The organism is Anaeromyxobacter sp. SG66 (genome assembly GCF_022690805.1).
In the GTDB taxonomy this organism is placed as follows: Bacteria; Myxococcota; Myxococcia; order Myxococcales; family Anaeromyxobacteraceae; genus Anaeromyxobacter; species Anaeromyxobacter soli.
The window spans coordinates 1-56744 of record NZ_JALCZC010000009.1; the positions used below are offsets into that span (position 1 = coordinate 1).

The following is a 56744-nucleotide window of genomic DNA, read 5'->3' on the forward strand; positions in this document are numbered from 1 at the left end:
CCGCCGGGGGCGGCGCGGGCTGAGGGGCGGGCGCGGGGGCCTCGCCGGGCTGCGCCCCGGCGGCCGGACCGGCCTGGGCGGCGGCCTTGGCGCGGTCGCGCTGGGCCTGGAGCATCCTCGGGTTCGGGGCGAGGATCATGAACATCTGGCGCCCTTCCATGCGGGGCGCCGCCTCGATCACCGCCACCTCGCGCAGGTCCTCGATGATCCGCTGGAGCACCTTCTGCCCGAGCTCGCGGTGCGACATCTCGCGGCCGCGGAAGGTCACCGTGATGCGCGCCTTGTTCGACTCGGCGAGGAACTCGCGGACCTTCTTGATCTTGGTCGCGTAGTCGTGCTCCTCGGTGCGCGGGCGGAGCTTCACTTCCTTGAGCTGGACGACGACCTGCTTCTTCTTGGCCTCGTTCTGCTTCTTCTTCTCGAGGTACTTGAACTTGCCGTAGTCCATGATCTTGCAGACTGGCGGCTTGGCCATGGGGCTGACCTCGACGAGGTCCATCCCCAGCTCCTGCGCCCGCGCCAATGCCTGCTCGATCGGAAGCACACCGAGCTGCTCGCCTTCGGGACCGATCGCACGGACCTCACGCGCCTTGATGCGGCGGTTGGTGCGCGCGTCCCGGTTCCCTCCCCCTCGGCTGTCTCGCTGCTGGATCGCCATGCTCCTCCACTACGGTCGCCGTCGCTCCCCAGGTGGCCTCAAAGGACGAGGCCCCGGGAGCGGGGCCGAAAAGACGCTGTAGGATAAGGATTTCACGAGCGAAGTCAAACGCGGCGGTGCGCCGGGGCCGCGACGGCGAGGGAGGGACCCGCCGCCGCGCCCGGCGCCCACCCTCCCCTACCTCGCGTTGGGGTCCGAGGAGTCCTTCTTGGCCTCGCGGATCCAGCTCATCATGTCGCGCAGGCGCTTGCCCACCTCCTCGATGGGATGCTGGGCCTCGGCCTCGCGCATCTTGTCGAACATGGGCCGCCCGACCTGGTTCTCGATGATGAACTCCTTCGCGAACTGGCCGCTCTGGATCTCGCGCAGGATCTTCCGCATCTCCTCCTTCGTCTGGCTCGTCACCACGCGCGGGCCGCGGGTGTAGTCGCCGTACTCGGCGGTGTCCGAGATGGAGTGACGCATCCAGGCGAGCCCACCCTCGTACATCAGGTCGACGATGAGCTTCAGCTCGTGCAGACACTCGAAGTAGGCGCTCTCCGGCTGGTAGCCCGCCTCGGTGAGCACCTCGAAGCCCGCCTTCACGAGCGCCGAGGCGCCGCCGCAGAGGACCGCCTGCTCGCCGAACAGGTCGGTCTCCGTCTCCTCCTTGAAGGTCGTCTCGAGGACGCCGGCGCGCGTGCAGCCGATCCCCCGCGCGTACGCGAGCCCGACGGCCTTGGCCTGGCCGCTCGCGTCCTGGTGGACGGCGATGAGGCCGGGGATGCCGCGGCCGTCCTGGTACTGCCGGCGCACCATGTGGCCCGGCCCCTTCGGCGCGACGAGGAGCACGTCCACGCCCTCGGCGGCGCGGATCTGGCCGAAGTGCACGTTGAACCCGTGCGCGAAGAGGAGCGCCTTCCCCTTCGTCATGTGCTGCGCGATCTCCTCGTCGTAGACCTTCTTCTGCGTCTGGTCCGGGATGAGGACCATGATGACGTCGGCCTCGCGGGCGGCCTCCGCCACGGAGACGACGCGCAGCCCGGCGCCCTCGGCCTTCGCCTTCGAGCGCGAGCCCGCGCCGAGGCCGACGCGGACGTCGACCCCGGAGTCGCGGAGGTTGAGCGCGTGGGCGTGGCCCTGCGAGCCGTAGCCGATCACGGCGACCTTGCGCTTCTTGAGCAGGTCGAGGTTCGCGTCCTTGTCGTAATAGATGGTGGCAGCCATTCTGGGTTCCTCGCTACTTGAGATTGGGGGGAGCGAGCGTCTTGAAACCGCGCTCGAGGGCGATGCGTCCGGAGCGGCAGATCTCCTGGATTCCGAAGGGGCGCAGCCGGTCCTCGAGCGCGTCGAGCTTCCCGGCGTTGCCGCTCGCCTCGACGACGAGCGCGTCGGGCGAGACGTCCACGATGGTCGCCTCGTAGGTCTCGGCGAGCGCCCGGAGCTCGGCGTGGTTGCGCTCCGGGGTGTGGATCTTCACGAGCATGAGCTCGCGCTCGATGAGGTCCGCCGCCGAGAGCTCGCGGACCTCGACGACGGGGACGAGCTTCTGGACCTGCCGCACCACCTGCTCGACGGTCTTCGAGCCCAGGCGCACGACGATGGTCATGCGCGAGTACTCGGGCCGCTCCGTCGGTCCGACGGTGAGGCTCGCGATGTTGTACCCGCGCCGCGAGAAGAGGCCGGAGATGCGGTGGAGCACGCCCGGCTTGTTCTCGACGAGGAGGCTGATGGTGTGGGTGGACCCGTTGGGCTTCTCTTCGGTGCGTTCCATCCTAGTCACCTCCGCCGTCGATCATGTCGTTCAAGGGGGCGCCGGCCGGCACCATCGGGAACACCTTCTCCTGACGGCGGACCCGGACGTCGACGATGGTCGGGCCCTTCGAGTTCGCGAGCGCCTGATCGATGACCTGGTCCAGCTCCTCGGGCGTGCGCGCGCGGAGCCCGAGGCAGCCGTACGCGTCCGCGAGCTTCACGAGATCGGGGCGATCCGTGAGCGGCGTCTGCGCGAAGCGGCGCTCGTAGAAGAGCTCCTGCCACTGCCGGACCATGCCGAGGAACAGGTTGTTGAGGACGAAGATCTTGATCGGCAGCTCGAGGTCCACCGCGGTCGCGAGGTCCTGCAGCGTCATCTGGAACGAGCCGTCGCCGTCGATGCCGATCACGAGCTCGCCGGGCCGGCCGAGCTGGGCGCCGATCGCCGACGGGAGGCAGAAGCCCATCGTGCCGAGGCCGCCCGAGGTGATGAACTGGCGCGGCTCGGAGGTCCGCCACCACTGCGCCGCGAACATCTGGTGCTCGCCGACGCCGGTCGTGACGATGGCCTTACCGCCCGTCTTCTTCCAGAGCGTGTCGACGACGTACTGCGGGAGCAGGTACTTCTGCCCGTCCTGCTCGTACTTGAGCGGGTACTTCTTCCTCCACTCGTCGATCCGCTTCCACCACGCCGAGAGGTCGGGCTTGCCGTGCGCGGCCTCCGCGCGGCGCACCTCGTCGGTGAGCTGCGGCAGGAGCCGCCTCAGGTCGCCGACGAGCGGGACCGTCGCGGTGACGAGCTTCGAGATCTCGGCGGGGTCGATGTCGAGGTGGACGATCTTCGCCTCGGGCGCGAAGGTCGAGAGCTTGCCCGTGACGCGGTCGTCGAAGCGCGCGCCGAGCGCGATGATGAGGTCCGAGTACTGAACGGCGTAGTTCGCGTACCGCGAGCCGTGCATGCCGAACATGCCGAGGCACTGCGAGCTCGTCTCGGGGAAGGCGCCCTTCCCGTGCACGGTCGTGACGACCGGCGCCCCCACGAGCTCCGCGAAGGCCGAGACCTCCTTGTGCGCGTCCGAGATCCGGACGCCGCCGCCGAGGTAGATGATCGGGCGCGTCGCGCCGCGGATGAGCACCGCGGCGTCCTTGAGCCGCGGCTCCTCGCGCACGGGCGGGTGGTAGCCGGGGATCTCGACGGTCTCCGGGTACTCGAACTCGAACTCGGTGTTCTGGATGTCCTTCGGGATGTCCACGAGCACCGGGCCCGGCCGCCCGGTGCGCGCGACGTAGAACGCCTCCTTGAGGATGCGCGGCAGGTCGTGCACGTCGGTCACGAGCCAGTTGTGCTTCGTGATGGGCATCGTGATGCCCGTGATGTCCGCCTCCTGGAAGGCGTCGGACCCGATGAGCGAGGTCGCGACGTTGCCCGTGATGGCGACGAGCGGGACCGAGTCCATGTACGCGTCGGCGATCGCGGTGACGAGGTTCGTCGCGCCGGGGCCGGACGTCCCGAAGCACACGCCGACCTTCCCGGTCGCGTGCGCGTACCCCTCCGCCGCGTGCCCGCCCACCTGCTCGTGGCGGATGAGCACCTGCTTCGGGCGCTCGCACCCCCACATCGCGTCGTAGATCGGCAGGATCGTCCCGCCGGGCATGCCGAAGACGTAGTCGACGCCCTCGGCCTCGAGCGCGCGGCGAACCGCCATCGCGCCCGTGATCTTCTCCTTGGCCATGTCTTCCTCGTGAAGCGCTTTACGTTCCGTGTGAGACCGCAGCTCGCGAGACGGAGACGGCGGGCCCTCCCCGCCCCGGCGAGCGCCGGGGCGAGGCGCCCGCCGCTATACCTTCGACTCGAACGCCGCGATGGCCTCCTCCTGCGAGAGCAGGAAGCCGAGCTCGTCGACGCCGTTCAGCAGGCAGTACTTCGCGAACCCGTCGAGGGGGAACGAGGCGGTCGTGCCGTCGGGCAGCGCGACCGTCTGCGAGGAGATGTCGATGCGGACCTTCGCGCCCGGCGCCGCGAGCAGCTTCGCGTGGCTCGCGGGATCGAGCACGACCGGGACGAGCCCGTTCTTGAGGGCGTTGTTGCGGAAGATGTCGGCGATGCGCGTCGAGACGACCGCGCGGATGCCGTGGTCGACGAGCGCCCACGGCGCGTGCTCGCGCGACGAGCCGCAGCCGAAGTTGTCGCCCGCGACGAGGACGGTGCAGCCCTGCGCCTCGGGGAGGTTCAGCACGAACTCGGGCCGCGGCTTCCCGCCGGCGTCGTAGCGCCAGTCGGAGAAGAGCGCCTTCCCGAGCCCCTGCTTGTCGGTGACCTTGAGGAAGCGCCCCGGGATGATCTGATCGGTGTCGATGTTCTCGCGCGGGATGACGACCGTGCGGCTCTCGATGGTGCGGATCGGTTCCATGGTCCTAGCCCTCCACCAGCCGCCGCGGATCGGCGACCGCGCCGGACACCGCCGCCGCCGCCGCCGTCGCCGGGCTCGCGAGCAGCGTCCGCCCGCCGGGCCCCTGGCGCCCCTCGAAGTTCCGGTTCGACGTCGAGACGCAGTACTGGCCGGGCTCGAGCATGTCGCCGTTCATGGCGAGGCACATCGAGCAGCCCGGCTCGCGCCACTCGGCGCCCGCGTCGCGGAAGATCCGGTCGAGCCCCTCCGCCTCCGCCGCCTTCTTCACGGCGTGGGAGCCCGCCACGACGAGCGTCCGCGTCCTCACCTTGCGGCCGCGCATCACCCTCGCCGCCTCGCGCAGATCCTCGAGCCGGCCGTTCGTGCAGCTCCCCACGAACACCACGTCGATCTTCTGCCCGAGGATGGGCTTCCCCGGCGTGAGCGCCATGTAGCGGAGCGCGCTCTCGAGCGTCGCGCGCGCGGCGGGATCCTTCTCTGCCCCCGGATCCGGGATGCGCCCGGTGACGGGGATGCCCTGCGCCGGGTTCGTGCCGAAGGTGACCATCGGCTCGAGGCGCGAGACGTCCACCGTCACCTCCCGGTCGTAGACCGCGCCGTCGTCCGTCGGGAGCTGTCGCCAGCGCGCCACCGCCGCCTCGAACGCGGCGCCCTGCGGGACGCGGGGCTTCCCGGCGAGCCACTGGAACGTGACGTCGTCGGGCGCGATCATCCCGGCCCGGGCGCCGCCCTCGATCGCCATGTTGCAGAGGGTCATGCGCCCTTCCATGGTGAGCGCGCGCACCGCCGGGCCCGTGAACTCCATCACGTGCCCCGTGCCGCCGCCCACGCCGATCTGGGCGATGATCGCGAGGACGAGGTCCTTCGCGGTGACGCCCGGCTGCAGGGCCCCCTCCACGCGGATGGCGAGCGAGCGCGGCTTGCGCTGGAGGAGGCACTGCGTCGCGAGGACGTGGCCGACCTCGGACGTCCCGATGCCGAAGGCGAGCGCGCCGAAGGCGCCGTGGGTGGCGGTGTGGCTGTCGCCGCAGACCACCGTCATGCCCGGCTGCGTCGCCCCCATCTCCGGCCCGAAGACGTGCACGACGCCCTGCTGCGGATCGCCGAGGCCGTGGAGCTCCACGCCGAAGTCGCGCGCGTTCCGCTCGATCTGCGCGACCTGGGCCTCGTTCTGCGCGTCGTAGAACGGCCAGCGGCCGTCGGGCAGCCGCGGGAGCGTCGGGGTGGAGTGGTCGGTGGTGGCGAGCGTGCGGTCGGGGCGCCGGACCTTGAGGCTCCGCTCCCGCAGCATGGAGAACGCCTGCGGGCTCGTCACCTCGTGCATGAGGTGGAGGTCGACGTAGAGGACGGCGGGCGTCTCCGGCGTCTCGGCGCGGACGACGTGGGCGTCCCAGACCTTCTCGAACAGCGTGCGCGTGCGGCGCGCGTCGGTGGCGGCGGTCATCAGACGGTACCCATCTCCTCGCGGCGGGCCTCGTCGGTCGCCGGCGTCTTCAGCGCGATGCGGTTCACGACGTCGAGGAACGCGCGCGCCGACCCCTCGACGATGTCGGTCGAGAGCGCCCGGCCGCGGTAGACGCCGGACGCGTGCTCGACCTCGATCGACACCTCGCCCTGCGCGTCCTCGCCCGTCGAGACGCTCACGATCTGGTAGTCGCGCAGCTTCACCGGGATGCCGGTGATCTTCTCGATGGCGCGGTAGACGGCGTCGACCGGCCCGTCGCCGGTGGCCGCCTCGCGGCGCTGCTCGCCGCCGCGGGAGCGGAGCGCGATCGAGGCGACCGGGAGCGTGCCCGTGCCGGAGGTCGTCGACAGCGCCTCGAGCTCCCAGGCGCGGCCGCCCTGGGCGAGCATCTGGCCGTGGACGACGAGCGCCTCGATGTCGGCGTCGTAGATGTCCTTCTTCTTGTCGGCGAGGACCTTGAAGTCCTGGAAGACCTTGTCCACCGCGGCGTCCTCGAGCACGTAGCCGAGCGCCACGAGCCGCTCCTTCAGCGCGTGCCGGCCCGAGTGCTTGCCGAGGACGAGCTGGCTCTTCGTGAAGCCGACCTCCTCGGGGCGCATGATCTCGTAGGTCTCACGGTGGGTGAGCATCCCGTGCTGGTGGATGCCGGCCTCGTGGGCGAACGCGTTCTGGCCGACGATCGCCTTGTTGCGCTGCACGTGGAGGCCGGTCACCTGGGAGACCAGCCTGCTCGTCGGGTAGAGGCGCTCCGTCTTCACGCCCGTGCGCACGCCGAGGACGTCCTGCCGGGTGCGGAACGCCATCACGACCTCCTCGAGGGAGGCGTTCCCGGCGCGCTCGCCGATGCCGTTGATGGTGCACTCGACCTGGCGCGCCCCCGCCATGACGCCCGCGAGGCTGTTGGCCACCGCGAGGCCCAGGTCGTTGTGGCAGTGCACCGACATGATCACGCCGTCGATGCCGCGCACGTGCTGCTTCAGGTAACGGAGGGTGTCCGCGTAGGTGGTCGGCAGCGCGTACCCCACCGTGTCCGGGATGTTCACCGTGCCGGCGCCCGCCTCGATCACGCGCTCGACCACCTCGGCGAGGAACTCGAGCTCCGTGCGGGCGGCGTCCTCGGTGGAGAACTCGACGTCGTCGAAGCGCTCGCGCGCGAGCTTCACGCCGTCCACCGCGCGGCGGATGATCTCGTCCTTCGCGAGCTTCAGCTTGAAGTCACGGTGGATGGGCGAGGTGGCCAGGAACACGTGGCAGCGGCGGCGCGGGGCGTCCTGCAGGCCCTTCCACGCGGCGTCGATGTCGCCCCGCGTGCAGCGGGCGAGGCTCGCGATGCTGGGGCCCTCGACCTCGCGCGATACGGCCTGGATGGCCTCGAGATCCCCCGGCGAGGCGGCCGCGAACCCGGCCTCGATGACGTCGACGCCCAGATCCCGCAGGGCCCGCGCGACCTGGAGCTTCTGCCCCAGGTTCATCGACGCCCCGGGCGACTGCTCGCCGTCGCGCAGCGTGGTGTCGAAGATGATGACCCTGTCGGCGTCTCTCACGGCAACGCTTTCTCCGCCGCCCTCGCGACGGGAACCCTGGGGTTTGCTCGCTTCTGAGCTGCGGTGGGAACGATCGGCGGCTGAGCTCGTGCTGGCTTGGGAAGAAACGGTCCGTTGTTCGGGGGAATCTGTCGACATGCGGTCTCCTGGCTCCTGTTTCGTTGGGGCCGGAGAACGTCGCCTGTCGGGGGCAACCTCTCCGGCCGGTTCGGCGGAAGAGGTCGCGGCGCGGCGTTAGCCTGACCGGGATACCTCTCCCGCCAGGCTAAGAAGTCGGTGCGCGCGTACGAGGAACATCAGAAAAACGAGCCTATCGATCCGCGAGCGGACCTGTCAAGCGGGGCGCGACGCGCACGGCGGGCCGCCGCGCTCCCTGCGAAGGAGCGGGCGCACGATCGCTGATCGAAGGGCGAGCACGACGCGATGGGCCTCGAGCCCGTCACTCCGCGTGGACGCTCGGATGATCGCCAAACGACGGCGTGATTCGCGAATCACCCGAAGTGATTCTCGAATCGCCGGCCGTCGCCTAGTACGGCGGCGTCGCCTCGCGGCGCAGCAGCGCCTCGAACGCGTCGAGCGACATGGTCTTGAGATCCTCGCCGCCGTGGCGGCGGGGCGCGACGCCCTTCGCCTCGACCTCCTTCTCGCCGATGACGAGCGAGAAGGGGATCTTCGCGAGCTGCGCGTTGCGGATCTTGGCGCCGAGCTTGTCGGAGGACTCGTCGAGCTCGACGCGCCAGCCCTGGGCCGCGAGCTTCGCCTGGACCTCGCGCGCCCAGGCGTCGAACCGGTCCGAGACCGTCACGACGCGCGCCTGCACCGGCGCGAGCCAGGCCGGGAAGACGCCGGCGTAGTGCTCGGTGAGGATGGCGATGAAGCGCTCGAAGGAGCCGTACACCGCGCGGTGGATGACGACCGGCCGGTGCTCGTGGTTGTCGTCGCCGACGTAGGTGAGGTCGAACCGCTCCGGCGCCGCGTAGTCGAGCTGGATCGTGCAGGTCTGCCACTTGCGGCCGAGCGAGTCGGTCACGACGAAGTCGATCTTCGGGCCGTAGAACGCGCCGTCGCCCGGGTTCAGCTCCCAGGGCAGGCCCATCTTGTCGAGCGCGGCGCGGAGCGCGCCCTCCGCCTTGTCCCAGAGCGCGTCGTCGCCGATCCGGTCCTCGGGCTTCAGCGGGCGGGTCGAGAAGAGCAGCGAGAACTCGAGCCCGAACGCGCCGTACACCGTCTTCATGAGCTCGACGATCCGGCTGACCTCCTCCGGGATCTGCGACTCCATGAGGTAGAGGTGCGCGTCGTCCTGCGCGAACTGCCGGACGCGGGTGAGCCCGCCGAGCGAGCCGGAGAGCTCGTTCCGGTGCAGCGTGTCCACCGTGAAGTAGCGGATGGGGAGCTCGCGGTACGAGCGCTTCCCCATCTTGTAGAGCAGGTGGTGCGAGGGGCAGTTCATCGGCTTGAGGCTCATCGAGAGCCGCTCGTCGACGGGGAGCGCCGGGTCCGACTCCTTGTCGAACACGAGGAACATGTTCTCGCGGTAGACGCCCCAGTGGCCGCTCTGCTCCCACAGCCGCTTGTTGAAGAGGAGCGGCGTCTTCACCTCCTGGTACCCGCCCTTCGTCACGAGGCGCCGCATCGCGTCCTCGAGGACGTTGTAGAGCGTGGTCCCGTTCGGCAGCCAGAACGCCGCGCCGGGCGCGACCTCGTGGAACGCGAACAGGCCGAGCGCGGGCCCGAGCTTGCGGTGGTCGCGCTTCCGCACCTCCTCGAGCTTCGCGAGGTGCGCCTCGAGCTCCTTCTTGTCGAAGAAGGCGGTGCCGTAGATGCGCTGGAGCATCGCGTTCCGCGCGTCGCCGCGCCAGTACGCCCCCGCGACGTTGAGGAGCTTCACGACGCCGATGCGCTTCGTCGACGGACCGTGCGGGCCGAGGCAGAAGTCGACCCAGTCGCCGTGGCGGTAGAGCGTCAGCGTCTTCGCCCCGCGCGCGGCGATGTCCTTCACGATCTCGACCTTGTACTTCTCTCCCAGCCCCTCGAAGAGCCCGAGCGCAGCGTCCATCGAGATCTCCTCGCGGACGAACGGGAGGTCGGCCGCGATGGCCTCGTTGGTCGCCTTCTCGATCTTCTCGAGGTCCTCCGGCGTGAAGGGCGTCTCGCGCGCGAAGTCGTAGTAGAAGCCGTCCTCGATCGCCGGGCCGATGGTGACCTGGGTGCCCGGGTAGAGCTTCTGGACGACCGAGGCCATGACGTGCGCCGCGTCGTGGCGCGCGACCTCGAGCGCCTCGGGGCTCTTCGTGGTGACGATCTCGAGCTTCGCGTCGCGGTCGATCGCGCGCGAGAGGTCCACCGCCTCGCCGTCGAGCCTGGCGAAGTAGGCGGCCTTGGCGAGCCCGGGCCCGATCGACGTCTTCACGAAGTCGAGGACGGTGGTGCCGCGCGGCGCGTCCTTCTGGCTGCCGTCGGGGAGGGTCACCTTCACGAGATCGGACATGGTCGTCTTCCTTAACCGCGCGCGGCGCGAAAGGCCAGCGGCGACGCGCTTGTAGCCCACGGGACGGTCGCCATCAAGCACTCCCCGCGAGCCGATGAGCGAGGGGATGCGGCGTTCTCGACCCGGTCCGATCGCGCTCGATCGAGAGCGCCGCTCCCCTGCCGTGGCCGGAGCGGCGTCGAGCTGGACGGGTTCTATCCGTGGCGCGTCGAGCAGCGCGCGGGTCTGCTATAAGCGGCGGTGTGCAGCGCTCCTCGTGGGAACGCTCGCTGCGGGTAGCGGCCGGCCTGGCCGTGTCCGCCGCGGCGCTCTGGTTGACCCTGCGAAACCGGGACCTCGGCGCGATCTGGCGAGCCGCCCGCGCGGCCGACCCGCGGTATCTCGCGGCGTACCTGGCGATCCTCGTCGCCTCGCACTTCCTGCGCGCCGCTCGCTGGTCCCTGCTGCTCGAGCCGAGCGCGCGCATCCCTTTCGCGCGAGTGAACGCGGTGAGCGCGGTCGGGTTCATGGCGACGCTGATCCTTCCGCTCCGGCTCGGAGAGCTCGTCCGGCCCGCGCTCGTCGCCGATCCGCACGAGGTCCCGCTGCCGGCGGCCCTGTCGACCGTCATCGTGGAGCGCGTGGTCGATGGTTTGTTCTCTGCGCTCGTGCTCGTCGGGACCTTGCCGTTCCTCCCGAGCACCGCCCCCGGCGTCGCCCTGCTGCGCGCCGGCGGCTGGGCCGTCTTCTTCGCGTTCGCCGGCGCCGTCGCCTTCCTCGCGATCGCCGCGGCGAACGGCGCCGCGGCCATCCGGTTCGCGCATCGCGCGCTCGACCCCCTCTCGCCCCGCGTCGCCGCGCGGGTCTCCGCCGTCGCGACGACCTTCGTCGAGGGCCTCCGCCGCTTGCCTCGCCGCCGGGGACTCGCCTGTTTCCTCGCCCTGACCGTCGTGTTCTGGGCGCTCGGCGGATGGAGCATCGCGGTGCTGGCGCAGGGCTTCGGATTCGGCCTCTCGTCGCTCCAGGCGTTCACGGTCCTCGGCGTCCTCTCCGTGGGGATGATGATCCCCGCCGGACCCGCGATGCTCGGGACGTTCCAGGCGTCTGCGGTCCTCGGGCTCTCGCTCGTCGCGCCCGGAGCGCTCGCCGGGGCGCAGGGCCTCGCCTTCGCGAACGTGCTGTGGGGAGCGCAGCTCCTCCAGGTCGTCGCGATGGGCGTACCGTTCCTCTTCTCTCGCCACGTCGACCTGCACCGGATCGGCCGGCAGCTCGGTCCAGTTCGGACGGCGGAGGCGTTGCCACGCGAATGAGCCGCGACTCACGCCCGTGGCTGTCGGTCGTGATGCCGACCTACAACGGCGCCGCTTACGTCGGCGCGGCGCTGGAGAGCGTCTGCCGGGAGGCCGCCGACGACATCGAGGTGGTGGTCGCGGACGACGGTTCCACGGACGCGACGCTCGACGTCGTCCAGAGCTACGGCGCGCGCGTCGCGCTGCGCGTCGTCAGCCGCGAGCGCGTCGGCAACTGGGTCGTGGGAACGAACACGGCGCTGCGGGCCGCGAACGGCCGGTTCGCGTGCTTCCTGCACCAGGACGACGTCTGGCTCCCCAGGCGCGTCGCGGCGCTTCGGCGCGAGCTCGCCACCTTCGAGGGCCCGCTGCTCGTTCACGCGTCCACGTTCCTCGATCCAGGGGGCGCACCGCTGGGCGCCTGGCGGACGCCGTTCCGCGCGGGGGGGACGGTGCCGTCCAGCGCGTTCGTCGAGCGACTGCTCGTCCAGAACTTCCTCGCCATCCCCGCGCCGGTGTTCGACCGCGCGTCCGCCCTGGACCTCGGTGGCCTCGACGAGTCGCTGTGGTACACGGCGGACTGGGACTTCTGGCTGCGCCTCGCGCGGCTCGGCCCCGTGCGCGTCCTCCGCGAACGCCTCACCGGCTTCCGGGTGCACCCCGGCTCGCAGACGATGGCGAGGGACCGCACCCGGCGTGCCTTCGAGGAGCAGCTGTCGGCCGCCCTCGAGCGCCACCTCGAGGCCTGGGCGCGCGACGTTCCTCCACGGCGCGCGAGATCGGTCCGCCGGGCCGCCGAGTTCTCGATCCAGGTGAACAGCGCCCTCGCGGCCGCGTACCGAGGCGAGCGGCTGGACGTCGCCGGGCTGGCGAGATCGTTCGTCGCGCTCGGGCCGGCTGGATGGACCCGGTACCTGCGCGACTCCCGGATCTTCGAGCGGGTAGGCGCCCGGCTGCAGCTCCGAAGGTGATCGCGGTGAATTCCATTGCCGCCGAGGTCCGGTACACTGCGCGAGCCGACTCACCCGCAGCGGGATCTCGATGAGCCCAAGAGAAAGCACGGCGCGCTCCGACATGGCGCCCACGAACGATTTGGACGTCTCCGTCGTCATCCCCTGCCTGAACGAGGTGAAGACGCTCGGCACCGTGATCGAGAAGGCGCAGCGTGCGTTCGCAGCGCTCGGGCTCGAGGGAGAGGTCGTCGTGGCCGACAACGGCTCGACCGATGGCTCCATCGACGTCGCGACCGGCCTCGGGGCGCGCGTCGTGAAGGTTCCCGAGCGCGGCTACGGGAACGCGCTCCGCCATGGCATGGCGGCTGCCCGGGGACGGCTCCTCGTCATGGGGGACGCGGACGACACGTACGACTTCGGCGAGCTCGGCCGATTCGTGGAGGCCTTCGACGGGGGCGCCGACTTCGTGATGGGGACGCGGTTGCCTCCGGGGCGCATCCTCCCCGGCGCGAACCCCTGGATGCACCGCCGCGTCGGCACTCCCGTCCTCACGTTCATCCTGAACCGCCTGTTCGGGACCGGCATCCGCGACGTCAACTGTGGGATGCGGGCGATCGCCCGCGACAAGTTCTCGCAGCTCGACCTGCGGAGCGGCGGGATGGAGTTCGCCTCCGAGATGCTGATCAAGGCGGCGGTCGAGAAGCTCCGCATCGCGGAGGTTCCCGTCACGCTGCACCCGGACCGCCGCGGACGTCCGCCTCACCTCCGCAGGTGGAGCGACGGCTGGCGTCACCTCGAGTTCATGCTGCTCCACGCCCCGGATCAGCTGCTGTTCGTGCCCGGCGTCCTGTTGCTGGCGCTCGGGCTGCTGTTCTCCGTCCCGGTGAGCTTCGGACCGGTGCACCTGCTGGGACGCACGTTCGACTTCCACCTCCTCTTCCTCGGCGGCTCGATGGCCCTCATCGGCCTCCAGGGCCTGCTGGGCGCCATCCTGGTGCGGGACGTGGCGCGCGGGCGCGTGCTGCGTCCCAACGCCCTGCTGTCCGGCCTTGCGCGCCACCTCACCATGGGGCGGGGTCTGGCTGCGGGGGCCCTGCTGTTCGCGTGCGGGTTCGCCATCGACGCCGTCGTGCTCTTCTCGTGGATCGCCGAGCACTTCGGGGCCCTCAACGAGCCGCGCAGGAGCATCCTCGGGCTCCTGCTCATGACCATCGGCGCCGAGATCGGGCTCGCCACGTTCCTCCACGCGGCGCTCAGGAAGCACCGGTGAGGTCCGCGGACCCGCGCCTGGAGTCGCCGCGCGATCGGAAGGGCGATTACGCCGACCGGCTCGTGGGGCTCCAGCAGGCCTGGTGGAAGCGGCTGCTCGACGTGCAGCGCCCGTACCGGGAGCACCTTCGTCGGCTGAACCTGGGATTCGTCCTCGAGGTCGGCTGCGGCATCGGGCGGAACCTGGCTCATCTCGGGCCCGGCGCTGCCGTCGGGGTGGACGTCGACGCGAGGGCGGTCGAGATCGCGCGCGCGCGCCGGCTCGTCGCGTTCACCCCGGAGGAGCTCGACGCGTCCGCGTTCGCGGTCGCCGGTCGGTTCGACGCGCTGCTCCTGTCCCACGTCCTCGAGCACCTGCACCTCGGCGACGCGGAGGCCCTCGTCCGCAGGTATCTGCCGCTCTTGCGTGCGGACGCGCGCGTGGTCGCCATCACGCCGCAGGAGGCGGGCTTCCGCTCGGACCCGACCCACGTCGAGTTCATGGACTTCACCCGGGTCGCGACGGTCCTGGAGGGCGCCGGCCTCGAGCTCTCGGAGCGGTACTCGTTCCCCTTCCCGCGCGCGGTCGGGCGGGTGTTCAAGTACAACGAGTTCGTGTGCATCGCGCGGAAGCACCGATGAGCACCGAGCCCCGTCGCGAGCGCCCGCCCGGCACGGATCCGGATGGCCGGGGATCGCGCGGTCCTCGTTCGCCGCGCGGCGGCGGCAGAGCTCACCGCCGGGGCGACGAGCCTCGCGGGGCGCTCCCCGCCTTCAGCCGGCGCTCGGCGCTCTGGACGGCTGCGATCGCCGGCTATCTCGTCTACGCGGCCGCCCTGCTCTCTCCCATCTGGCTGCAGCGGGTCGAGCCGAAGTGGGACGCCGTCAACTACTTCTATCCCGCGTTCGCCTTCACCCGCGACGCGCTCCTCGACGGCCGAGCGCCGCTCTGGGATCCGTTCACGAACTGCGGGCTCCCGTTCCACGCCGATCCGCAGGCGCCGCTCCTCGATCCGCTCGCCCTCCTGCTCGCGCCCGCAGCGCCGTCCGCCTCGCAGGGGTTCGCTCTCTACTGGAGCATTCACTGGGCGTGGGCGGGGCTCGGCGCCCTCCTGCTCGCGTTCGCCCTCGGCGCCGGGCCCGTGGGCGGACTCGTCGCCGCGATCGCCTACGCCTTCTCGGGGTTCTTCGTCGGGAACGCGCAGCACACGACGTGGATCGTGACCGCGAGCTGGCTGCCCTGGACGTTCGGCCTCGCGCACCTCGCCTTGTTCCGGCGATCCTGGGGGCTCGCGTTGCTCGCCGGTGCCGCCGCGGGGCTCTCGGCGCTCGGAGGGTATCCGGGGCTCGTCAGCTTCCAGGTGTTCGCGCTCGCCCTCTGGCTGTTCGCCGCCGCCGCCGCCTCGGACGCGCGCGGCGCGGACCTCTGGCGTTCGCTCGCGCGCGCCGCCGCGATCGTCGCCGTGGTGACGGTCGTGCTCGTCGCGATCTGGGCGCCCGTGCTGCACGCGTTCCTCACCCACGCGGCCCAGTACACGGACCGCGCCGGGCCGCTCCCCCGCGAGGTCGCGAACTATCAGAACCCATTCACCCTCCGCGCCGCGGTGTCTCTGCTCTTTCCGCGCGCGGTGCTCGAGCTGCGGGACACCTTCGACTCCGACGTCTCGATGCTCGACGGGTACGCCGGCGCCCTCGCGCTCCTGCTCGCCGCCGCGTGGGTCCGCGCGCGCGGCCTGAGACGGGCGTGGTGGATCGTGGCGTTCGCGGCGCTGATGTTCGCCGTCTCGCTGGGAGGCGCCGCGGGAGTACGGACCCTGCTGTACGATCTCGTGCCTCCGACGCGCTACATGCGTCACAACGCCGGGTTCCGGATCTTCTGGATCCTGCCGCTCGCCGCGGCGGCAGGGGCCGGCCTCACCGCGATCTTCCGGCGCGCCGAGCTCCGACGCTGGACCACGCGTGCGGCGGTCGCGTGGCTCGCCGGCGCGATCGCGCTCGCCGTCTGGGTCGCGAGCGCGCTCTCACGCCACGACGTGACCCAGGAGGTCGTGGCGCTCGCCCTCGTCCCGGGGCTCGCAGTGGTCGCGCTCGGCTGCGCGGCGATCGCGTGGGCGGCAGGCGCACCGTCCGCGACGCGGGCGCGGGCCGGCCTGACGATCGTGGCGCTGCTGTTCGCTGGGGATCTCGCGATCCACGTCCACTCCCAGGCGAAGACGGTGTGGACGGTCCCGGGTGCGATCGCGGAGCTCGAGCGCACGTCGATCGCGATCCCGGCGACCGCGCGGCGGCTGCTCCCGGCGGAGCAGGAAGCGCTCGGCATCCAGCTCGGGTGCCTGAACTACCAGCAGGTGCTCCGCCTGCCCGTCGTCGAGGGATACGTCACGATGACGGCACAGGGCTTCAACGACGGGCTCGTGCAGAGCCGGGGGGGGGCGGGGGGGGCCGCGCCCCCGGGCGGGGGGGGGCCGCCCCCCCCCCCCGCGCCCCCCCCCGGATGGGAGGCGGCGATACTCTCGAACGTCGACGCGGACTCCCCGGTGCCGATGCTGGTCGACGGGCGGGGGCCCGTGCTCCCCGGCGATCCGGTCCGCCCCGGGACCTACGGCGGCGTGAGGATCACGTCCTTCGCTCCCGAGCGCGTCGTGCTCGACCTGGACGTGCCAGCGGGACGCGGAGCGGTCCTCGCGAGCACCGAGCGCTACGCGCCGGGCTGGAGCGCCGAGATCGATGGCGCCCCCGCGGAGGTGTTGCGCGTGAACCGTTGGTTCCGCGGCGCCGCGGTCTCGGCCGGGCGGCACCGGGTGGTGTTCCAGTACCAGCCGCGGGGCTGGTGGCCGCTCGTGGCGCTCTCGGCGATCGCTCTGGTGCTCAGCGTCGTGGGCGGAGGCGCCCTCATGGTGCGTAACGCCCGGAGACAGCCGCCTTCATCCGTCGCGTGACGAGGTTCACGCCGCCATCCGGTGGACCGCTGGGTGAATCGAGAGGGCCGCTTCGCTCAAGGCCCAGGCGACCGCGAGCCCGGAACGCGAGAGCACGAACTCGTCGCCCCGCTCGAGCACGTGGTCGTCGAGGTCGCCCTCCTGCGTGACGAGCACGGTGCCGCGCTCGACCCGCACGGCGATCCCGATCCCCGCGGGCAGCCGCTGCGCCGCGTTCTCCGGGAGTTCCCACATCTCGCTGGTCGTCGTCCTGCTCGTCGTCATGGCTCGCCCTTTCGACGCCGCTCTCCCGCGTACGCCCGTCGGCACTACGTGGAGCGGGCTCACTGGTTACAGTGGCGGCGAGAAGGGTGCGCCGGCACCGCTCGGTGCTGCGCACGGGGTGCGCGCCGTTGCCCGGCCCTTTCGCGGCTACGCACCGGCATCGCCGCTGCGAAGCGGGAGCGGCGCGCCGCCGGTTCCGAGCCGCGGCTTTCCGAAGGTGTTCGACGTGAACCGAGAGAGCCGGGCAACTCGCGACGAACGGGCGATCACACCGCAGCGGCGCGCTCTCTGCCGCCACACGTGACCAACCGCCGGGCGAGCGGTAACCGCGATCGGAAGACGCCGTTAACCGGTTCGTCACCCAGCCGCGGCCGGAAACAAAAACGGGGACCCAGCGCGAGCCAGGTCCCCGTCATTGTTGTAGGCCCGGTCAGGATTGAACTGACGACCCCTACCGTGTCAAAAAAGGTTCCTGGAATCTGCGGGCGTCCGTGCTAGTTTGGCGGAGTCTACTAGAACGCCTGCCCGCCAAGCAGTTCCGAACGCCAGGAGTCCGCCGATGTCCAACGTCGTCCACCTCCGCCCGGCTGCGTTTTCATCCACCGATTCATCCACGGCGACCCCTACCGCGGAGGAAAATTCATCCCCGGCCACCGCGGTGGCGGCCCCTTCCGCTCCGACGCGGCGTTCATCCACACCACCGAAGCGCGGGCTGACCGAAGCGTTCGTCGCGGACCTCGCGCACGGGCCGGCGCGCTATGAGGTCCGCGATCCGAAGGCGTCGGGCCTGCGCCTCCGGGTGGCGGCCGCGCCTGGAAACACGAAGGCGTGGGTCTGGTACGCGGTGGATGGCGGCAAGCGCCTCTGCATCACGCTCGGTCGCTGGCCCGCCGTGACGGTGGACGCCGCGCGCCTCGAGCTCGAGAAGATGAAGGCGCGGAAGGCGAGCGGTGCGCTCGCGCAGCACCTCGAGCAGAAGGACGCCCCACCGCCGGTGGCGCCGGGCGCCCTGCTCCTCCGCGAGGTGGCGGAGGACTACTACCGCACGCAGATCAAGGGGAAGGTCCGCTATCCCGAGGCGGTGCGCGCGGTCATCGACAACCACGTGATCCCGCGCCTCGGCCCTCTGGAGGTGGCGAAGCTCACCACGCGCGTACTGCGTGAGCCGGCCGAACTCGCCGTGAACGGCGGGGCGGAGGTGTACGCCGCGAAGGTGTTGCAGGTGACGAAGGCGATCGTGCGGTTCGCGGTCGAGCGCGGCGACCTCGAGATCGACGTGGGCGCGCCGCTGCGCCCGAAGTCGCTGGGCATCGTGACGAGCCGCCGGCGCACGCGGTCCCTCGATGACGCGGAGCTCGGCCCGGTCCTCGCCGCGGTGGACACGCTCGGGGAGCCGACCCGGACGCTCATGCAGCTACTCCTGCTCACGGGTGTGCGCACCGGCGAGCTCCTCCGCGCCCGGTGGTCTGAGATCGACCTCGACGCGGCGGTGTGGACCATCCCACCGGAGCGGCAGAAGCTCCGCAAAGAGCGCGAGCAGGACGCGAAGCCCTGGCGCGTGCCGCTCTCCGCACCGGCGGTGACGCTCTTGAAGCACCTGCGCACGTTCGACCGCAAGTCGCCGTGGGTGGCCGCGTCGAGCGAGTCGGCGGAGGGACACGTAACGGACAAGGTGCTCGGCCGCGCGCTGCGCCGCCTCCAGGGAAGCGAGCCGCAGCGCGACGGCAAGAGCCCGCGGCCCGCGGCGCTGAAGCTCGAAGGCCAGCGGGTGAGCCCGCACGACTTTCGGCGTGCGCTCCGCGGCTGGCTCGCGCGGAATGCCTGCCCGCTCGAGGTCGCGGAGAGGTGCCTCGGGCACTCGCTGCGCGCGCTCGGTGGCGTCGTCGCCACCTACGCGGCGGACGACCTGTTTGACGCGCGGCGCGAGTGGATGGAGCGGTGGGCCGCGCACCTCGACGCGCACCGGACTGGCGCTGAGTCGGTAATGAGCTAACGTGTTCGCCTCTTCTCTCCCGAGAAAGGCGCGAGATGCTCGGTCTAGCGATAGCTTGGCGACTCCGGTGGAAGTTCTACCTGATGTTCCTGTGCGTCCCCGTCGCATTCTCGCACCGCATCGCAGAGATCCAGCATCCCGGGGACAGCATCAAGGCTGGGATTCAAGCAGCTGGCGGGTTCGCGATGGTAGGCGGGCTGCTTGCACTTGTCCTGAAGGCCTTCGGGCTCCTCGCGCGCCTATTCAGGAAGCCGACGCCGCAACCCAAGCGACTGTCCTGGTACAACACAAAGTCGGGTCTCGCTGGTGCGACTGCACTGATCGTCGCCATGTTCGGCGGTGCATTTGCTCCCCCGTTGCTGGTAGTGGTTGCGGAATCCGTATGCACGATGGCGATGCTCGGGTTCGCTGTTCGCGAAGCTCACGCGGAACTTTCCACGTCACCAGATCAGGCGCCCGCAGCACCGCGGCCGCACTGGTGAACTGGCCCAACCTGTTTTGCGCTGCCGCGAGCGGCCACTGCCCCGCACATCAATCCGCACCGCTCCTCCGGCGTGATCGGATAAGACAGGGGTCATGGCGAGAAAGACCTGCACCTTCATTCGCAAGAACGGGAAGCGCTGCAAGAACGAGCCGAGCCGCGTCGGCTTGGGCCGCTACTGTCGGCTGCACGCCTCCGCACTCGCGCGTGACGCGGCGTTCGGCGCCGTGAAATTCGGCGCGACAACGGTGGCCGGGGGTCTGCTTTGGGAGGTCGCCAAGAAGGGCATCGAGGCGACCACCGGGGTCAAGATGAGGAAGGCCTGTGGCGCCGCCGGTGGACGGAAGCCGCCTCCGCCTCAGAAGCTGCGCAGAACTGCCGGCGTTCGGAACGCGCCGCCCGCGACGATGAAGAAGCGCGGCGGGCGCTAGCGGCGGGGCCTACGCCGCGTCGCGCTCCAGGAACACGATGATCTCCTGACGGGCACCGCGGCCGGACCAGAACGAGCCGAAGAACGTGGACACATCGGCGGTAGCGATCGAGACAACGCGCCACCCCTCGACCGCGTGCATGTTGATTAGCTCCTCGAGCCTATTCGGATCGAACTTGCCCCCGAAGAACTCGTCGCGCTGAGTGATGACCTTGTACATCTTCGTGCCCGGAGGCAGGACCACGGGCTCGGGCTGCCCAGCGGGCGGCGGCGGCTCGGTGAACTCGGCCCTGCATTTCGCGCAGCGTTTGTTCGTTTCGTACTCCTGCGTCGCCCCGCAGAACGGGCATTTGTCCCCGTACTTCAGGATCCCGGGCAGCGGGCACGGGACGAACTTCTCGCCTCGCCACCAGACCTCCTTGCGCGTCTGATCAGCCTGCTGCTGGTACTTCTTCCGCTGCTCCGCAGTCTCGGCGTCTGTCATAGCCACCTCAGTTGGCACGAATGGCTCAGGCGCGTAAGTCTACCTGCTGAGCGTTGCCGCCTGTCAGTTTGTAAGTCAGGGAATCACAGGACTTGCGCAGACGTCCGCGGCGCCTCGATGGTAGCACTATAAGTGAATATGTTGGGGAGTGTAGAAAATTTTGGGACAGGTGCTGGGCGCGCTTATAGGATATACACCTATAGTGAATGAGCATCGGGAACGAAGGATTTTTGTGCGCGCCACGCCCCTGCCCCGACGCGCGACCCCGTAAAAGGAGGCCAGGCGTGGTGGGGCCCCGCGGGGGTCCCTGGCGAGATTCTGAGATTCACAGCTCGCAAGGACGAGCAGCAGCGCGGCCGCCGCGGCTAGCCGCTAGCCTAGCGCCGCTCTAGCTGACCTGGGAGATCAGCGGTTCAGCGATGCGAGGAACGCGGCGGCCGCTTCCGGCCCGCCCCGCTCTAGCTGTTGCAGCCGGGAGACGAGCGCGCCCTCGCGACCATCGACGTACTCGACCGGAACGCTCACGGCGAGCTCGAGCACGGCGACGAGCGCCTCACCTGCCGGCGCGCGGTAGCGCTCCGCCTCCGCCCCCGTGAGGCGCCGGACGCGAAGCGGCATGCCGGCGTCTACCAGCGCGCGTGAGGCGCCGTCAGCGCGCCAGGGCTGCCGGCGCTCTCCGCTCACGCTGCACCGCCGAGCAGCCGCGCCAGGACAGCCCCGGCGCGTAGCGCGGCTCGTTCCTGCTCCTCTGCGGCGCGGCGCTCCGCGGCGTGACGGTGGACGACCGGAGGGCGAGGAGGCGCGGCGGGGCGCGCGCGAGCCGACCGTCTAGAGGTGGCCTGCGACGAGCTCACGTCAGCGGGTCCACCGCGGTGGGGATGGGGGTGACGTCGATGGTCGGCGGCTCGACGTCGACCGCGGGCGGCATCGGGCGGGCGAAGGCGATCGAGAAGAAGAAGTTGCCGCTCTCCGGCGCGGTGGGCTTCTTCTTCTCGAGGTGCTGGTCGAGCTCGGCGAGGAGCCGCACCACGTTCGTCACGCCGCGGTGGTCCTGGTCGCGGAAGGCGAAGTGCGCGGCACCATGCAGCAGCCGGCGCAGGTAGACGACGTCCGTCGCCCGCTCGCCGAGGTTGCGCTCGCGCAGGGCGCTGATCGCGGCCAGCACGTCGTGGCGGGTCGCCAGGGCGTGCGCCGATCCATCCGTGAACCCGGCGCGAGCGTACGCCTCCTCCACCGGTGTGCCCGCAGCGGTGAGCTCTGCGAACCGCGCCGCTTGGTCGCTGAGCGCGGCGAGCCGCTCCTCGGCTTCCAGCGCGACCAGGGATTCGGGCTTCACGATTGCGTCATCGGACATTGCCTTTTCCTCCACGGATTCATCCAGCGACCGTCAGTGTATCACAACCCTGCGTAATCGTTGGGCGGACCTCCACCTAACAGAGGTAGGTTCACCTCTGCGGACGCGCAGGGACGCCCGCGGACGTGCTCGGAGGTTGAGCGGAGCTCGAGCCGCTCCACGACCAGGGCCACGACGACGACTACGAGCCAACCACGACCAGGCATGCTCGCCGTGCTCGAGCGCACCACCGTGCCGGGCGTGCTGGCCGCTGGGCGTGCTGCGCGGACGAGGGCGGGCTCGAGCGACAGGGCTCGAGCGGCGGCGTCCACCGTGCTCGGGCGCGGCGGCGAGGATCGTGCTCGCTCGCGCAGTCCTGGGGCTCGCTGAGCCACACGGCAAGTTCCCGCGCACCCCACCGTGCGGCTGGGGACGAAAGCGGCGAGCGCGACGGGTCCAGCTGCGCAGGTGAGGCGCCGGACCGACGCGCACCGCGCTCGGCAAGAGCGGCGAGGCTGCCCGGCTCCACCGCTGGCTGTTTCGTGCACGGCGAATTTCCGTTTTCCGAATATCCGAATTTCCAGGTGTCACCCCCGGAAACAGGGGGTGACATAGGGGGTGACGCCTATTCGTCAATGTTTCCAGCCCTTGCAACCCCGTCACCCCCGTCACCCCCTGATCTCTAAAGAGTAATGGAGCAGTAGGGTGGCGGGGGCACACGCTGCTGGGGAGAAGTTAGAGAACAGGGGGTGACAGGGGGTGACGGGGTGACACCATATTCTATAAAACCGGATTCATTGAGCAATTCGGTGTCACCCCATGTCACCCCCACCGTCACCCCCGGCGAGAGGGGGTGACACCCCCGAAAATCGGCAAATACCGAAATTGATTTTCGGGATTATTCGCCCTCCCCTTCACGCCCACTGAAAAGCTCCGCTTGACAAGCCGTACCCAATCCCTTTGCACGCCTGCCGGAGAAGACAGATTGCCGACCATAGATGTTTGGCAGATGAGCCCTTGCAATCGCTAAAGCGACCGTGCTAGCGTGCCCTTGTCGCTTGGTCAAAGTCCCCGCGGTCCCACCGCGGATGGGTAACACGGGGCTGACGGGCTACGCGGTTCTCTTCCCGCGCGGAGACAAGGCGACGAAAGGCCGTAGGGGCCAACTACCGCACGCCCCGCGCTCATCGCGGTCCATATGCCCTCCCCAGGGGAATTGGTGAGCAACAATAGAAGCAACCGGATAGCGGCGTCCTGACCCGGCATCTCTGGGCGGCCTGACGCGGAGCCCCGGCACCCACACCCCCACCGCCGCGCGCGGTGGACGGAGGTGCCCGATGCCTGCTCCGATCCTAGCCGCTCAGCCGGTTTCCGTTCTTCTCCCCGGTGATCTCCGCACCCGCGCTCGCGCGTACCGCGAGGCGCAGGGCGTGCCGCTCTCCGAGGCGCTCCGCCGCGGGCTGGACGAGTTCCTCGCTAAGCGCGGGTTTCCCGCCGCGCCGAGCTCCGAGTCCCCCGCCGCCCTGGCTTCCACCCGTTGAAACGGCCACCGGCCCGCGGCTCGAGCGCGAACTCGAGCGGGGCCGGCGGGGCACGTCCAGCGGGGATGCAGGGCTAACGGCATTCTACGCACGGACGCGCCCGCACGCCAGCGAGGCACGCCATGAGCACCGATACGAAGTGGATGACGATCCGGGACCTGATGGCCCGGTTCCAGCTGTCCCGGGCCAGCGTCTACGCGCTCATCGCGCGCGGCGCCCTCCCCCGCCCCACGAAAATCCTCGCCGCCGCCCGGTGGCGCGAGGAGGACATCCGCGCCGCTGAGGAGCGGTTCACCACCGCCGACCGCGGAGGTGCTGCATGACCACGCCCGTGACGCAGTACCTCCCGCTGGCCCCGGACATCGCGGAGGTCATCCCCGAGCACCTCCGCACCCTGCGGCGGTGGACCGGCTGGGATCTCATCGCGCCGCGGAAGGCCGGTGCGAAGCCCGGAAAGAAGCCGCTGACGAAGACGAACGACCCCGCCTCGTGGCTCTCGCTAGGTGACGCACTGAAAGCAGCGGCGGAAGGGTCGATCGCCGGTATCGGCTTCCAGATGCTCGGGGTCACGAGCGTCTGCGGCATCGACCTCGACGGATGCCGCAACCCGAGCACCGGCGCGATCACGCCCCTCGCGCAGGCGTTCCTCAACGCGCTGCCCGGGACGTACGCGGAGGTCTCGCCCAGCGGCAAGGGCGTGAGGATCTTCTGTACAGTCCCCGAGGGCTCGGAGATGCCTCCCGAGTTCCTCTCCAGCGAGCACGGCGTCGAGTGCTACGTCGGCAAGGCCGGCAGGTATCTCACGGTGACGGGTCACGTGCTCGAGGGGCGCGCCGGCCTCATCTCCGACATCACGCCCGCCGCGACGCAGCTGCTCGCGAAGTTCGCCACGCGCCTGCCGCCTGCCGAGGCGGAGCCCACCGGAGCGGAGATCATCCCGCTCCCCCGCGCCACCGCCCCCGCGCCGATGGCCGCCGGACGCGCGGCCGACCTGGATGCTCTCGCCGCGAAGGACGACACCGACCTTGAGTTCTTCGCGAAGGGGCTGCCGGTCGGAGACCGCTCCGAGCGGCTGTATCGCGCGCTGCGCCGCCTGCTCGAACGCGGCATCTCCCCGGACGAAATCCTCGCCTGGGCATGGTCGCGCCCCGGTATCCGAAAGTACTCCCTCGCGAAGCGCAACTACAGAGGCGAGCGGGCGGCGCTCGAGCTCCTGCGCGCGGAGGTGGAGCGGGCCGTGCGCAACGAGCCGCCACCGCTCGTGCCGGACCCCGCATCGACGCCCGACACCATCGCCCCCGCGGTGGACGACAGCGGATACGAGTATGGGGTCCGCGGTCGCTCGAGATTCGTGAAGCGGATCGCGTGGAACGTGACGCGCTTCCTCGTCGTCGCGGCCCTCTCGCTTCGCCTCCGCCTCAACGAGCGGTTCGGCCGCATCGAGTGCAACGGGAAGCCGCTGATCACGAGCGGAGCGGCGTTTAACGAGCTCGTCCGCGACATGTGCCGCCTGTTCGATTGGGATACGGCGCCTAGCGTCGAGGCGCTCACCGCGGGGTTCCTGGGCGCGGCCGAGCGCGACGCCTACGACCCCGTCACCGAGTACCTGGATAGCCTCACCCACGACGGGACGGATCGCCTCTCCGCGCTGCTCGATGCGATGGGTGTCGAACGGACGCCACTCAACGTGGCGATGATGACGAAATTCCTGATCGCCGCAGTCGCGCGGGCACGGCGACCGGGATGCAAGGCCGACGACGTGCTTATCCTCGTCGGCGCTCAGGGCGACAAGAAGTCGATGATCGTCCGCGCCCTTGCAAGCGCCCCGGAGCGGAACGCCGATCCCACCGCGCCGAGCGAGCTCTACTCCGACGCGCCCGTCACGGCGAAGGGCAACGACAAAGACTCCGCAATGGTGTCGGAGTCGTCGTGGATTCACGAGCTCGGGGAGCTCACGAGCGTCAGGGCGGCGGATCGCAATGACGTGAAGGCGGCGCTCTCACGGCAGGAGGAACGCTACAGACCTCCGTACGGTCGTGAAGTAGTGACGCGCCCGCGACGCGGGATCCGCGTCGGCACCACGAACGACCCTCAGTTCCTGAACGATCCCACCGGCGCGCGTCGCTTCTGGCCGCTCCACGTCACGCGCGAGATCAACATTTCTTGGGTGATGGAAAATCGCGACCAGTTGTGGGCGCAGGCGGACGCTGCGTTCAAGGCCGACACGCGGTGGTGGTTCGCGAAGAACGAGCACGGCGAGGAGATGCGCGAGCGCCACGAAGCTGCGTACGACGCGGACAACATCGAGATCACGCTTACCGAGCGGCTCACGCGCGATCTCCTCGACGATTGGCAGCGCGAAGGGGCGGTGCTGCTCAGCGATGTCGCGGGGCGGATCGGGATCGACCTCGCGCGCGCGCCCCGAAACTTCCCGAACCGGCTCGGTGATGCGCTCACGCGCCTGGGGTTCGTGCGTACGCAGGTGCGCCGCGACGGACAGCGGGTGCGGGCATGGAAGCACAAGTCGTGGGACACCGTGCCGCTCGCCACCTCGTCCACCCCGACACCGTCAGTCACCACCGCCGTTGCCACCGCGGATCTCGAAGACCTGTTGTCCTGACAGGAGCTTGACCATGAGTGATGCGACCGACGAACACGATCGCCTGATGCGCAAGCTCCTCCGCCGCGCGCGCCGGCGACAGCATGACCACGACTGGATCGTCACGCTCGACGCCGACGTCGTCACGATCCGGCACCGCCGCGCGCCGTTCCGCGCGATCCTCCACGGGCTCGACCTCGCGTCACGGGAGCGCCTCGTTGCTGCCCGGAACGATGACGAGGTAGACGCGGCGCTCCCACCGGGCGGCGACGAGGCATTACTCGTCGGGATGCGGCGATTCCTCGGGATCGACGATGACTGACCCCGGGCTCCTGGCCAACGCCGTCGAGCGGCTCCGTGCCATCCCTGAATTGTGGGCGGCGGAGCTCGTCCGCGACCTCGCGGCGCGCCCGGCGGTGGCGCGTGAGCTCCACCGGCGGCGCGTCTGGACCGAGGCGGCCGAGGTCTTCGATGCCCTGCTCGCTGCCGGAAGCACGACCCGCGCGGCCGCGCAGGCGACTCGGCGCAGGCTCCTCTCGCGTGGGCTCGACGCGCCGCACTGGAACACACTGCGCCAGAGGCTGCTCCGTCAGCGTCTCGAGGCGCGCCCCGGTGGTAATGCACCGCCCTCTGGCGCCCATACCGACGGTCACGCCACCATCCCATCAACCCCGTAGTTCAAGGAGGCATCACAATGCCCGTCCCCAGCAGAATGAAGCAGATCAAGCTCGAGCAGAACATCACGCGCCTCCTCGCGGAGCGCGAGGGTCTCTCCGTCGCGGCCGCCTCACAGCGGATCGCTGCGGCGCAGGCGGCCGCGAAGCAGGCGCAGATCGACGCGGTGATCAGCCCGACACTCGCGGCCAAGACTGCCGCCGAGACGGCCGCTCGTGAGCTTGAGCAGGCCATTGATGCCGAGACCGCGACGATCGAGCGCGACCGCCTGCTGGGCGAGGCACTCGCTTCGCTTGATGCGCAGCTTCCCGCACTCGCGCGCGTGGCCGAGGAGGAGGAGAAGGAGGCCATCAAGAAGGCCCTCTCGGCGAAGGCCGAGGCGGCAATCGCGACCATCCGCGCCCTGCTCCCCACGCTTTGGATGAGCGCTCGGTGTGGCGGCCGCGGCATCATCAGTCTCGCGGATCTGGGGCGCAACCTCGACATTAGCGAGGGCGCGATCGCGAATGAGGCAGCCGCGCTCCACGCCGAGATTGTCAAGGCGCTTTAAGGAGAACGCCATGGCAAAGTCCATCGAAGAGCTCAATGCGGCGCTCGCCCTCGACGACGAGATCGAGCAGACGCGGTCCCGGGTCCTGTCCGGTACGCTTTCGGCGGAGCGCCAGCGGCTCGAGCAGGATCGGTTGGCGTTGCTCACGCTGAAGAAGCTCGAGCGCGCCGCGGCGGAGGCTCCGGCGGATGAGCAGCCCGCGAGCAGCGCCGCGCACTTGCGCTCGCCCACCGCCGCGCGGGCACGTGCCGCCGAGATCCGCGGCAACCCGCTGTACTGGTCTCACCCCACTCCCGAGAATCGGGCCATGGTCGCGAATCTCCGGAGGGAGCTCGTCGAGGTGGACGCGCGAGGGCGCGACCCGGACGACGGCGGTGAGGCATGACGACCGCGGGCGAGGAGGCGTGCGCCGTCTGCCGGGGGATCGAGCGCGCCCGGCTCGAGCCCTCGCAGGCGGCTGCCCTGCCCCGCGTCTTTTGCTCCACCTGCCACGGCCGGATCGATGTGGTGGTCGTCTCCCGCGGTGGGCGTCCGGTCCCGGCCTACAGCGCCACCGAGGAGGCCGCGTGAACGACGAAGACACCGTGACGCTCGGCGATGCCGAGGCGCGCGAGATCCGGCGCGGCATCTTGCAGATCGCCTACCGCGAGATGACGCGGATGCTCGAGTGTGAAGCTCCGCGGCGCGCGTTCGATCATTACTTCGCCGCGGTGAGCGCCGACACGCTCGACGAGATGTTCGCGACCTTCGGCGCGGCCCACCCTCGCGCGCTCGACATCCTCGTCGAGGAAGCCATCGCGGCAGCGGCCGTTCACCGGCGGGCGGCGCGCCCCGGAGGCCCTACGGCATGATCGGGCCGGCGCACCACTTCTTCCGTCGCGGACTCGTCATCCGCGGCGTGCCTCGCAGCCCGGTTCCGACCGGCGCGGGGCAGGGTCGGCAGCGCGGACGCCACGCCGCGCTGCCGGCTCACTCTTCCAACCTCGCCGTGAAAGGAGATTCGCCATGAGTCGCTACCTGAAGTCCATGTGGTCCTTTGAGAAGCTCTTTTGGTCGCTGCTCCTCGCGGCCGCCACGGCGCTCATGTTCACCGCCAGCGCCGCCCTCGCGGTGGTGCCCGCCTCGCCCGTCTCCACCTCGTTCACCGCGAACGGGACGACGAGCACCTTCAACTTTGGCTTCAAGGTGCTCTCCACGCAGCACGTCCACGTGTACCAGGACGGGATCGAGAAGCTCGGCGGCTGGGTTCCCACCGTGAACCTGCAAACTCAGGACTCCAACCCCGGCGGCTCGATCACCTTCAAGCTGGGCGAGTCACTTCAGCCTCCACCGGCCGGTGCGGTGATCCGCATCGAGCGGATCGTGCCGCTCTCGCAGGACTCGCTCTGGACGCCCTACAGCGCCTTCAAGGCGAAGACGCTAGAGGGTGTGCTCGACAAGCTCGTGATGCACGATCAGCAGATCGCCGCGAAGATCGACGATTCCACCGCCGGTGGGATGCTGAAGTCCACGTACGATCCCGACGATAACGGCGCTGTGGAGCACGCCGAGTTTGCCGACGCGGTGAGCGGGATCATCCCCCTCTCGCAGCTGCAAGACGACGACGTGATCGCGGCCGGCGGGAAGGCGCTCGTCAACGGCGGGAGCGGCGGAAACCCCTCGTGGTCGAGCACGGTCGCGGAAGCGACCTACGCGGCGAACGCGGGCGGCGCGGCGTACGCGACGAGCGCCGGCAACGCGACCAACGCGGATACGCTGGACGGCTACCACGCGAGCGCGTTCCTCCCCTACGAGGTCGTCGCCTACGTGCCCGGGAAGCCGGCCGCGAATGCAACGGTCCTGCGGATGACGTTCACGCAGGCGGTATCCTTCCCGACGAACCTGTCGGGCTCGTTCGTGAACGTCGGCGTCGGCTCCACCGCGGCCGCGGCATACTCGCTCACGAAGTGCCCGGGCGGCAGCAGTTGCAGCGGCTTCGGCACCATCTCCATCAGCGGCACCACCCCCACGATCGTCGTTACCGCGACGACCTTCGCGGCAGGCGATTGGCTCTACATCACCGCGCCGGCCGTGCAGGACTCGACGCTTGCCGACGTGGCGTTCACGCTGAAGGGCACGAGGTGATCCCCATGCGCGCGCTCGCTGCCGCCCTTCTCCTGTTCGCCGCCGGGCCCGCCGCTGCGCAGGCTCAGACGCTCTTCGTGCGGAGCGGCACGCCCACCGCCCTCTCCACGTCGGCGGGCACCTCGGCCACCTCCACGAGCGCCCTGCTCAACTTCGGTGAGACGATCGACGCCCAGCTTTTCACGGGCGACACGGGCGCGTGGCAGGCGGGCGTCGTGAACGGCACGATCACCTGTTCGCTGTGGGGCTACGAGTCCAGCACGAACGCGAACGTGGGCCTGCGAGCCGTGATCTCGGACACCTCGGGCTCGGTGATCTGCTCGACGCCCACCTCCGTCGAAGCGGGGACTGCGACCGGAGGAGTCGCGCTCTCCGCCTCCTGCGAGGCGACCAACTTCGCCATGAGCGGCACGACGGGCATCAGGATCGCGGTCTACGTGACATCCAAGTCCACCGCAGGCGGAACGAGCGGGGTCTACACGGTGCGTCACTACTTCAACGGGCCCACGTCCGGCGCGAGCGGCTACTCCTACTGCACGGTCCCCTACACCGTCGCGCCGCCACCGCCGCCCGCGGCGACCGCCGTCGTCTTCACCAACTGAGCAGGCGACGAGCTCTTCAACTACAACAAGACGGACCACATCTCGAGACAGTGACGGCCCCACGAGATCTCTTCTCGCGGGGCCGTAGCATTCCGGGCACCGCGTCGAGGCGGAGTGCGCCCAGCCTGTGGATCCCGTGTGGATCCGGTGCGGATCCTCGTGGGGACGGGGTGTGGGCCGCTGTTGACACCATTTCTCGGCCCGCGATAGGCAGGGATCGCAGAATGAAAAAGGGCCCGCTGCGAACGGGCCCGAGTAGAGGCAGCAAACAGGGAACCCGCTTGCCACGCCTAGCAACCCGGAGGTTCGCTTTCCTCCGGGGCGTATGTCAAGCGGGCTCCCCTCCACATGAAGGGATGCCGACGTGCTCGAGAAATCGACGCGCTTAGGGGAAGTCTACGTCCGCGCGGCGATGTGGCTGCTCGCGCGTACCGAGGGTGTGCCGCTGGACGATCCGCGCATCGCGTGGGCCCGCGAGCAGGCAGAGCAGTGCATCGCGGAGGGGATGGCGCCGCGGGAAGCCGTGCGCCTCGCTGCGGATCTCGCGTTTCGGCGGTACGGACTGCCGCGTCCGGCGCCTAGAGAAGACCCTTGAAGCGCTGGATGTCGATCTCGAGGAACCGGCAGAGCCCGCGGATGTACTCGTCGCCGATCATCGTCTTCCCGCCGTTGTGGGCAGGAATCGTGTACTTCCGTCCATCCGCCCGGATCGCCTTGTAATGCGATCCTTTGTTCGGCTCCTCGACGGCGATGGCGAGCGCAGCGAGTGCCCGCTTGATGTCGTTCAGACGAGCGGGCACCGCGCGGAACTCAGATGCAGGCGGGGGTGGCGGATTCTGCGAACGCGACCGGCGTCTCGCACTTGGACGCCTTCGGCGACTCGCCGGCGCTCTTGCGCACGAACGAGAGCGTCAGCTGCGCGATGACGAACGCGTACCGCTCATTCCGCTCGACCAAGTCGCGGGCCTCGACTCGCTTGGCGCGCGGCATCAGCTTCTTAAACATCTCGTCCCAGCACTCACGCGGAGCGCGGCGATCCATCGGGTCCTGGTTCGAGTTCAGGTCGTCGAGAATCGTGTTGCGCGCGGCCTCGTGCACCATGTCGAGCGCGTGGCGCAGCGAGTTGCCGTAGGTGACGACATCGAGATCGAGGCAGTGCGCCACCCACTGACCAGGAACGTCAGCTGCGGGGCGAACAACGATCCACACGTTGAAGCTCTGCTCGTTTCGGGTCGACATAGGGTTCCAGTGTTCCCTTAACGGCCAGGGGGCGGGCGGTCATCCCGAGCGTTCCACCCCGCTCGTGGGTGCTTGGGTACCACGCAGAGTAGGGCCACCGGAAGTGCACGGCTTAGATCGGCCCCGCCACCGGCGGATGCCCACACCCACATACCTCTGCCGCCATGCACGTCCGTTCGGCGCGGCCGGCCTGGCGGTCACGATCCGCTGCCGGCCGCGTTTTCATCCAGTGGATGAAAAATGGGTACGAAAAAGGCGCCTCAGAGAATTTCCAAGGCGCCTAAAACTTCTGTGATTTCAGGGAGTAGGCCCGGTCAGGATTGAACTGACGACCCCTACCGTGTCAAGGTAGTGCTCTACCACTGAGCTACGGGCCTGTTCCGCAACGGCGAGGCGCGTTTATAGCCCACTTTCCGCCGGAGTCAACGGGGAAGGCGAACGCTCGGAGCGTGCCCCGCGACGGCCGCCGGGGTGGCCGCGGAGTGCTCCCCTCGGCGCGGGAAAAGACCCTTCAGAAGAACACGTCCTCCGCCGGCCGAGCGATCCCCCGCCACTCGCGGAGCCGGGCGCGGGGGCGGCCGTCGACGTACTCTACGTGGGCGTACGTGAGCTGCTCCGTTCGCCCCAGGTTGCCGACGTCGAGCGACGTCATCGCGTTCCAGGTGCCGGTGTTCAGGTAGACCTTGTCGCGGGCGTACTCACGGTAGATCGGCACGTGCGTGTGGCCCATGATCACGGTGTGGTAGCCCTTGCGCGCGAGGAGGTGGCGCGCCTCGTGCTCCAGGGTGGGGAACGCGGTGTAGCGCACGAGCCGCTTCGCGAGGTCGGCGAGCGGCATCGGGTCGAGGTGGGGGATCTTCTTCAGCGCGGCCGCGGCGGCGAAGCGGATCGACCGCAGGGAGATGCGGAAGACCGCCTCGGGGTCGTTGAGGAGCGCCCACCGGTAGTAGCTCGCGAAGGGGGCGACCTTGTCGATGTACGGGCGCTGCGCCTTCTCCTCGTTCAGCACCGAGATGATGTAGCGGGACCCGAGCGGCAGGTTGAGGAACAGCTCGCCCTTGCGCTCGCGGAAGTAGCGGTTCGGGTTGAAGGCGTTCATCGGCTCGCGCTGCATGCCGTGCTCGACGTGCACGCCGTCGAAGTCGTAGCCGTCGAGGAGGAAGCGGTGCGTCCCGCCGATGCGCCGCGCGATGACCTCGCGCACCCCGGCGAAGAGCAGGCCGGGATCGTGGTTGCCCATGAGGAACGTGACGCTCCGCCGGGCGTCGCCCGCGAAGCGCGCCACCGCGTCGAAGACGTGCGGGTGACCGCGCAGGATCGCCTCGGTCTTCTCGACCGCGACGCGCTCGGTGATCGCCTCCTGCAGGCGGCCGTCGAGGTCGACCGAGAGCAGGTTGAAGAAGTCGCCGTTCACGATGAGCTCGGTCTCGGCGCCCGCGAACTCGCCCTCCCGGTGGTAGTCGAGGAACTCGGCGAACTTCCCGTCCTGGCGGAAGTCCTCGAACACGTTGACCGAGCCGTCCTCGCGATAGGGCCCCTTCCCCAGGTGGAAGTCGGAGATGACGAGCTTGAGCTTCCGGGAGGGCATCCGCCGGTAAGTTATTCATGGCCGCTCGTCCGGGAAGCGACCGGCTGTCGTTCCGGGTCACCGTGATGGGGCGCGCAGCGCGCGGACGAAGAGCAGGAAGTACTGGCCGAACGACACCGCCACGCACTGCGCGGTGAGGAGGGCCCAGGCCGCCACGTACGGGCCGGTAACCGCGCGGAGGTAGGCGCCGTAGTCGGCGGCCAGCGCGAACACGACCGTGGCGGCGAGCCCGAACGTGGCGTACTTGCCGATGCGCGTCGGCGCGATGGGGACGGGCCGGTGGGTCGTCCGCAGGAGCACCGCCCCCGCGATCTGCAGCGCGTCGCGGGAGACGACGAGCACCGGGAACCACAGCGGGAGCCTCCCGGTCGCCGCGAGCGCGACGAGGGCGCACGCCGCGAGGACCTTGTCGGCGATGGGATCGAGGGCTGCGCCGAGGCGGGTGTGCTGGCGGAGCGCGCGCGCGACGAGGCCATCGAGGACGTCCGTCGCCGCCGCGGCCGCGAACGCGGCGAGCGCACGGAGCCGATCGCCGCTCACGTAGAGGACGAGGAACACCGGCGCGAGCACGAGCCGGAGCGCGGTGAGCCCGTTCGCGAGCGTGTACGGCCCGGGCTCGCGGGCCTCCCCGTCTCCTCCCCTCTCCTGCCCATCGCGCACGTGCCCTCCCTTCCGCGAAGCGCCCATCACGCCTGGAACCGGTCGCGCAGCGCGCGGAGCGCGACGAACCGCGCCACGTCGTCCACGTAGGTCGCGCCGGACGCGCGCGCGGCGACGGCCTCGCGGATCTCGGGCGCGCCCACGCGCAGGAACGGGTTCACCGCGCGCTCCTCGGCGAGCGTCCACGCGGGCGGCTCCGCGCCGGCCGCGTGCGCCGCCCGGACCTGCGCGAGCCGGGCGCGGGCGGCGGCATTTCCCGGCTCGAGCGCGAGCGCGAACGGCAGGTTCGCCTCCGCGTAGTCGTGGCCGGGGTGGACCTCGAGCGCGCCGTCGAGCGCGGCGAGGGTCCCGAGGAAGCTCTCCGCGAGCCGCGCCGGATCCCCGCCGTGCCGGCAGTTGCCGCAGCCTCCCCAGAACAGCGTGTCGCCGGTGAGGAGCTTGCCGCGCCAGGCGTACAGCACCGACCCCGGCGTGTGCCCCGGCGCCGCATGCACGTCTACCCGCACCGCGCCCAGGGAGAGCGTCCGGCGGCCGGAGACCTCCACGTCCGGCGCGAACCACGCCGCGTCGCCGCCGTGGCCGTAGACCTCGACCGCGGGGGCGCCGAGCGCTGCGCGCACCTCGGCCGAGCCGCCGGTGTGGTCGGCGTGACCGTGCGTGTGGAGGATGAAGCGCGGGCGGACGCCGTGGTCCGCCGCGAGCGCGAGCGCGACCCGCGCGTCGCCCGGATCGACCAGGACCGCGTCGTCCCCCTCGGCGAGCAGGTAGACGTAGTTGTCGCGGTGGTAGCGGCGGCGGTCGAAGAGCACCTCTCTCTCCTACCGCGGAGCCGCCGCGGCCGTCAGACGTCGTGCGGGTAGTGCGTGAGCCCGATCCGGTTCCCCTCCGGATCGTGGAAGTAGATCGTCCAGCGGGTGCGGTGGATCACGCGCACACCCGCCTCGTCGAGCCGGTCCTCCCAGGCGCCCCGCTCGGACGGGGAGATGCGGAGCGCGAGCAGGTGCAGCCCCGCCCGGCCGTCCCGCCACGGGCGCTGCTCGGGCCGCTCCTCCGCCCGCTCGAGCGCGAGGAACGCCCCCTCACCCTCTCCTACCGAGAGCCACACGCTCCGGTCCCCGCCACCCTCCTCGCGCGGCCACCGCTTCAGCACGGGGAGGCCCAGCAGGTCCCGGTAGAACGTCTCGCATCGGTCGAGGTCGGCGCACTGGATCGCGAGGTGGTGGAAGGCGAGCGGCACGGCGCGAGGTTAGCGCCGCCTCGGACGAGGCGCCACGCCCGGTGCGTGATAGATTGCCGCGCAACGTGCGAGGCCCCCTCTCCGGCAAGCGTCTCCTGCTCGTCGCCGAGGATCGCGAGCTCGCCGCGATCGTCGCCGGCGCGGCCGCGCGGCTCGGCGGCGAGGTCGCGGGCGTGAAGTCCGGGCGGGCAGCGCTCGCCGCCGTCGCCGAACGTGCCCCGGACGCCGCCGTCCTGGATCTCCCGCTCCCCGACGTCCGCGGCAACGAGCTCATCGACGCGCTCGCGCGCGCGGGCGTCGCCGCGATCGTGGTCTCGGGCGTGCACCGTGGCACCCGCGCCGCCGAGGAGGTCCGGCGGCTGGGCGCGCGGGACTTCTTCGAGAAGCCCTTCGAGGTGGAGTCGCTCGTCGCCGCGGTCGCGCGGGCGGTGGGCGCCGAGGCGCCGGCGCTCGACGCCCCTGCGCCCGACGAGGTCACCGGGGCGCGCCCGCTCGAGCGCCACGAGGTGCCCGACGCGATCGCCGCCTCCTTCGCCGGCGAGGACGCGGCCGGCGCGACACCGGCTTTGCTCGCGGGGCTCGCGCTGCCCCTCCCCGCCGGCTCCTCCGCGCGCGTCCCGTCGCTCGACGCGCCGCCCCGGCCGAGCGGAGAGCTCTCCGAGGCGAGCGTGCCGCGCCTGTGCGTCGCGCTCCACGTGGGCCAGGCCACCGGCGCGCTCACCCTGGAGCGCGGCCCGGTGCGGAAGCTCCTTCTCGTCGAGCGCGGCGTGCCCGTGTACGCGGCCTCCAACGTGGCGGCGGAGCGCTTCGGCGCGATCTGCGTCCGGCTGGGCGACGCCACGGCCGAGGCGATCGAGACGATGGCGCGCGCCGCGCCGGAGGAGCGGCTCGGCGCGGCGCTCGTCTCGCGCGGCCTCGTCTCCGCCGGGAGGCGCCTGGAGATCGTCCAGGCGCAGGTCCGCGCGATCGTGTGGTCCACGTTCGAGTGGCGCGAGGGACGCTACGCGTTCCAGCCCGGGCGGCCGCCGCCGGACCGGCTCGACCTGCGGCTCCCCATGGCGGACCTGGTCCTCGAGGGCATGCGCCGCGCGGCGACGCTCTCGCGCCTGCGAGAGGAGCTCCCCTCGCACGTCCACCTCGCGCCGTCGCCGGATCCGGCGTTCGAGCTCTACGCCCTGAAGCTCCGGCGCGAGGAGGCGAAGCTCCTCGCCCTCGCGGACGGCACGAAGTCGGTCGCGGACCTCGTCCGCCTCTCGGAGGTGCCGGAGCGCGATGCGCTCGCGTTCCTCCAGGCGTGCCGGGTGATGCGCGTCCTCGAGGAGGTCGCGCGCGTCCTCGCAGGGACCCGCCGCATCGGCTTCATGTGACGCGCCGGCGCGCCCGCCTGTCCCGACCGCCCCGCGCCCGCCCGAGCGCGAGCCCCGCGACGGCGAGCAGCGAGGCGGCGCCGCCGCCACCGCCAGAGGCGCAGCCGCGGCCCGGGAGCCGCGCGCCGCCGTCGCTCGACGCCGCGGCCGGCGCGAGGAGGTGTCCGCCCTCGGAGCGGACCTCCACCGCCGAGCCGCCCGGACCCCCGTCGCCGCTCACGGCCAGCTCGATGGTCACCTCTCCGCCTGCGGGGGGCAGCGCGTCGAGCACGAGCTCGGCGCCCCCGGCGGCCACCTCCGCCGCGTGGGCCCCCTTCACGCGCGGCGCCCCGACCGGCGCGACCCCGCGCAGCACGTCCACGATCCGCACGCGCGGCAACGCCGCGGAGATCCGGCTGCGGAGCCGCGTGCGGAGGATCGCCACCTCTCCCCGGGCGAGCGCCGCCGCGTCCGCGTCGTGGGTGACCTCGACGAGCCCGGTCGCGTCGAGGACGAGCGGGAGCGTCGCCGGCGGGCTCGTGACGCCCGTGTCGTCGGAAGCGACGAGCGTGACGGCAGGCGCGCCCGCGAGGACGGAGGGGTAGCTTGCCTCGGGGAGCTCCAGCGCCCGCCGGGACTCGGTCGGACCGGCGTCGAGCGTTCGCAGGGCGCCCGCCGGCAACCCGCTCGTCGTCCAGGTGAAGCGCACCGGACGCCCGCAGCCGCTCCACGCCTCGCCCTCGAGCACCGCCCCCGCCCCGCCGGGCGCGAGCGCGATCGCCTCGTGCCCCGGCCCGCCCGCCACGGCGAGGCGCGGCGCGGCGAGCCGCACCTTCACCGTCCCCGCCACCTCTCGAAAGACGCCCTCCGCGTCCGTCGCGCGCGCGACCACCGGCACGTCGCCCTCCGGACCGCAGAGGAGCGCGCCCGGGATCGTCACCGCCGGGCCGAGACCGGCGGGGCTCGCGCCCGCGCCGACGAACCACTCGATCGAGACGGGACCCTCCGGATCCTGGGCCTCCACCGCGAGCGCGTGATCAACGCCGCGCTCCGACTCGCCCGGGCTCCCCGCTGCCCAGGCGACGGTGGGCGAGCCGTCGGCGAGGTCGGGGTAGACGAGGAGCGCGCCCGCGCCGGTGCGCGGATCCTCGGCGAGCGCGATGAGGTCGGGCGCGCCCGAGCCGACCACGTCGGCCGCGACGATCTCCCTCACCGCGAGGCCGAGCGCGTCGCCGCGCCAGCTCGCGAGGCGCCCGCCCTCCGGCCAGAACACGACGATCTCGCCGAGGCTGCGGTCCCACGCAGCCGCGCCGCCGACGCCGTCGATCGCCACGGCGCGCAGCGTGACGGGATCGACGAGCGGCTGCAGCTCCGGACGCCGGGTCAGGTTCGTCCAGGGCGCCGTGGCCAGGGCGGCGGGATCGCCGGGGTTCCGGACGGAGACGAGCGCGCCGGTGGCGCCCGGCGCGGTCGCCCAGACGGCGAGCGACATCACCAGCTCCGGCACGCCGTCGAGATCGACGTCGACGGCCGCGACGCCCTGGACGTCCCCCTGCCGCACGCCGGAGGGGAGCCACGTCGCCTGCCACTCGGGGACGTGATCGCCGACCTTCACGGCGGTCAGGTGGACCCCCGCGAGGCCGACGCCCGCGTCGGGCGCCCGCCCGTGCACGAGGAGCTGCACCTCTCCGAGCCCGGGCAGCGCGAGATCGTCGAGCCCGAGCGCCCGGGCCGTGGGCCCGAGCCGCAGCGGGTACACCTGATCCGCGAGCCCGACGCGCGAGAGCACCACCCCGATCGTCCAGGCCGCCGCGTCCGCGCGCCTGCAGCCGCTCACGTCCACCGCCTGGACCACGCCGGGGAGCCAGCCGCCGGTGCCCACGGGCGCCACCGCCACGTCAGCTCCGGCCCGGAGCCGCGCCGCCGTCACGCTGGGCGCGCCCCCGGTGAACAGCCCCGGGACGACGCACAGCGGGCTCGCCGAGGCGCCCCACGACACCGACACCCCGTCGCCGCGCGCGAACACGAGATCCGCGCGCGCGGCGGGGCCGCGGAGGAACGCGGCGGCCACGTCGCGGGCGCTCGCGTCCACGGGGCGACCCGGCGCCGCCGCCACGGCGAGCTGGCGATGAAGCCTCGCCTCCGCCCCGGCGCCGGTGGACGAGAGGAGGAGCACGTCGTTCGCGGGCGCGTCGCTCGCGATGGGGGCGACCGCCAGCTCGGCGCGGCCGTCGGGGACGGCGATCCGCATGGGATCGGCCCGGAGCTGTGCGCGCGCGGGGGGAGCGAGGACGGCGGCGAGGACCGCGGTGCAGAGGAGGCGCGTCATGGGCCGTAGGCGAGCTGGGCGCGCAGGAAGATCCGGCCGTCGTCCCGGGGCGCGATCCCGTCGCCGGAGAAGCCGAGGAACGTGTAGCCGAGCGCGATGCGGCTCTGGCCGGCCCGGACCCCGGCCTCGGCGCGGACCGCGTCGAGATCACCGATCGGCAGGCCCTCGAGCGAGGCGCGGCGCGCGTACTCCGCGCCGACGTCCAAAGGCCCCCCGACGCGCACGACCGCGCGGACGCTCCCCGACGCGCGCTCGTCCCGTACGCCCTCCGCGCGCTGCCACCCGATCGCCGCCCCCGCGCCGAGCGAGAGGCGCTCGGCCACGTCGGCCGTCCCGGCGAGGCGTCCCACGAGCGCGTCGCGCCGGATCGCGCCCGGGCGCTGATCGGCGAGCCGCGCGAGGCTGACGAGGATCCCGGCGCGCTCGAGCCGGAGCGCCGCGCCGGCGGCGGCCTCGAACGCGAGCGCCTCGCGCGCGCCCGCGGCGTGCGCCCAGGCGGCGCGGGTCGAGAGCGTGAGCCGGGAGAGCGCGCGCCACTCCGCGGCCCCACCCGTCGCCACCCGAGCGTCGCCCCCGTCGCGCCGGGCCTCGCCGCGGAGCGCGAGCCGCACCGGCCCGCGGACGAGCGCCGCGGCGCCGCCGGCCCCCGACCGCTCGAGGTCGCTCCCGTCCGGTCGGAGCCGCGCCCCGCGCTCGCCGGTCACCGTGAGCGTGAAACCACGGAGCGGCGAGACGCTCGCGCCCACCACGCGGGCGGCGCGGAGCCCGAGCGCGTCGCGCACGAGCTGCTCCTCCGTGAACACCTCCGTCGCGCCGGCGCGGCGGCGGGCACCGAGGGCGCTCCCCGCCTCGCGAAACGCGGAGGGCGCGTCGGGATCCACGGTGTAGGTGCCGTACACCGCCTCGCCGTCGCGGCCGCGCTCTCCGCCCACGAGCACCCGCGGGCCGAGCTCGGGGCCCCACCCGCCCCGCACCGAGAGCCGCCCGTCGCCCCGGTGCACCGTCGCGCCCGCGGCGGTGAAGGTGGGGTCGCGGCCGGCGCCCGAGACCGCGAGCCCCTGGTGGTGGGAGAGGTCGAGCGAGAGGCCCGGTGCGGCGCGCCAGCTCGCGCGAACGCCCGCGGACGTCTCCTCGCCGGGCTCGGGCGCGACGAGCCGCGCGTGCGCCGCCTCGGCGGTGAGCGCGACGCCGCCCACCCGCGCCGTCCCGCGGCCGACGAGCCGCCGCGCTTCGTTCGGCGTGGCGCCGCCCTCCTCCGCCGGGCCCGCGCCCTCGCGCTCCGCGTAGATGGCGGTGGCGGTGAAGATCCCGGCGTGCCCCCCGGCCTCGACCCCGCGCTCGCGCGCGGCGGCCGGCTCGGCGAACTCGAAGTCGACGTAGCCCGCCTCGCGCTCGCGCCACCACGCCGCGTACCGCCCCGGCCCGATGGCGCCCTGCGCCTCGACGTGCACCGCGCCGGCCTCGCCTTCGCCCGCCGCCACGGGCGCGAAGATGATCCCGCCGTCCGCGCTCCTCCCGAACGCGCTCCCCGCCGCCTCGCCGAAGGGCGTGCCCCGGCTCCGGGCCGCCTCGGCGCGGAGGAGGAGCGGCGCACCGAGGTCGAGCGACGCCGCCCCGGCGGCGAGGCGGTAGCCGCCGGCGCGCTCCTCGTTCGCGCCATGCACGGCCAGCGTGAGCGGTCCGGCCGCCGCGCCGACCCGGCCGCCGGCGAGGTCCTCCCCGCCGGGACCGGTCGCGGCGTGTTGATAGTCGACGACGACGATCGCGCGCTGGGCCGAGAACGGCTCTCCGGTCGCGAGCACGGGCGGCGCCACGGCGGACGAGAGCGGATGCGCGAGCACGATCCTGCCGCTCGCCCAGTCCACCTCGTAGTCCTCGCTGCGGACGAGCACGCGCCCGCCGCTCGCGAGGCCGGTGAGGGGATCGCGCCACTCGACGCGCACGGCCTCGCTCCCCGGGACGATCTCTCCGTGGGAGAGCCAGAAGAACGCACCGCCGGTGGCGGCGAGCACGTCGTGCGCCACCTGCGGCGGCGCGTTCCCGCCGGCGTCGGTCCGCAGGGTCGCGCCGAAGGCGCTCGCCTCGACGCGCACCGGCCCGAGCTCTCGCTCGCCGCGAGCCTTCGCGCCGAAGAGCGCGCGATCGTAACGCCCGAGCTCCGCGCCGGTGAGCCCGGCGCGGCTCTTGCCGAGGTCGAGCCTCGCGCCGGGCGCCTCCACGCGCGCCCAGATGCGGCCGCGGCCGGGGTTCCGGTCGTCGGCGGCGGAGTCGTCGCCCGCCGTGAGGAAGGTCCGCTCCGGATCGAGCGCGTGCTCGGCCGCGAGCGCGTCGCGAGGCCGCGCCAGGTCCGCGAGCGATCCCTCTCGATCGTCCAGGTCGAGACCCGCCGCGTACTCCACCGGGCCGGCCCTGCCCGCCGCCGTCCCGGCCCCCCGCGCCGTGACGAGGAACCCCGCGTCGCCGCCGAGCGACAGCTCCAGCTCCGCGAGCGCCACCCCTGCGCGAAGCCCGCTCGCGCCGGGGAGTGGCAGCGGGACGACGAGCGGCGGCGCATGGCCGGTTCGCAGCTCGAGCGTCGCGTCCGCCGCGCCGGGCGGGGCGAAGGCGGCGAACGCGCCGGAGCGGAGCGGCGCCGGCACGATCCCCGCGACGACCACCCGCGCTCCCCGCGGGACGGACCCGAGCACGAGCACGCCGCCGCCCGCGGCGGCGCCGACCGCCAGCGCCGCCACGCGCACCGGCGCGACGGGCAGGACGAGGTCCCCGCCGCGCGCCCGCGCGACTCGCTGGACGGTCCACGAGTACACCGAGAGCCCGCCGTCGGCCGAGCGCACCACGACGGGGAAGGCGTTGTCGCCGGGAGCGAGCTCGACCTCGGCGTGGAACGTGCCGTCCTCCTGGACCTCGGCGCGCACGCCCGCGACCGTCACCGTCGCGCCGGGCGCGGCGCGGCCATCGAGCGTCCACCCGAGGCGCCCGTCCTGGCGCGGGGGCGGCGCGCGAGACGCGCGCGGGTCGTCCGGCGGCGCGGGCTCGAGCGTCGGCGCGGCGGCCCGAGGAGAGGGCACGGCGAGATCGACCGCGGCGGCGCCCGCGAACCCGAGCTCGAAGGCGCGGCTCGCGCCGAGCCCCTCGGCGGTCACGAGGTGCCCCCCGTACGCGGTCCGGTCGCGGAGCACGATCCGGCCGGGCACCTCCAGCAGGTGATAGCCCCCGCGACCGTCGGCGATCGCGATGGCACCGTCCTCGGAGAGCACGCGCGCGCCCGCCACCCCGGGCTCGTCCGCGCCGCAGCGGCCGTCGCCATCGAGATCCACGCACACGCGCCCGAGCACCGCCCCACCCGGCTCGCGCGCCGCGCCGAAGCTCACCGCCTGGGCGAGGGCAACCGCCGGCACGAGCGCCGCGAGCCAGGGCAGCGCGCGGATCAAGGACCGACCTCCAGCACGGCCGCGACGCCGGTCTCCGTGTCCACGACGGCCACGGTCCCCGCACCCTCGGCGATGGCCGCGCGGCCGCCGTCGCCCGCGGGCTCCGCCGGTCCCACGGTCACCCCGCGCGCGCGAAGCACGACCCGCCGTCCGGGGAGCGGACGACCGTCGGCGTCCTCGATCCGCCAGGCGATGGTACGTCCCTCGAGCTGCGCCACCACGTTCACCGGCGAGGCCGGACGGAGCGCCACCTCGACCTCGCGGGCCACGGCGAAGGTGGGGACCACCGGCACGGCCCCGGCCCAGCCCGCCGCACGCGCCCCACCCGGCGCGGTGACGGTCTCGGTGGGGCCCCGCGCCCGCGCGCTGGCCTCGCCGCGCGCGTCCGTCACGGCGCCCTCGCCGGAGCCGAACCGCAGCGCGACGCCGGCGGCGGGGCGCGCGTCCACTGTCCGGGCGGTGGCGATCCAGCGGCTCCCGTCGCGCCGCAGCGTGAGGGTCGCGGCCTCTCGTCCGGGCGGGAGCTCGAAGCGCAGCGGCGCCCGGAACTTCCAGTCCGCGGACGCGCGCGGCGCGACGAAGCGATCCCACACGAGCAGCCCGGCCTCGGCGCGGGGCGGACCGACGGCGTGGCCCAGCAGATCGCCGCGGGCGTCCCGCACGGTCGCCTGGGCGGGCACGGTGGCGCCGAGTGGCACCGGCTCTCGCGCGAGGGCGAGGTCGATCCGCTCCGGCGCACCCGCGACGAGCGCCACCGGGACCGCGGTCTCCGCCACGCGCGCGAGCCGCACCACCACCGCGTCGTCCTTCCCCGCGCCGCCCGCGGGCGCACGGTAGCGAGCGCGCTGCAGCGCCCCGCGCCATGGCACGACGGCACCCACCGTGCCCGCGCGCGCTGCGGCGGCGAGGGGCGCCTCCGGGTCGAGCTCGGCGCGCGGGTTCGCGGCGAGACAGTGCAGGGAGGCCTCGCTCGCGCCGTCGGCGGGCAGCGCGGGCGGGAACGCGAGGCAGACGAGCCGCGCCTCTCCGCGCAGTCGCAGGTCGAGCTCCGTCCGGCTGCGGTTCCCCGCCGGATCGAGGGTGATCGCGCGCGCCTTCCGCACGCCCGGGGGGACGACGAGTGGGATCCTGAAGCGGCCGCGACGGTCCGCCCGCGCCGGGCCGAACGCCCGGCCGCCGACGACGACCGTGGTCCGGGTGCCGGGCTCGGCCTCCCCGGGGAGCTCCACCGCCGCGGCGATCGGGATGGCGACGCCGCCGATCGCCCGGGGCGTCGGGCAGAGCGGGCAGCGCGGCGCGAGGGCGAGGATCGCCGCGACCTCGGGCACGGCGCCGGCGGTCGGCTCGTAGGTCGCGCGCCAGCGCCCGGGCCCCGCGGGAACCGGCGCGGAGACGTGCCCTGGCGAGGCGACGAGCACGGGCGCGGGCGCCTCGACGTCGGGAGCGCCGTCGGGCCCGCGGACCTCGAGCGCGATCGCGACGGTCGCGTCCCTGCCCTTCACCGGCAGCTCGGGCTCGGCGCTGATGGCGATCTCGCCGGGCGGCGGCCCCACCTCCGCGGAGGCTCGCGCGCCACCCGCCGCGAGCGCGACGCGCCGCGCGTCCGCGGCCGGAGTGACGCGCCAGAGGCCCTCTCCGGCAGGCGCGACGGCGGCGCCTTCCGCGGACAGCTCGCCGCCGCCCTGGACCGCCACGAGCTCTCCGTCCGGCGAGAGCGGCCAGGGCGGGAGGAGGATGCCTCCCGCAGCGAGCGCGAGCGCGAGCAGCGCAGCCACGTCGGCTCCCGTCAGTCTCGCGCCGCGCGGCGCCGCAGCCGCACGAGCGCCAGGGCGCCCGCGAGCGCGAGCCCACCGGTGCCGCCCCCGCTCGCGCAGCCCGAGCCTGGAGGCGGCGCCTTCGGGCCAGCCCCGCCGCCGTCCGTCCCCGGGGTGCCGGTTTCGACCGGGCCGGGGCGGGGGTCGGAGTCGGGCGGAGGCTCACCGGCGACGGGTGGCTCCGCGGGCGCCGGCGGCGGCGGCGGCTCCGGAGGGCCCGCGTCGCCGTCATTCGGATCGCGCGTGCGATCGGCGAGCACCCGCACCCGCAGCGACGCCCCGCGGCTCCCCGAGAGGCCGCCCGAGAGCAGGCCGTCGCCCCCGCGCGCGACGGTCCTGCGCTCGAGGTGCGCCCGGTCGCCGAGGAGGTCCGCCGTCCCGGCGAGGCGCTCGCCGTCCAGCGCGACCCACGCGGCGGTGATGCGCGACGCGTCGATGCAGACGAGGACCGGCAGATCGGCGCCGGCCCGGTCCGAGAAGGCGAGCTCGCCCTCGACGCGCGCGCCGGGGGCGCGTGACAGCGCCAGCTCCGCGAGCACCTCCGCGGCGGGGTCGTCGCAGCGCGCGCCACGCGGGATCGTCGCTCCCCCGCCGCCCGCGAGCGCGAGCGGCAGCGTGTAGAGCCCCACGTCGAGCCCGTCCGCGCTGCGCTCCGCGAAGGTCACCCGGACCGCGTCGGCGTCGCCCGAGACGTCGCCCAGGAGCTGCTCCGCCGTGGATGGACGCGGCACGTCGAGGAACGCCGTGCGAAAGTTCCAGAGCAGCACCCGGGAGCGTCCGGTGGAGAGATCCTCGAGCGCGACCCAGTCGCCCGACAGGCGCGGATGGCGCTGCTCGCCGGGCAGGCGCAGCGCCGCCAGCAGCGCCCCGCCCGCGTCGTAGACCTCGACGTCCGCGTCCACGCCCGTGGTCGCCCGCGCGACGGCGATCCGGAGCGCTCCGGGGCCGCCGTCGATCGCGACGCCCGTCGCTCGCCCCTCGCAGACGACGCTCGACTCGCCCCGCGCGACGTCCTCCAGCCGGACCGCGCCGCCCGAGGCGTCGTCGACGAAGGCGACGGAGGTGCCGCTCACGGCCGGCTGGCGCTGGTCTCCCGCGGCGGCGAGGGTGCCTTCGCGAGCCGTCCCGCCTCCGAAGGCGAAGAAGCCGATGTCCCGCTCGCCCGGCGCGCCCTCCTCCCAGGCCACCACGGAGGTGGACACGGACGGCGCCGCCGCGCCCGGCTCTGACCCGGCGCGGAGGAGGGCGCCGGTGGCGAGGTACGCGACCGCCACGCCGGCGGGCACGCGGTAAGCGACGACGGAGCGGGCGACGTCCGGCGAATCCGCGTCGCCCGGCCCCGCGGCGACGGCGCGCGTCGTGCCGGTGAGGAGGTCGAACGCGAGCACGTCGCGGCTCGTACCGCCGGCGTCGGTGTAGACCACGAACCGACCGTCGATGGCCGGGTCGCGCTGATCGCCAGGGCCCGTCGCGATCCAGGTGAAGGTTCCGCCGGGCGCCGCGACCGCGGCGGACGGCACCGCGAGCGCCAGCGCGAGGCCGGCGATGTGGCTGCGAGTGAGCAAGCTTCCCCCGAGGTGGATATCGGAGGATATCGCGACCCCCTGTCCGCCCCAACCCACCCCAGGTCGCCGACCGGGCGATGGGTTTCGCCGGACTCGTGGGGAAAGGTGAGATACCGCCGAACGGCGGGGGCGAGGCCGGCGCTACGGCTTTTCCCAGAGATCCTGCGTGTCGAAGCGGGCGTCCGGCGCGTGCGTGTCGAGCACCAGCATCGGCCCGTGCGCCGCCGCCTCCAGCCCGCCCACCGCGCGCGCATGCGCGGCGAGGCGCTGCTCACCCTCGTGCAGCACGATCACGTGCGTGAAGCGACCGTCCGGCTCGAGCTTCACGGAGGCGCCGCCGATCACGACGATCGCCCCGGGCGCCGTGCGGCCGGTCACGACCACGCTGCCCCGGTTCGTCCTGCGCAGGGCGGGCCAGCTCACCTCGAGGGGCAGCGACGACGCGATCGCGGTCGCGGCCTGCGGCGGTCGCCCCTCGAGCGCGAGCGACTGCTGACCCGCCGTGAGCGCGACCGCGCCGCCGGCGGCGCCGAGCACGGCGCCGCCCTCGCGCACGGCGACCGCGAGGGAGCCGCCCTGCCGCGCGACCGAGAGGGTGCCGCGCTCGCTCCGCACCGACGCGCCCGGAGCGGCCGCGATCTCCAGCGCGCCTCCCGCGACGGTCGCGCTGAGATATCCGGCGCCCAGGCGCAGCAGCGCGAGCTCGGCCGACGCCGTCCCGACCTCGAGCTGGCCGGCCTCCTCGAGGACGACCCCGTACGATCCCCCCGAGATCCTGACGCGCGCGCCCGCGCTCGCGACGAGCGCGTCCTCCAGCTGCAGCGCGTCGCCAGGCCGGGCGGGGGCCGCGACGCCGCCGCGGACGAGCGCGACGTCACCGACGACCTCCGCGACCGCCAGGCGAAGCCGGCCCGGCGACGGGTGAGCCTGGGCGGGACCCTCAGGACCTGCCCGCGGAGGAGGCGGCTCGTCGGCGAGGACGACGACGGGGTCGCGCTCCCCCGGCGGCGGACCGAGGATGAGCGCGTAGGCGCCGCCGGTGGCCGCCAGCAGGGCCGCGACGAGGATCCAGAAGATCGTGCGCTCGCGCCGGTCGTCCATGACCCTACGCCGCCGTCGCCGCGGAGGAGCCTGCCGCCGGCAGCCGCACCGTGAACGTGCTCCCGTCGCCCGTCCGGCTCTCCACGTCGATCCGGCCGCCGTGCTCCGCGACGATCCGGTAGGAGACCGACAGCCCCAGCCCGACGTTGCTCCACTGATCCTTCGTCGTGAAGAACGGCTCGAAGATGCGCGGCAGGTGCTCCGGGGCGATCCCCTTCCCCTCGTCCTGCACCACGATCTCGACCTCGCCCCCGGAGCTCCGCGTCGCGATCCGGATCGCGCCGCCAGGCCTCCCCAGGCACGCGGTCCGGGCGTTCGAGAGCAGGTTCAGCACGACCTGCGCGAGGTGGCCGGGATCCCCTCGCACCCGCGGCGCGGGCGAGGCGAGCGACACGTCGATCGGGATGCCCGCCTCGCGGAGGTGCCCCTCGACGAGCGCGAGCGACTCCGAGACGACCCGGTTCGCGTCGAGGTCGCGGAAGTCGGGCTCGGGGCGCTGCTGGCTGAAGCGGAGCAGCTTCTGGGTGATGTCGCGGCAGCGCCGGGCGAGCGTCTCGATCTTCTCGAGCGACTCGCGGTCGGGGTGCCCGGGGGGCATCGCCTCGAGCAGGAGCTGCGCGTTCCCGAGGATCCCCGTGAGCGGGTTGTTGATCTCGTGCGCGACGCCCGCGCCGAGCTGGCCGATCCCGGCGAGCTTCTGGGCCTCGAGGAGCTGCGCCTGGGCCTCGCGCAGCTCGCGCGTGCGCAGCTCCACCTCGCGCTGCAGATCCTCGTTCCAGCGCTCGAGCCGCTGGCGGGCGGTGCCGAGCTCGTCCGCCATCGCGTTGAAGGTGCGCGACACCGCCGCGACCTCGTCGCGCCCGTCCGCGGGGAGCCGGACCGCCACCTCTCCCGCGCCGAGCGCGCGGGCGGCCGCGTCGATGCGCGAGAGCCCGACCGCCGTGCGCCGGACGACGAGGAACGAGATCGCGAGCACGCCCAGTGCCACGAGCGCGCAGGCGGTGAGCGCCGCGTGGCGCAGGCCGACGATCGAGCCGTAGGCGACCTTCGCGGGGACCACGACGAGGACGCTCCACCCCGAGGAATTGCGGAGGGGCGCCCAGGCCGCGAGGGCGCTCCGGCCCTGGAGCGTCCCTGCGCGCGCGGGATCGAGCCGTCCCGCGAGCTCCGCGCGCGCCGCCTCCTCGAGCGGGGGCGCGCCCGCGGACGCGACGACCACTCGCGCCCCGTCGACGAGGTAGACCGCCCCGCCCTCGGGCACCGCGGCGTCGAGCCGCGGCTGCACGAGCTCCGTCCCGAGCCGCACGCCCACGAGCCAGGTGCGCCCTTCGCGGACGGGCAGGGCGCGGACGGCCGCGAGGTGCGCGCCGGCCCCGGGCTCGTCGTACGCGAGCAGCACGAGCCCGGGCAGCGCGCGCTCCCCGGCGGCGCGCACCGCAGCGAGGAACGCGTCCGCGGCGGCTCCCGACCCCGTGACCAGCGCGCGCGTCCTGCCGCTCGCGTCCACGATGGCGCTCGCCTCCGCGGCCGGGAGCTGGCGCGAGAGGACGACGAGGAGCCAGCGCCGCTCGGCCTCGTCGAGGCGGTCGGGCCGCCAGCTCTCCGCCGCCGCGCCGAGGGTCGCGTCGATCTGGGCGAGCTCCGCGGCCACGCTCGCCGCGCCGGAGCGAGCGCGGGCGAGGTGCTCCGCGGACGTGCGGCGGACGAGCTCGCGCTGGGCCCACGCCGCGATCGGGAAGCCGACTCCGACGACCGGTGCGAGCGAGGCTGCGAGGAGGACGAGCGCGAGCTTGCGCTGCAGCGTCATGCCGCCGCCCCGCCGCCGCCCGTGGCGCCCCCGGCGACGACGACCGGGCCCGCCGTGGCGGCCGGGTCGTCGCAGAGGTGGACGCTGCCGGGCACCTGCTTCGCTCGCTCCTTCAGCTCGGAGGCGGCGCGGGCGACGTCCGCGTGGGCGGCGTACCGACCGGGCGGCGCGACGACGGTCGCGATGGAGAGCGACAGGATCGGGAACTGGCGCGGGACGCCGAAGCGATCGGCCGCCTCGATGAAGCCGCGTTCGCGGTCCTCGCGGTCGTAGTACAGCGGGATCACGCGGTCGAAGGTGGAGATGATCTCCCGGCACACCGCCCCGGCGCGCTCGGGCGCGGTGAGCACGACGAAGTCGTCCCCGCCGATGTGCCCGAGGAACGCGGCCTCGCCGCCGTGCTCGGTCACCGCGTGCCGGAGGATGCCCGCCGTCTGGATGATGACGCCGTCGGCCTTGGCGTAGCCGTAGTGGTCGTTGAACGCCTTCAGGTTGTCGAGATCGACGTAGGTGAGCGCGAACGGGACGCGCCCGCCGAGCCGCCGCTCCACCTCCTGATCGATGGCGCGTCCGCCCGGCAGCCGCGTCATCGGAGAGGCGTGGAGCGTCGCCTCGCGCCGGCGCAGCACGGCGTCGACCCGGGCGACGAGCTCCTGCGCGTCGAAGGGCTTCGTGAGGTAGTCGTCGGCCCCGAGCCGGAGCGCGCGCACCTTGTCGGCGGTCTCGCCGCGCGCGGAGAGGAACACGACCGCGAAGGGCTCGGAGGCGCGCTCCTCGGCGAGCCCCTCGAGCAGCGCGAAGGCGTTCCCGTCCGGCAGCTGCACGTCGACGAGCAGGAGCTGCGGCCGCTTCTCCTGCACGATGCGGCGGGCCTCGGCGGCGGTGTCCGCCTCGAGGACCTCGTAGCCCTGGCTCGCGAGCACCTCCGCCGAGATGGCGCGGATGGCGGGGTCGTCGTCGACGACGAGCACGCGCCCGCCGGCAGGCCGCCCCCGCCGGAGCAAGGGCTCCGCGGCGGCGGCGAGCACCGGGGGCAAGGCCGGCTTCGTCACGAACGCCTCCGCGCCGGCCCGGAACGCCGCCTCGCGCTGGCTCGGGTCGGCGAAGGCGAGCACGGCCGCCTGCCGCGTGTCCGCGTCGTGGCGCAGGATGTCCGCGAGGGGCACGCCCGCGAGCGTGACGACCCGCGGGTCGTACACGACGAGGCGCGGGCGGCGGCGGCGGGCCTCCGTGAGCGCCTCGTGGGGATCGCTCGTCGCGTGGCACCGCATCCCCCGCGCCTCCAGCACGCCGCGGGTGAGCGTCGCCGCGTCGGGCTCGTCGACCACGAGGACGAGCGGCGCCTCGGCCGCGATCGGCCCGCGGTCGACCGGCGTCGCGGGCGGCTCCTCCGGCAGCACGACCACGAAGCGCACGCCGTCGCCCGGGCTCTCCGCCCAGATCGCGCCGCCGTGCGCCTCGACGATGCCGCGGCAGATGGAGAGCCCGAGCCCCGTGCCGCGCACGCGCCGGTTGCGATCGGTGCGCGCCTGCTCGAACTTTTCGAAGATCCGCTCCAGGTCGGGCTCGGAGATCGCCTCGCCGGCGTTCCAGACCGACAGCCCCAGCATCCCCGGGAGCGCCGGCGAGCGGAAGAGCCGCACGCGGATGACGCTGTTCTCGGGCGCGAACTTGATGGCGTTCGTGAGGAGGTTCGACAGCACCTGGCCCACGCGGCCCGGATCCGCGAGGAGCCGCACCGGGGCGGGCGGGGTCTCCACGGCGACCTCCTGCCCGCGCTCCGCGGCGGCTGGCTGGTACCGCTCCACGGTCGCGCGCACGAGCTCGTCGAGGCGCGTGACCTCCGGCGACATCTCGAGCCTGCCCTTCGCGAGGCGCGCGAGGTCGAGGAGGTCGTCGACGAGCCCGTTCAGCTTCTCGGTCGACTCCCGCGCCATGCGGAGGTAGCGCCCCTGCTTCGGCTCCAGGTCCCCGGCGAGACCGGAGAGCACCAGATCGAGCGCGCCGGTGATCGAGGTGAGCGGCGTGCGCAGCTCGTGGCTCACGACCTGGACGAACTCCTCCTTGCGCTCCTCGAGCCGCTTCTGCTCGGTGACGTCGCGCAGGGCGATGGCGACGCCGGCGAGCCGGCCGTCCGGCTCGGCGACCGGCGAGACGATCGACGAGAGCGTCCGGTCGAGGAGGTGCACCTCCTCCTGGACGAACGCGCGGCCCGACGGATCGGGCTCGAGACCGCGCACGAGGTCGAACGGGTAGAAGCCGAGCGCGTCCTTGAGCCACTTGACCGGCAGCGGCCCCTCGAGCGCGGCCCCCAGCATGCGGCGCGCGGCGGGGTTCGCGATCACCTCGTCGGACCCGGTCGCGGCGAAGAGCAGGCCGTCCGCCATGCACTCGACCACGCGCTCGAGCCGCTGCCGCTCGCCGGCGTGCTTGGCGCCGAAGGCCCGCAGCGCCGCGCCGAGCTCGTTCACGAAGACGTCGAGGATGCGCGAGTCGCCGTCGCCGAACGCGCCGGGGGCGGCGCTCTCGAGCAGGACGACACCCGCCGTGGCGCCGTCGACCTGGAGCGGGACGGCGAGGCGCGAGCCGAACGCGCTCGCCCGGCCGGCGCCGCCGAGCACGCGGATCTGCAGCGACGACTCGGCGAGGCGTGATCCCGAGTGCTCCGCGTACGCGGCGAGCGCGTCCTCCTTCACCTGCAGGAGCGCCGAGTCGGAGAGCCGCGCCACGGGCTTGAGGAGCAAGAGGGGGGCGCTGCCGGGGGGAGCGAAGAGCGCGGCGGCGACGTCGCACGGGACGATGCGCGGGAGCCGCTCGACGACGCTCTCGAGGAGGCTCGTGTGGCTCTCCGCGACGCTCGCCTCCCGGGCCACCTCCGCGGCGACCTGGAGGGCCTGGAGCCGGCGCTCCGCCTCGGCGAGCAGGCGCGCGTGCTCCCGCTTCAGGTGGACCTGCTCGAGGGCACGGACCACCGTCTGGCGGAGATCCGCGCTCTCCCACGGCTTCACGAGGTACCGGTAGACCTCGCCGCGGTTGATCGCCTCGACGAGCTCGCGCGGCTCGGTGTAGGCCGTGAGCAGGATGGCGCAGAGGTCGGGGCGCTTTCGCCGCGCCTCGGAGACGAGCTCGACCCCGCTCATGCCCGGCATGCGCTGGTCGGTGACGAGGAGCTCGACCTCCCGCTCGGAGAGGATCTTCAGCGCTTCTTCGGCGCCGCCCGCCGTGAGCGCCTCGTAGCCATCCTGCGGCGGGAACGTGCGCCGCAAGAGGCCGAGCACTTCCGGCTCGTCGTCCACGAAGAGGATGACGTGAGGCATTCCTGAAGCGCGCCCCCCGGCGAGCGAGAAAAATTGCTGAACGCGCCCATCCTACCACGTGGCGGGCGCTTGGCCGATTTTCCCGCTATCGCCCGACATCGCGGTTTAGCTTGCCCTGCGCGGCTGGAAACGACTATAAGTCCCGGCCTTTTACGCAAAGAGTCCTACATGACCCCCCGCGAGCAGATCCGCAACGTCGCCATCGTCGCACACGTCGACCACGGCAAGACCACCCTCGTCGACTTCATGCTGCGCCAGGCCGGCGTGTTCCGCGCGAACGAGCAGCTCGTCGAGCGTGTGATGGACTCGAACGACCTCGAGCGCGAGAAGGGCATCACCATCCTCGCGAAGAACACGGCCGTCACCTACAAGGGTGTGAAGATCAACATCGTCGACACGCCCGGCCACGCCGACTTCGGCGGAGAGGTGGAGCGCGCGCTCCGCCTCGTGGACGGCGTGCTCCTGCTGGTGGACGCCGCCGAGGGTCCCCTCCCCCAGACGCGCTTCGTCCTCTCCAAGGCGCTCGCGCTCGGGCTGCCCTCCGTGCTCGTCGTCAACAAGGTGGACCGCCAGGACGCGCGGGCGAAGGAGGTCCTCGACCTCGTCTACTCGCTCTACATCGACCTCGGCGCGAACGAGCACCAGATCGACTTCCCGGTCATCTATGCCATCGCCCGCGAGGGCAAGGCGGCCCACACGGTCCAGGGCGCCTTCGAGGCCGAGTCGCTGAAGCCGCTCTTCGACGCCATCCTCACCCACGTCCCCCCGCCGCCGGGCGGCGACGGGACCCACGTCCAGATGCTGGTCGACAACCTCGACTACGACGACTACGTGGGCCGCCTCGCCATCGGGCGCATCTCCTCGGGCGTGCTGCACGAGGGCGACGCGATCGCGGTGATGCGCGAGGAGGGCAAGATCGTCCCGGCCAAGGTGGTCCGGCTCTACGCCTACGACGGGCTGAAGCGCGTCGAGGTGAAGGACGCCGGCCCGGGCGAGATCGTCTGCATCGCCGGCGCCGAGGAGATCGGCATCGGCGACACCATCGCCGACCCGGCGAATCCGGTGGCCCTCCCCCGCATCAGCGTGGAGGAGCCGACCATGTCGATGGTCTTCAAGGTGAACGAGGGCCCCTTCGCCGGGAAGGAAGGCAAGTACGTCACGAGCCGCAACATCCGCGAGCGGCTCTACCGCGAGGCGTACAAGAACGTCTCCATCCGCGTCGAGGACACCGAGACGCCGGACGCCTTCAAGGTGGTCGGCCGCGGCGAGCTCCAGCTCGCGGTGATCGTCGAGAACATGCGCCGCGAGGGGTACGAGCTCACCGTCTCGAACCCGGAGCCCATCCTCAAGACCATCGAGGGAGAGGTCCACGAGCCGATGGAGCTGCTCGTCTGCGACCTGCCCGACGACGGCGTCGGCGGCGTCACGCAGAGCATGGGGTCGCGCAAGGGGCGGATGGTGGACATGCAGCCGCTCGGCTCGGGCCGCACCCGCCTCCAGTTCCGCGTTCCGGCCCGCGGCCTCATCGGCTTCCGCGGCGAGTTCCTCACGCTCACCCGCGGCGAGGGCATCATGTCCTCGCAGTTCGACGGCTACGAGCCGTGGCAGGGGCGCATCGAGAAGCGGAAGAGCGGCGCCATCGTGGCCGACCGCATCGGCGACGTCGTCGCCTACGCCTGCTTCTACGCGCAGGAGCGCGGCGCGCTGTTCGTGAAGCCCGGCGACAAGGTCTACGCCGGCATGATCGTCGGCGAGCACAGCCACGACAACGACCTCGACTTCAACATCTCGAAGGAGAAGAAGCTCACGAACATCCGCGCCGCGGGCCGGGACGAGAACGTGATCCTCACCCCGCCCCGCGAGATGAGCCTCGAGCGGGCGCTCGAGTGGATCGCCGAGGACGAGCTCGTCGAGGTGACGCCGCTCTCGATCCGGCTCCGGAAGAAGTTCCTCGACCCGACCCTTCGCTACAAGCTGGAGCGCGACCGCAAGAAGGGCGGCTCCGCCTCGGCGCAGGCCTGAGGCGCTCGGCCGTCCTAGAGCAGCCAGCCGTCACCGACGCCGCCCCGGGCCCCGCCCGCGGGCGGCGTCGACGTCTCCGGCCCCCCGCGCCGACAGCGAGCGCGATCGCCACGAACGAAGACGCCGCCCCGGTCTCCCCGGAGCGGCGTCTCGTGTCCTTCGACCGGCGTGCGGCGGAGGCCGCTAGACCTTCGGCTTCGCGCGGGCGCGGACTTCCTGCACCTGCTTGGCGCGCGGCTGGCCCTTCACGGCCGTGTTGACGAAGAGGAGGCCGTCATTGTGGCCCGGCACTGCCCCCTTCACGAGGAGGAGGTTCTTGTCGGCCTCGACGCCCATGACCGTGAGGTTCTGGACCGTGACGTTGTCGACGCCGTAGTGGCCGGGGAGGTGCTTGCCCTTCCAGACCTTGCCCGGCGTCTTGCGCTGACCGATCGCGCCGACGTGCCGGTGGTGCTCGTGCGCCGTGGACGAGTCGCGCGCGGCGCCCTTCATGTTCCAGCGCTTCATGACGCCGGTGAACCCGCGGCCCTTCGTGATGCCGGCCACGTCGATGCGCTGGTTCTCCTTGAAGACCTTGTCGACCGTGAGGACGTCGCCGGCCTTGAGCTCGCCGAGGAGCTTCGCGTCCTTGACGCGGATCTCCTTCACGTGCCGGAAGATGGGCGTGCCGGCCTTCTTGAAGACGCCGACCTCGGACTTCGTGAGGCGGTGGGCGTGCTTCTCGTCCACCTCACCCCAGCCGAGCACGACCGCGTCGTAGCCGTCCTTCTCGGCCGTCTTGCGCCGCACCACCGTGCAGGGACCCGCCTCGATCACCGTCACCGGGATGCAGTCGCCCTCGGCGGTGAAGATCTGCGTCATCCCAAGCTTCTTCGCCAGAAGCCCTGTCGCCATGTGTCACCTCGCATTGGTCCGCCGCGCGTCACGACTGGCCGCGGAGGACGTGCCGTTGGAAAGGGGCGGTTTCTACCCGTCCGGCGGGCGGGTGTCAAGGGAAGCCCGCGTACCGCCGCCGGTTTTCCGGGCGCGGTCGGGTGATGTCGCCGTCAGAGCGAGGCGCACTCCGACGAGGTCATCTGCGCGACCTGCGCGAGCAGCGCGTCGATGTCGAATGGCTTCGCCAGGTAGCCTGCGGCCCCGACCGACGCGGCGCGTTGCGGGTTGCCGTCCGCCGAGATGACGACGATGGGGATCTCCGCCCTGCCCGGCCGCTCCCGGAGCGCCTGGGCGAAGGCGAGCCCGTCCATCACGGGCATCATCAGATCCAGCAGGATGATGGCCGGCTTCTCGGCCTCGACCCGCTCGAGCGCCTCCACCCCGTGACGCGCGCGCGCCACGCGATAACCCTCGCCTTCGAGGATGTCGCAGATGGCGTCGAGGATGTCGGGGTCGTCGTCGACGACCAGCACGAGGGGATCGGTCATGGCTCCCGGGGTGAATCGGGCGGGGCAGTATATGCCCTCACTCGCGGGAGCGTGAGGAGGTAACCATCCTCGGACAGCGCGAGGCTGCCGTGCAGCGCCCCCGCCGCGCGGCGGGCGACCGGAAGCGCGAGGGCCCGCCCCTTCGGATCACTGGGGGAGCCCTTGCGCGGATCCTCGAGCGCCTCGGGGGGCACCGCGTGGCCCGACACCGAGATCGAGACGTCCTCCCCCGTGCGTGCGACCACGCGGACGGGCGTTCCCTCGCTGCCCGCGACGGCGAGCAGTGCCTCGATCGCCCGCTCGAGCAGCGAGCGATCGGCGGCCACCGTGATCGGCCCGTCGAGCTCGACGGTGACGGGCGGGGCGTCGGCGGGACGCCGCTCCAGCAGGCCCTCGAGGATCTCGCCCAGGGAGAGCGGCTCCGCGCGCACGGGGATGCCCGCCACGTCGAGCCGCTCGCAGAGGAAGTGATCCTCGACGAGCTGGCGAACGCGGGAGAGCGAGCGCAGGCACATCGCGGAGAGCTTGTCGCCGCGAGCCCCGCCACGCTCCTCGGGCGACATTCGAGCCAGGAGCTCGGCCGTCCAGAGCGCGGTCGAGAGCGGGTTGCGGACCTCATGGGCGACGAAGCCGAGATACCCGCTGCGCCGCTCGTTCGCGTCCGCCCTCTCCTCCGAGTCCGATGCGTTCTTGGGCTGTTCCGATTGCTCGCGCTCCACGATCCACCTGCCTGGCCGCCATCCCGACGAGCGTGCAGCCACAACCTGGGTACCCCGTCTGTCACGCGCAAGTGAGGTCTGCAACCACCCCGTAGGTCTTGCAGAACGAATTACAGGGAAAAAACCCAACGGGGCCGGGGGCTCGCGCGTTTCCTGTCATTTCTACAGCCACCCGGTTTCCGAGCGGCTCCTGTCCTAACAGCCAAGCCGTTGGAATCGCGCACAATTTTTCCCTACCCCTTTGCGGCACGTCCGTTGCTTTCTCCAGCTCCCGTCACTAGGCAACCTTCCGGAGGCCGAATGAAGCGCATCGCGATCCCGACGACCACCAGCTCCCTCGAGCTGTATCTATCGGAGATCAATCGCTTTCCTCTCCTGACCGTGGATGAGGAGCAGCGGCTCGCTCGGCTCTACCGCGACCAGGGGGACACGCGCGCGGCGCACCGCCTCGTCACGGCCAACCTGCGGTTCGTGGTGAAGGTCTCGTACGAGTATCGCTCCTACGGCTTCAAGATGGCCGACCTCATCCAGGAGGGGAACATCGGCCTCATGAAGGCGGTGCAGAAGTTCGATCCGGACAAGGGCATCCGGCTCATCTCGTACGCCGTCTGGTGGATCCGGGCCTACATCCAGAACTACATCCTCAAGTCGTGGTCGCTCGTGAAGCTGGGGACGACGCAGGCCCAGCGGAAGCTGTTCTTCTCCCTCGCGCGGACGAAGCGCGAGCTCGACAAGATGTCCGTCGAGCACGGCCTGGACTCCGACGCGCAGGACAAGGGCAAGATCGCGAAGAAGCTCCGGGTGAAGCCCGCCGAGGTCGAGGAGATGGAGCAGCGGATGGACGGCCGCGACCTCTCGCTCGACGCGCCGATGGGCGACGACGGCGGCTACTCGCACATCGACTTCGTCGCCGGCAAGGCGGCAGCCCAGGACGACGAGCTCTCCGTCGCCGAGGAGCAGCAGATCGTCGCCTCGAAGGTGACCGCGGCCCTCGCGCGCCTCGATCAGCGCGAGCGCTACATCATCGAGCAGCGCGTCATGGCCGATCGCCCGCTCACGCTGAAGGAGCTGGGGGAGCACTTCGGCTTCTCGCGCGAGCGCGCCCGCCAGCTGGAGATCCGGGCGAAGGAGAAGCTGAAGCAGGAGCTCCACGCGCTCGCGAGCGAGATCGAGTGGCCGACGGATGGGACGCCGGTCGACGTCGACGACGCCGCCCTCGCCTGACGGATCGCCTCGACTTTGGAGATCACCGCGGCCCGGGGCGCTCCGCCTCGGGCCGCGCGACGTTCCGGCAGGCGTTGCGGAGCGCGAGGAGGCCCAGCGCAGCGCCGCGAGTCGTGGGCGGCTGGCTACCCGATGCC

50 protein-coding genes and 1 tRNA gene (1 of these 51 running past the window's edge) are annotated in these 56744 nt (G+C 72.3%); 21 read left to right on the top strand and 30 right to left on the bottom strand.

Annotated features, from left to right (window positions below; all coding sequences use genetic code 11):
- From infC to thrS, 8 genes are all read right to left on the bottom strand, one after another.
- A partial coding sequence (infC, locus tag MNZ39_RS04705; protein ID WP_242335231.1) for a translation initiation factor IF-3 occupies positions 1-658 on the bottom strand: 658 nt, incomplete at its 3' end.
- Positions 659-835: 177 nt separating this feature from the next.
- Positions 836-1864 (bottom strand): ketol-acid reductoisomerase, encoded by a 1029-nt coding sequence (gene ilvC, locus MNZ39_RS04710; RefSeq protein WP_242335233.1) that lies wholly within the window; start codon positions 1862-1864, stop codon positions 836-838.
- A 13-nt stretch (positions 1865-1877) separates the two neighbouring features.
- On the bottom strand, positions 1878-2411 hold the full coding sequence (gene ilvN / locus MNZ39_RS04715; protein ID WP_242335236.1) for an acetolactate synthase small subunit: 534 nt from the start codon (positions 2409-2411) through the stop codon (positions 1878-1880).
- Between the two features lies 1 nt (position 2412).
- Positions 2413-4125 (bottom strand): biosynthetic-type acetolactate synthase large subunit, encoded by a 1713-nt coding sequence (gene ilvB, locus MNZ39_RS04720; protein ID WP_242335239.1) that lies wholly within the window; start codon positions 4123-4125, stop codon positions 2413-2415.
- Positions 4126-4230: 105 nt separating this feature from the next.
- Positions 4231-4803, bottom strand: coding sequence for a 3-isopropylmalate dehydratase small subunit (leuD, locus tag MNZ39_RS04725; RefSeq protein WP_242335242.1), 573 nt, complete (start codon positions 4801-4803; stop codon positions 4231-4233).
- Between the two features lie 4 nt (positions 4804-4807).
- On the bottom strand, positions 4808-6247 hold the full coding sequence (leuC, locus tag MNZ39_RS04730) for a 3-isopropylmalate dehydratase large subunit (RefSeq protein ID WP_242335245.1): 1440 nt from the start codon (positions 6245-6247) through the stop codon (positions 4808-4810).
- Positions 6247-7812 (bottom strand): 2-isopropylmalate synthase, encoded by a 1566-nt coding sequence (locus MNZ39_RS04735; RefSeq protein WP_242335248.1) that lies wholly within the window; start codon positions 7810-7812, stop codon positions 6247-6249. Before MNZ39_RS04735 ends, leuC begins: the two co-directional genes overlap by 1 nt.
- Positions 7813-8338: 526 nt before the next feature.
- Entirely contained in the window at positions 8339-10300 is a 1962-nt protein-coding gene (gene thrS / locus MNZ39_RS04740; RefSeq protein WP_242335251.1) for a threonine--tRNA ligase, read from the bottom strand.
- Positions 10301-10542: 242 nt separating this feature from the next.
- On the opposite strand from thrS, the gene MNZ39_RS04745 reads away from it, so the two are divergent.
- The 5 genes from MNZ39_RS04745 (at position 10543) to MNZ39_RS04765 (ending at position 16708) form a co-directional block, all read left to right on the top strand.
- Positions 10543-11589: a lysylphosphatidylglycerol synthase transmembrane domain-containing protein gene (locus tag MNZ39_RS04745; RefSeq protein WP_242335254.1), complete on the top strand. Its 1047-nt coding sequence runs from the start codon at positions 10543-10545 to the stop codon at positions 11587-11589.
- On the top strand, positions 11586-12539 hold the full coding sequence (locus tag MNZ39_RS04750; protein WP_242335258.1) for a glycosyltransferase: 954 nt from the start codon (positions 11586-11588) through the stop codon (positions 12537-12539). Before MNZ39_RS04745 ends, MNZ39_RS04750 begins: the two co-directional genes overlap by 4 nt.
- 103 nt (positions 12540-12642) lie before the next feature.
- Entirely contained in the window at positions 12643-13791 is a 1149-nt protein-coding gene (locus MNZ39_RS04755; protein WP_242335261.1) for a glycosyltransferase family 2 protein, read from the top strand.
- Positions 13788-14411 (top strand): bifunctional 2-polyprenyl-6-hydroxyphenol methylase/3-demethylubiquinol 3-O-methyltransferase UbiG, encoded by a 624-nt coding sequence (locus MNZ39_RS04760; RefSeq protein ID WP_242335264.1) that lies wholly within the window; start codon positions 13788-13790, stop codon positions 14409-14411. Before MNZ39_RS04755 ends, MNZ39_RS04760 begins: the two co-directional genes overlap by 4 nt.
- Positions 14408-16708 (top strand): YfhO family protein, encoded by a 2301-nt coding sequence (locus tag MNZ39_RS04765; protein WP_242335267.1) that lies wholly within the window; start codon positions 14408-14410, stop codon positions 16706-16708. Before MNZ39_RS04760 ends, MNZ39_RS04765 begins: the two co-directional genes overlap by 4 nt.
- 6 nt (positions 16709-16714) lie before the next feature.
- Here the strand turns inward: MNZ39_RS04765 and MNZ39_RS04770 are convergent, their stop codons facing one another.
- Entirely contained in the window at positions 16715-16972 is a 258-nt protein-coding gene (locus MNZ39_RS04770) for a DUF2917 domain-containing protein (RefSeq protein WP_242335270.1), read from the bottom strand.
- Between the two features lie 559 nt (positions 16973-17531).
- On the opposite strand from MNZ39_RS04770, the gene MNZ39_RS04775 reads away from it, so the two are divergent.
- The 3 genes from MNZ39_RS04775 to MNZ39_RS04785 all read left to right on the top strand — a co-directional run bounded on the left by MNZ39_RS04775 (position 17532) and on the right by MNZ39_RS04785 (position 19877).
- Positions 17532-18965 (top strand): site-specific integrase, encoded by a 1434-nt coding sequence (locus tag MNZ39_RS04775; protein WP_242335273.1) that lies wholly within the window; start codon positions 17532-17534, stop codon positions 18963-18965.
- 83 nt (positions 18966-19048) lie between these two features.
- Complete coding sequence (locus MNZ39_RS04780; RefSeq protein ID WP_242335276.1) at positions 19049-19447, top strand: hypothetical protein; 399 nt, start codon at positions 19049-19051, stop codon at positions 19445-19447.
- Positions 19448-19541: 94 nt separating this feature from the next.
- Positions 19542-19877: a hypothetical protein gene (locus tag MNZ39_RS04785; protein ID WP_242335279.1), complete on the top strand. Its 336-nt coding sequence runs from the start codon at positions 19542-19544 to the stop codon at positions 19875-19877.
- 9 nt (positions 19878-19886) lie between these two features.
- On the opposite strand, the gene MNZ39_RS04790 is transcribed toward MNZ39_RS04785, so the two are convergent.
- The 3 genes from MNZ39_RS04790 to MNZ39_RS04800 all read right to left on the bottom strand — a co-directional run bounded on the left by MNZ39_RS04790 (position 19887) and on the right by MNZ39_RS04800 (position 21714).
- On the bottom strand, positions 19887-20360 hold the full coding sequence (locus MNZ39_RS04790; RefSeq protein WP_242335282.1) for a DUF4177 domain-containing protein: 474 nt from the start codon (positions 20358-20360) through the stop codon (positions 19887-19889).
- Between the two features lie 405 nt (positions 20361-20765).
- Positions 20766-20978, bottom strand: a complete 213-nt coding sequence (locus MNZ39_RS04795; RefSeq protein ID WP_242335286.1) for a hypothetical protein — start codon at positions 20976-20978, stop codon at positions 20766-20768.
- Positions 20979-21210: 232 nt separating this feature from the next.
- Positions 21211-21714: a hypothetical protein gene (locus MNZ39_RS04800; RefSeq protein ID WP_242335288.1), complete on the bottom strand. Its 504-nt coding sequence runs from the start codon at positions 21712-21714 to the stop codon at positions 21211-21213.
- Between the two features lie 1642 nt (positions 21715-23356).
- On the opposite strand from MNZ39_RS04800, the gene MNZ39_RS04805 reads away from it, so the two are divergent.
- The 10 genes from MNZ39_RS04805 (at position 23357) to MNZ39_RS04850 (ending at position 30379) form a co-directional block, all read left to right on the top strand.
- Positions 23357-23557 carry an AlpA family transcriptional regulator gene (locus tag MNZ39_RS04805; RefSeq protein WP_242335291.1) on the top strand — a complete coding sequence of 67 codons (201 nt, stop codon included), beginning with the start codon at positions 23357-23359 and terminating at the stop codon, positions 23555-23557.
- A 410-nt stretch (positions 23558-23967) separates the two neighbouring features.
- Positions 23968-25854: a virulence-associated E family protein gene (locus tag MNZ39_RS04810; protein ID WP_242335294.1), complete on the top strand. Its 1887-nt coding sequence runs from the start codon at positions 23968-23970 to the stop codon at positions 25852-25854.
- Between the two features lie 13 nt (positions 25855-25867).
- Positions 25868-26155, top strand: a complete 288-nt coding sequence (locus MNZ39_RS04815; RefSeq protein WP_242335297.1) for a hypothetical protein — start codon at positions 25868-25870, stop codon at positions 26153-26155.
- Between the two features lie 390 nt (positions 26156-26545).
- On the top strand, positions 26546-27058 hold the full coding sequence (locus MNZ39_RS04820; RefSeq protein ID WP_242335300.1) for a hypothetical protein: 513 nt from the start codon (positions 26546-26548) through the stop codon (positions 27056-27058).
- Between the two features lie 10 nt (positions 27059-27068).
- Entirely contained in the window at positions 27069-27443 is a 375-nt protein-coding gene (locus tag MNZ39_RS04825) for a hypothetical protein (protein WP_242335303.1), read from the top strand.
- The gene (locus tag MNZ39_RS04830) at positions 27440-27628 is read left to right on the top strand and encodes a hypothetical protein (RefSeq protein ID WP_242335306.1); all 189 of its coding nucleotides are present in this window, start codon (positions 27440-27442) and stop codon (positions 27626-27628) included. Before MNZ39_RS04825 ends, MNZ39_RS04830 begins: the two co-directional genes overlap by 4 nt.
- Complete coding sequence (locus tag MNZ39_RS04835) at positions 27625-27909, top strand: hypothetical protein (protein WP_242335309.1); 285 nt, start codon at positions 27625-27627, stop codon at positions 27907-27909. Before MNZ39_RS04830 ends, MNZ39_RS04835 begins: the two co-directional genes overlap by 4 nt.
- 154 nt (positions 27910-28063) lie before the next feature.
- Entirely contained in the window at positions 28064-29182 is a 1119-nt protein-coding gene (locus MNZ39_RS04840; RefSeq protein WP_242335311.1) for a hypothetical protein, read from the top strand.
- 5 nt (positions 29183-29187) lie between these two features.
- Positions 29188-29784, top strand: coding sequence for a hypothetical protein (locus MNZ39_RS04845; RefSeq protein ID WP_242335315.1), 597 nt, complete (start codon positions 29188-29190; stop codon positions 29782-29784).
- Positions 29785-30148: 364 nt separating this feature from the next.
- A complete protein-coding gene (locus MNZ39_RS04850; protein ID WP_242335318.1) occupies positions 30149-30379 on the top strand; it encodes a hypothetical protein in 231 nt (76 codons plus the stop codon).
- On the opposite strand, the gene MNZ39_RS04855 is transcribed toward MNZ39_RS04850, so the two are convergent.
- From MNZ39_RS04855 to MNZ39_RS04885, 7 genes are all read right to left on the bottom strand, one after another.
- On the bottom strand, positions 30363-30584 hold the full coding sequence (locus tag MNZ39_RS04855; RefSeq protein WP_242335322.1) for a hypothetical protein: 222 nt from the start codon (positions 30582-30584) through the stop codon (positions 30363-30365). The two genes, MNZ39_RS04850 and MNZ39_RS04855, sit on opposite strands and share 17 nt — an antisense overlap.
- A 10-nt stretch (positions 30585-30594) precedes the next feature.
- Positions 30595-31023, bottom strand: a complete 429-nt coding sequence (locus tag MNZ39_RS04860; RefSeq protein WP_242335325.1) for a hypothetical protein — start codon at positions 31021-31023, stop codon at positions 30595-30597.
- 305 nt (positions 31024-31328) lie between these two features.
- Positions 31329-31400: transfer RNA gene (locus MNZ39_RS04865), tRNA-Val, on the bottom strand.
- Between the two features lie 134 nt (positions 31401-31534).
- Positions 31535-32611: a metallophosphoesterase gene (locus MNZ39_RS04870; RefSeq protein WP_242335328.1), complete on the bottom strand. Its 1077-nt coding sequence runs from the start codon at positions 32609-32611 to the stop codon at positions 31535-31537.
- A 57-nt stretch (positions 32612-32668) separates the two neighbouring features.
- Positions 32669-33271, bottom strand: coding sequence for a CDP-alcohol phosphatidyltransferase family protein (locus tag MNZ39_RS04875; protein WP_242335331.1), 603 nt, complete (start codon positions 33269-33271; stop codon positions 32669-32671).
- A gap of 26 nt (positions 33272-33297) precedes the next feature.
- The gene (locus tag MNZ39_RS04880) at positions 33298-34080 is read right to left on the bottom strand and encodes a hydroxyacylglutathione hydrolase C-terminal domain-containing protein (RefSeq protein WP_242335334.1); all 783 of its coding nucleotides are present in this window, start codon (positions 34078-34080) and stop codon (positions 33298-33300) included.
- Between the two features lie 32 nt (positions 34081-34112).
- Positions 34113-34508 carry a VOC family protein gene (locus MNZ39_RS04885; RefSeq protein WP_242335337.1) on the bottom strand — a complete coding sequence of 132 codons (396 nt, stop codon included), beginning with the start codon at positions 34506-34508 and terminating at the stop codon, positions 34113-34115.
- Positions 34509-34573: 65 nt separating this feature from the next.
- Here MNZ39_RS04885 and MNZ39_RS04890 point away from each other — a divergent pair, with 65 nt between their 5' ends.
- On the top strand, positions 34574-35875 hold the full coding sequence (locus MNZ39_RS04890) for a DUF4388 domain-containing protein (protein WP_242335339.1): 1302 nt from the start codon (positions 34574-34576) through the stop codon (positions 35873-35875).
- On the opposite strand, the gene MNZ39_RS04895 is transcribed toward MNZ39_RS04890, so the two are convergent.
- The 7 genes from MNZ39_RS04895 to MNZ39_RS04925 all read right to left on the bottom strand — a co-directional run bounded on the left by MNZ39_RS04895 (position 35868) and on the right by MNZ39_RS04925 (position 51218).
- Positions 35868-38183 (bottom strand): hypothetical protein, encoded by a 2316-nt coding sequence (locus tag MNZ39_RS04895; RefSeq protein ID WP_242335342.1) that lies wholly within the window; start codon positions 38181-38183, stop codon positions 35868-35870. The genes MNZ39_RS04890 and MNZ39_RS04895 overlap by 8 nt on opposite strands.
- Positions 38180-41614 carry a hypothetical protein gene (locus MNZ39_RS04900; RefSeq protein WP_242335345.1) on the bottom strand — a complete coding sequence of 1145 codons (3435 nt, stop codon included), beginning with the start codon at positions 41612-41614 and terminating at the stop codon, positions 38180-38182. Before MNZ39_RS04900 ends, MNZ39_RS04895 begins: the two co-directional genes overlap by 4 nt.
- Entirely contained in the window at positions 41611-43389 is a 1779-nt protein-coding gene (locus MNZ39_RS04905) for a hypothetical protein (protein ID WP_242335348.1), read from the bottom strand. Before MNZ39_RS04905 ends, MNZ39_RS04900 begins: the two co-directional genes overlap by 4 nt.
- 11 nt (positions 43390-43400) lie before the next feature.
- A complete protein-coding gene (locus MNZ39_RS04910; protein WP_242335350.1) occupies positions 43401-44993 on the bottom strand; it encodes a hypothetical protein in 1593 nt (530 codons plus the stop codon).
- A 141-nt stretch (positions 44994-45134) separates the two neighbouring features.
- A complete protein-coding gene (locus tag MNZ39_RS04915) occupies positions 45135-46094 on the bottom strand; it encodes a hypothetical protein (protein ID WP_242335352.1) in 960 nt (319 codons plus the stop codon).
- A 4-nt stretch (positions 46095-46098) separates the two neighbouring features.
- Positions 46099-47901 carry an ATP-binding protein gene (locus MNZ39_RS04920; RefSeq protein ID WP_242335355.1) on the bottom strand — a complete coding sequence of 601 codons (1803 nt, stop codon included), beginning with the start codon at positions 47899-47901 and terminating at the stop codon, positions 46099-46101.
- Positions 47898-51218, bottom strand: coding sequence for a response regulator (locus MNZ39_RS04925; RefSeq protein WP_242335357.1), 3321 nt, complete (start codon positions 51216-51218; stop codon positions 47898-47900). The genes MNZ39_RS04920 and MNZ39_RS04925 overlap by 4 nt, the downstream gene beginning before the upstream one ends.
- 168 nt (positions 51219-51386) lie before the next feature.
- On the opposite strand from MNZ39_RS04925, the gene typA reads away from it, so the two are divergent.
- Positions 51387-53240, top strand: a complete 1854-nt coding sequence (gene typA, locus MNZ39_RS04930; protein WP_242335361.1) for a translational GTPase TypA — start codon at positions 51387-51389, stop codon at positions 53238-53240.
- Between the two features lie 183 nt (positions 53241-53423).
- Here typA and rplC read toward each other — a convergent pair whose 3' ends face one another.
- The 3 genes from rplC to MNZ39_RS04945 all read right to left on the bottom strand — a co-directional run bounded on the left by rplC (position 53424) and on the right by MNZ39_RS04945 (position 55383).
- Positions 53424-54134, bottom strand: a complete 711-nt coding sequence (gene rplC / locus MNZ39_RS04935) for a 50S ribosomal protein L3 (RefSeq protein ID WP_242335363.1) — start codon at positions 54132-54134, stop codon at positions 53424-53426.
- Positions 54135-54286: 152 nt separating this feature from the next.
- Complete coding sequence (locus tag MNZ39_RS04940) at positions 54287-54664, bottom strand: response regulator (protein ID WP_242335366.1); 378 nt, start codon at positions 54662-54664, stop codon at positions 54287-54289.
- The gene (locus MNZ39_RS04945; protein ID WP_242335369.1) at positions 54661-55383 is read right to left on the bottom strand and encodes a sensor histidine kinase KdpD; all 723 of its coding nucleotides are present in this window, start codon (positions 55381-55383) and stop codon (positions 54661-54663) included. Before MNZ39_RS04945 ends, MNZ39_RS04940 begins: the two co-directional genes overlap by 4 nt.
- A 300-nt stretch (positions 55384-55683) precedes the next feature.
- Here MNZ39_RS04945 and rpoH point away from each other — a divergent pair, with 300 nt between their 5' ends.
- The gene (rpoH, locus tag MNZ39_RS04950; protein WP_242335372.1) at positions 55684-56607 is read left to right on the top strand and encodes an RNA polymerase sigma factor RpoH; all 924 of its coding nucleotides are present in this window, start codon (positions 55684-55686) and stop codon (positions 56605-56607) included.
- Positions 56608-56732: 125 nt separating this feature from the next.
- Here the strand turns inward: rpoH and MNZ39_RS04955 are convergent, their stop codons facing one another.
- A protein-coding gene (locus tag MNZ39_RS04955; RefSeq protein WP_242335375.1) for a sigma-54 dependent transcriptional regulator crosses the window boundary here: on the bottom strand, positions 56733-56744 show its end. Its footprint extends 1368 nt past the window's final position; only the last 12 of its 1380 coding nucleotides appear in the window; its start codon lies beyond the right edge, outside the window; the stop codon is at positions 56733-56735.

Excerpts from the sequence above, each read along its gene's own strand:
- ilvN (WP_242335236.1), bottom strand. The coding sequence starts at position 2,411 with ATGGAACGCACCGAAGAGAAGCCCAACGGGTCCACCCACACCATCAGC.
- MNZ39_RS04920 (WP_242335355.1), bottom strand. The coding sequence starts at position 47,901 with ATGACGCTGCAGCGCAAGCTCGCGCTCGTCCTCCTCGCAGCCTCGCTC.
- MNZ39_RS04810 (WP_242335294.1), top strand. The coding sequence starts at position 23,968 with ATGCCTCCCGAGTTCCTCTCCAGCGAGCACGGCGTCGAGTGCTACGTC.
- MNZ39_RS04870 (WP_242335328.1), bottom strand. The coding sequence starts at position 32,611 with ATGCCCTCCCGGAAGCTCAAGCTCGTCATCTCCGACTTCCACCTGGGG.
- MNZ39_RS04770 (WP_242335270.1), bottom strand. The coding sequence starts at position 16,972 with ATGACGACGAGCAGGACGACGACCAGCGAGATGTGGGAACTCCCGGAG.
- MNZ39_RS04800 (WP_242335288.1), bottom strand. The coding sequence starts at position 21,714 with ATGTCCGATGACGCAATCGTGAAGCCCGAATCCCTGGTCGCGCTGGAA.
- MNZ39_RS04775 (WP_242335273.1), top strand. The coding sequence starts at position 17,532 with ATGTCCAACGTCGTCCACCTCCGCCCGGCTGCGTTTTCATCCACCGAT.
- MNZ39_RS04925 (WP_242335357.1), bottom strand. The coding sequence starts at position 51,218 with ATGCCTCACGTCATCCTCTTCGTGGACGACGAGCCGGAAGTGCTCGGC.
- MNZ39_RS04825 (WP_242335303.1), top strand. The coding sequence starts at position 27,069 with ATGGCAAAGTCCATCGAAGAGCTCAATGCGGCGCTCGCCCTCGACGAC.
- MNZ39_RS04750 (WP_242335258.1), top strand. The coding sequence starts at position 11,586 with ATGAGCCGCGACTCACGCCCGTGGCTGTCGGTCGTGATGCCGACCTAC.
- leuD (WP_242335242.1), bottom strand. The coding sequence starts at position 4,803 with ATGGAACCGATCCGCACCATCGAGAGCCGCACGGTCGTCATCCCGCGC.
- MNZ39_RS04940 (WP_242335366.1), bottom strand. The coding sequence starts at position 54,664 with ATGACCGATCCCCTCGTGCTGGTCGTCGACGACGACCCCGACATCCTC.
- MNZ39_RS04845 (WP_242335315.1), top strand. The coding sequence starts at position 29,188 with ATGCGCGCGCTCGCTGCCGCCCTTCTCCTGTTCGCCGCCGGGCCCGCC.
- ilvC (WP_242335233.1), bottom strand. The coding sequence starts at position 1,864 with ATGGCTGCCACCATCTATTACGACAAGGACGCGAACCTCGACCTGCTC.
- MNZ39_RS04785 (WP_242335279.1), top strand. The coding sequence starts at position 19,542 with ATGGCGAGAAAGACCTGCACCTTCATTCGCAAGAACGGGAAGCGCTGC.
- MNZ39_RS04895 (WP_242335342.1), bottom strand. The coding sequence starts at position 38,183 with ATGACGCGCCTCCTCTGCACCGCGGTCCTCGCCGCCGTCCTCGCTCCC.
- ilvB (WP_242335239.1), bottom strand. The coding sequence starts at position 4,125 with ATGGCCAAGGAGAAGATCACGGGCGCGATGGCGGTTCGCCGCGCGCTC.
- rpoH (WP_242335372.1), top strand. The coding sequence starts at position 55,684 with ATGAAGCGCATCGCGATCCCGACGACCACCAGCTCCCTCGAGCTGTAT.
- MNZ39_RS04815 (WP_242335297.1), top strand. The coding sequence starts at position 25,868 with ATGAGTGATGCGACCGACGAACACGATCGCCTGATGCGCAAGCTCCTC.
- MNZ39_RS04915 (WP_242335352.1), bottom strand. The coding sequence starts at position 46,094 with ATGGACGACCGGCGCGAGCGCACGATCTTCTGGATCCTCGTCGCGGCC.
- MNZ39_RS04860 (WP_242335325.1), bottom strand. The coding sequence starts at position 31,023 with ATGTCGACCCGAAACGAGCAGAGCTTCAACGTGTGGATCGTTGTTCGC.
- leuC (WP_242335245.1), bottom strand. The coding sequence starts at position 6,247 with ATGACCGCCGCCACCGACGCGCGCCGCACGCGCACGCTGTTCGAGAAG.
- MNZ39_RS04765 (WP_242335267.1), top strand. The coding sequence starts at position 14,408 with ATGAGCACCGAGCCCCGTCGCGAGCGCCCGCCCGGCACGGATCCGGAT.
- MNZ39_RS04755 (WP_242335261.1), top strand. The coding sequence starts at position 12,643 with ATGGCGCCCACGAACGATTTGGACGTCTCCGTCGTCATCCCCTGCCTG.
- rplC (WP_242335363.1), bottom strand. The coding sequence starts at position 54,134 with ATGGCGACAGGGCTTCTGGCGAAGAAGCTTGGGATGACGCAGATCTTC.
- MNZ39_RS04780 (WP_242335276.1), top strand. The coding sequence starts at position 19,049 with ATGTTCCTGTGCGTCCCCGTCGCATTCTCGCACCGCATCGCAGAGATC.
- MNZ39_RS04830 (WP_242335306.1), top strand. The coding sequence starts at position 27,440 with ATGACGACCGCGGGCGAGGAGGCGTGCGCCGTCTGCCGGGGGATCGAG.
- MNZ39_RS04795 (WP_242335286.1), bottom strand. The coding sequence starts at position 20,978 with ATGCCGCTTCGCGTCCGGCGCCTCACGGGGGCGGAGGCGGAGCGCTAC.
- MNZ39_RS04840 (WP_242335311.1), top strand. The coding sequence starts at position 28,064 with ATGAGTCGCTACCTGAAGTCCATGTGGTCCTTTGAGAAGCTCTTTTGG.
- MNZ39_RS04820 (WP_242335300.1), top strand. The coding sequence starts at position 26,546 with ATGAAGCAGATCAAGCTCGAGCAGAACATCACGCGCCTCCTCGCGGAG.
- thrS (WP_242335251.1), bottom strand. The coding sequence starts at position 10,300 with ATGTCCGATCTCGTGAAGGTGACCCTCCCCGACGGCAGCCAGAAGGAC.
- MNZ39_RS04790 (WP_242335282.1), bottom strand. The coding sequence starts at position 20,360 with ATGACAGACGCCGAGACTGCGGAGCAGCGGAAGAAGTACCAGCAGCAG.
- typA (WP_242335361.1), top strand. The coding sequence starts at position 51,387 with ATGACCCCCCGCGAGCAGATCCGCAACGTCGCCATCGTCGCACACGTC.
- MNZ39_RS04805 (WP_242335291.1), top strand. The coding sequence starts at position 23,357 with ATGAGCACCGATACGAAGTGGATGACGATCCGGGACCTGATGGCCCGG.